Genomic DNA, 57,671 nt, shown 5'->3' with positions numbered 1-57,671 from the left:
ACGCACGACGTCGTCTACGACGGGGTCGAGGTCCCCGAGGAGAGCTTCCTTCCCGAGCGCGCCTCGCAGAACGTGCCCGTGGCGGGGATCGCCCCCGTCGTCGTGCCGTCGATCTACCTCGGCGTCGCCCGCGCCGCCCTCGCCGACTTCGCGCGGTTCGCGCAGGAGCGGGTCCCCACCTCGCTCGGCCGCCCGATCGCGACGCTCGAGAGGATCCAGACGGTCGCCGGCGAGGCCGCGGCGCAGATCGCGCAGGCCGACGCCGTCATCGCCCGCGCCGCGCTCGCGATCGACGCGGGGGAGCCCGTCCCGGACCTCGGCCTCGTGAAGACGCTCGCGTCTCGCGCCTCGATCGCCGCGGTCGAGGGCCTCGTCGCCGCGATCGGCAACCCGGGCCTCACCCGCGGGCAGCCCCTCGAGCGGCACCTGCGCGACGTCCTCTGCTCGCGCCCGCACCCGCCGCAGGACGACGCCGCGATCCTCACGGCCGGCCGCGCCCTCCTCGCCCCCTGATCACCCGAACCCGGATGGACCCCCGCCCATGACCTTCCCCCTCCGCCGCGCGACCGCCGCGATCGGCGTCCTCTCGGTCCTCGCCCTCGCCGGGTGCGCGCAGACCGCCGCCGGCTCTGCTGCCGACGCCGGCGACCCCGTCTCCGGCGGCGAGCTGACGGTCGAGTTCTGGCCGGACAACGCGAGCTTCTCCTGCGTCGACCCGTTCCAGACCTACTGGATCGAGCACCGCCAGGTGATCCGCAACGTCGCCGACTCGCTGACCGACCAGGACCCCGACACGGGCGAGATCGTGCCGTGGCTCGCGACCGACTGGCAGGTGTCGGACGACGGCCTGACGTACACGTTCGAGCTGCGCGACGACGTCACCTTCTCGGACGGAACCGACTTCACGGCCGACTCGGTCGTGCGCGCCCTCGACAGCGCGAAGCAGACGACGGAGGATGTTCCGGGTGCCTACGGCGGCGTCTACATCGCGGGCTACGCGTCGTCGGAGGCCGTCGACGAGCACACGGTGCAGGTCGACTTCTCCGAGCCCAACGCCGCGTTCCTCCAGGGAACGTCGACGACGAACCTCGCGATCCTCTCCGCGGCGTCCTACGACAAGACGCCCGAGGAACGCTGCCTCGGCGACTACTCCGGCTCGGGCGCCTTCACGCTCGACTCGTACTCGCCCGGCGAGGGCATCGAGCTCACGAAGCGCGCGGGCTACGACTGGGCGAGCGAACTCAACGCGCACCAGGGCGAGGCCTACCTCGACGCCGTGCACATCCGCTACGTCGCCGAGGACAGCGTGCGCGTCGGCGACGTCGCGAGCGGCGCGAGCGACATCGCCTGGCCGCGCGATCCCTTCACGCCCGAGGACACGACGCTCCTCGAGTCGTCGGGCGTCACGGTCGAGGCCCGCTCGCTCCCGGGTCCCTCGTCGGCCTGGTTCCCGAACACCTCGGAGGGCCACCCCCTGAGCGATCCCCTCGTGCGCCAGGCGGTGCAGGCGGGCATCGACCGGGAGACGTACGCATCGACGGTGTACGGCGACGACTACCCCGTCGTCGAGGGCGCGTACGACACCACGACGCCCTTCTTCACGAGCGAGGCGGACGCCCTCGCGTACGACCCTGACGAGGCAGCGCGCCTGCTCGACGAGGCCGGCTGGACGCTCGCGGACGGCGACGACTACCGCACGAAGGACGGCGAGACCCTCACGCTCGTCGCCCCGATCACGGCGGAGTCGCCCGGCGAGGTGCTGCTCCAGGATCAGCTCAAGCAGATCGGGATCGACCTCGAGCTCTCGGTGTACCAGGCCTCCGAGCGCGCGTCGATCGTCTCGGGCGGGGAGTACGACCTCCTCGGCACGTACTACACGCGCGCCGACCCGGGCGTCCTCGCGTGGATCCTCGACAACCGCTACGCGGGATCCGTCGCCCTCGCCGACAACGCGCAGAGCGCCGACACCGCCCAGCGGATCCGCGATCTCTTCGACGCGGGGACGACGACGACCGACGCGGCGGACCGCGCCGACGTCTACGCCGAGCTCCAGGACCTCCTCATCTCGGACGCCGTGTCGATCCCGCTCTTCGAGCGCGTGCAGCAGGCCGGCATCGCGCCCGGCGTCAACGGCTTCCGGTTCACGAGCGAGTCCTTCCTCTCCTACTACGACATCTGGAAGCAGGCGTGACGTGGCGGCGTACATCGCGCGCCGCGTCGGGCAGGCGATCCTCGTGCTCTGGGCCGCGTACACCGCGACCTTCGCGATCCTCTACCTGCTCCCGAGCGACCCCATCGCGATCATGCTCGCCGCGAACAACGTCGAGGTCGACTCGCTGACGGCCGCGCAGCGCGCCGAGGCCGCGGCTCGCCTGGGGCTCGACCGCCCCGTGTGGGAGCAGTACGTCTCGCTCCTCGGCGGCGCGCTCCGGGGCGACTTCGGCGTCTCCTACGCGCACCACGTGCCCGTGACCGACCTGCTCGCGGAGCGCCTGCCGGGCACCCTCGCCCTGAGCGGCGCGGCGATCGCGCTCGCGCTCGCCGGCGGCGTCGCCCTCGCGTTCCTCGCGACCTGGTCACCGCGCGGCCCCGTCTCGGCGCTCCTCCGGCGCCTGCCCGCCGTCGGGGCGAGCGTCCCGAACTTCTGGATCGGGCTCGTCCTCGTGCAGGTGTTCGCCTTCGCCCTCGGCTGGTTCCCCGCCGTGGGCGGGGAGGGGATCCGGGGGATCGTGCTCCCGGCGATCACGATGGCGATCCCGACCGCGGCCGTCCTGGCGCAGGTGCTGACGCGCAGCCTCGACGACGTCCTCGGCGAGCCGTACATCGCGACGGCGCGCGCCAAGGGGCTCAGCCGGCTCGCGACGCAGGCGCGGCACGCGTTCCGCAACGCGGCGCTGTCGACTCTCACGATCCTCGGACTCCTCGTCGGCTCGACGGTCACGGGCGCGATCGTCGTCGAGACGGTGTTCTCCCGCCACGGCGTCGGCCGGCTCGCGCAGGAGGCCGTCCTCGCGCAGGACATCCCCGTCGTGCAGGCGATCGTCGTGCTCGCGGCGGCGGCCTTCGTCGTCGTGAACCTCGCGGTCGACCTGCTCTACCCCCTCCTCGATCCGCGGATCGCCCGCGTCGGAAAGGTGTCGCTCGCATGACCGCCGTCCTCGAGAGGTCCGTCGTCCAGGACCCCCAGATCCCCGCCGCCGCTCCGGCCGCGCCGCCCAGGCGCCGCGTGCCGGCGTGGCTGCGCCGCCCCGGCGCGGTCCTCGCGCTCGCGATCGTCGCCTTCGCCGCGCTGGCCGCGGCGGCGCCCGGCCTCATCGCCCCGTACGACCCGACGGCGACGGCGCCCGCCGACCGGCTCCTCGCGCCGAGCGCCGCGCACCTCTTCGGAACCGACGAGGTGGGGCGCGACCTGTTCTCCCGTGTCATCCACGGCTCGTCGCTCACGCTGACGGCGACCCTCATCGCGCTCGCGATCGCGCTCGTCGCGGGGCTCGCGATCGGCGTCGTCTCGGGCTTCGCGGGCGGGGAGGTGGACGCCGTGCTCATGCGCATCGTCGACGTCCTCCTCGCGATCCCCGGCCTCCTGCTGGCCCTCGCGATCGTGACCGCGATCGGCTTCGGGACCCTGCCCGTCGCGATCGCGGTCGGGATCGGGATCATCCCCGGCTTCGCGCGCACGACCCGCGCCGAGGTCCTGCGGGTCAAGACCCTGCCCTACATCGAGGCGTCGCGCGTCGCGGGAACCTCGCGCACGCGGGTCCTCCTCGAGCACGTGCTCCCGAACTCGTGGGGACCCGTCGCGGTGCTCGCGGTGCTCGACTTCGGCTCCGCGATCCTGCAGGTCGCGGCGCTCAGCTTCCTCGGCTTCGGCGCCGCCCCGCCCGCCGCCGAGTGGGGCACGCTCATCGCCAACGGGCGCGACTTCCTCGCGACCGCGCCCTGGGTGTCGCTCGCTCCCGGGCTCTTCGTCGCCGCGATCGTGCTGAGCCTCAACCACCTGTCCAAGACCCTCGAGGAGATCCGGCGATGACGTCAGACCCCATCATCAGCATCCGCGGCCTCGAGGTCGAGTACCGCACGGCCCGCGCCGAGGTGCGCGCCGTGCGGGGCGTCGACCTCGACGTCGCCCGCGGCGAGCGCGTCGCGATCGTCGGCGAGTCGGGATCCGGGAAGTCGACGCTCGCGCACGCGATCGTCGCGCTCCTGCCGGACGCGGCGCGGGTCGCTCGCGGGTCCGTCTCCGTCGGCGGTGTCGAGCTCGCGGGGGCCCGCGACCGGGTCGCGCGGCGCGTCCGCGTCCGCGTCGTCGGCCTCGTTCCGCAGGATCCGATGGTCTCGCTCAACCCGACGCAGCGCGTGGGGCACCAGGTGGCCGAGGCCGCGCGCCTGCGCGGCCTCCGGGGATCGGCCGTCGACGTCGCCGTCGTCGACGCGCTCTCGGCTGCCGGGATCGATGACCCGGAGGCGCGCGCGCGCCAGCACCCACACGAGCTGTCCGGCGGTCTCCGGCAGCGCGTGCTCATCGCGATCGCGCTCGCGGGCGATCCCGACGTGATCGTGGCCGACGAGCCGACGAGCGCCCTCGACGTCACGGTGCAGAAGCGGATCCTCGACCGGCTCGATCGTCTCGCGCGGGAGCGGGGGATCGCCCTCGTCCTCATCACGCACGACCTCGGCGTCGCCGCCGATCGCTCGGACCGGATCGTCGTCATGAGCGGCGGCCGAGTCGTCGAGGAGGGGCCGACGGCAGCGGTGGTCTCGGCGCCGGCGGAGCAGTACACCCGGCGGCTGCTCGACGCCGCGCCGTCGCGTTCGGCGCTGCGGCCCGCGCCCGCCTCGGCGGACGCCCCCGTCCTCCTGGCGTGGCGCGGGGTATCGCGGACGTTCTCGCTTCCGGGGGGAGGGAGGGCCGTCGCCGCGGACGACGTGTCGCTCGAGGCACGCGCCCACGGGACGCTCGCGATCGTCGGCGAGTCGGGATCGGGCAAGTCGACGTTGCTGCGGCTCGCGCTGGGTCTCGAGCGCCCGACGGGCGGCGCGGTCGAGCGATCGGGCGCGCGCGTGCAGTTCGTGCAGCAGAACCCCTTCGCGGCGCTCGACCCCCGCTTCTCGATCGGCCGCAGCATCGCCGAGCCGCTCGCGCGGGCCGGCGCTCCGCGCGCGGAGAGGCGCGCGCGCGTCGCGGAGCTCCTGGAGCTCGTCGACCTGCCCGCCGACTTCGCGGGCCGGCTGCCGCGCGAGCTCTCGGGGGGCCAGCGCCAGCGCGTCGCGATCGCCCGTGCGCTCGCCCCGCGCCCCGACCTCGTCCTGCTCGACGAGCCGACGAGCGCGCTCGACGCGTCGGTGCAGCAGCAGGTCCTGCGGCTCCTCGCCGAGCTGCAGGCGTCGCTCGGCCTCGGATACGTCCTCGTGACCCACGACCTCGACGTCGTGGCGCAGCTCGCCCACGAGGTCGCGGTCCTGCGCGGCGGGCGCGTCGTCGAACGCGGCGACGCGAGCCGCGTGCTCTCCGAGCCGTCGGATCCCTACACGCGCGAGCTCCTCGCGGCGTCGCCCGGCGCCCTGCTGCGGGCCGTCGCCATCGAGGGGGCGGCCGCATGAGCGGGCGCGCGCGGTACATCGTCGTCGGCGCGGGCGCGATCGGGCTGCTCCTCGCGGCGCAGTGGACCCGGGCCGGCGTCGACGTCGTGCTCGTCGCCCGCGGCCGCGGGCTCGACGCGGTGCGCGAGCGCGGCGTCACGGTGCGCAGGCCCCGTGGGGACGAGAGCGTGCGCGTCGAGGTCGCGGCGTCCGTCGCCGACGCCGCGCCGACGGCGGCCGACTCGATCGTCCTGGCCGTCAAGGCGCAGGACGCCGAGGCGACCATCGCCGAGATCGCGTGGCTCCCGCTCGCGGACGGCGAGGGCGTCGTCGCCGACCTGCCGATCCTCACGGTGCAGAACGGGCTCGTCGCCGAGGAGACCGCGCTGCGTCGCTTCCCGCGCGTCATCGGGGTGTCGCTCGGGATCCCCGCGAGCCATCTCGCTCCCGGGGTCGTCGTGTCGCCCGGTTCGCCCGTCGTGGGCGTCGCCTGGGTCGGCGGGTTCCCCGCGTCCGATCCCGCCGAGGAGGAGCGGCACCGCTCGGCCCTCGCCCGCGCGGGGTTCGCGGCCTTCGTCGAGCCGGACATCGCGGCCGCGAAGCGCCGCAAGCTGCTCGCGAACCTCCGCAACGTCGTCGAGGTCTTCGACGCGGGGATCGCCGAGCAGGCGGCGGCCGAGAGCGCCCTCGCCTCCGAGACGCGCCGCGTGTTCGCGGCGGCGGGCCTCGACGTCGCGCCTCCGCGGTGGGACGCCCCGCAGCTGCAGGCCGAGCCCGTCGCGGGCCACGAGCCGGGCCACCTGTCGACGTGGCAGAGCTTCGCCCGCGGCACGTCCGTCGAGACCGACTTCCTGAGCGGCGAGGTCGTGCTGCTCGCGCGTCTCGTGGGGGCCCCGGCCCCTCTCAATGCGGCGATCGCCCGCGCACTCGGCGCGCATGCGGCGCGCGGGGGAGGCCCGGGCGAGGTCCCCCTGCCTCCCGCCTTCGACGCCGTCACGGGGGCGGCGCGCGCGACGGACGGGGCGACGCCGTGACGGCGGAGCCGCGCATCGACGCGGGCGAGGAGGCGCGCGACGCCGCGGCGCGCGATCGATCGGGGTGGGCGGGCTCGGCCCGGCCCGCCGGCGTCGTCCAGGCGACGTCCGTCGACGACGTGCGCCGGACGCTCGCCTGGGCCGACGAGACGGGCACCCCCGTCGTGACGCGCGGCGCCGGCTCGGGCCTCGCGGCCGCGGCGGTCGGCGTCGCGGGGGCCGTCGTGCTCGACGTCTCGGGGATCGACCGGATCCTCGAGATCGATCCCGTCGAGCAGCTCGCGCGAGTCGAGCCGGGCGTCATCACCGCGTCGCTCGACGCGGCCGCGGCCGCGCACGGCCTCATGTACGCGCCCGACCCGGGGAGCGTCGGGATCTCGACGATCGGCGGCAACATCGCGACGAACGCCGGCGGCCTGCGGGGCGCGAAGTACGGGGTCACGCGCGACCACGTGCTCGCCCTCGACGTCGTGCTCGCCGACGGGTCGCTCGTCCGCGTCGGGCGCGAGACCCTCAAGGGCGTGACGGGGTACGACCTCGTCGGCCTCTTCACGGGGTCCGAGGGCACGCTCGGCGTGGTCGTCGGCGCGACGCTCCGCCTCGTCCCGCGGCCCGTCCGGACGGCGACGGCGACCGCGTTCCTGCCCTCGGCCGCCGCGGCGGCGGGCGCGACGGCCGCGATCGCGGGCTCGGGCGCGCGGCCCGCCGTGCTCGAGATCATCGACGGCCCGACTCTCGAGGCGATCGACGCGCTCGACGGCTCGGCGCTCGCGGCGCGCGGCGGCGCGTGCCTCGTCGTGCAGACCGACGGATTCGGCGCCGACGAGGAGCTCGCCCTCGTCGCCGCGACGCTGCGCTCGCTCGGCGCGGACGTCCGCGTCGCCGCGACGCCGGAAGAGGCGGAGTCGCTCCTCGCGGCGCGGCGCCGCGCGCTCCCGGCGCTCGAGGCGCGCGGCCGCGTGCTCATCGAGGACATCGCCGTGCCGCGGGGCAGGCTCGCCCACGCGATCGAGCGGATCCACGCGATCGCCGACGAGGAGCGCGTCGACGTGTACGTCTTCGGGCACGCGGGCGACGGCAACCTGCACCCGATCATCGTGACGCCGCCCGCGGGGCCGAGCGATCCGATGCCCGCGGAGGCCCAGGCCGCCGCCGACCGGATCTTCGCGCTCGCGATCGAGCTCGGCGGGACGATCACGGCGGAGCACGGCGTCGGGCGTCTCAAGAGGGCGTGGGCCGAGCGCGAGCTGGGGCCCGAGGTGCACGCGCTGCAGACGCGGATCCGCGCGCTCCTCGACCCGCGGGGGATCCTGAACCCCGGGAGCAGCGTCTGAGGGATCGCCTGCTAGACTCGAGGGGCTCGAAATCCGAGCACATCCCCTTCGCGGTCTCCTGCAGGCAGTCCGGCGTACGCCTGCGCCCCGGAGGAACGGGGAATGTACGCACCTGATGCCGCATCCCGCGGCACCGAAAGGACATCATGGTCACCAAGGCACAGGACCGCCGCAAGGTCCGCCTGTCGCGCGCCCTCGGCGTCGCGCTCACGCCCAAGGCCGCACGCTACCTCGAGAAGCGCCCGTACGGCCCCGGCCAGCACGGACGCACCAAGCGCAAGCAGGACAGCGACTACGCCGTCCGTCTGCGCGAGAAGCAGCGTCTGCGCGAGCAGTACGGCATCCGCGAGAAGCAGCTCACCTCGGTCTTCGCCGAGGCGAAGCGCAAGGAGGGCCTGACGGGTGAGAACCTCGTCGAGCTCCTCGAGATGCGTCTCGACGCGCTCGTGCTCCGTTCGGGCTTCGCCCGCACGACCGCGCAGGCCCGTCAGTTCGTCGTGCACCGTCACATCCTCGTCGACGGCAAGCTCGTCGACCGTCCCTCCTTCCGCGTGAAGCCGGGCCAGACGATCGAGGTCAAGGCGAAGAGCGAGGCGCTCGAGCCGTTCCAGGTCGCGGCCGCCGGCGGACACGCCGAGGTGCTGCCCACCGTTCCGGAGTACCTCAACGTGTCGCTCGACACGCTGCAGGCCACCCTCGTGCGTCGCCCCAAGCGCGCCGAGGTCCCGGTGCAGTGCGAGGTCCAGCTGGTCGTCGAGTACTACTCGGGCCGCTGATCCAGCATCCTCACGAGGGCGCCGCGAGCATCCGCTCGCGGCGCCCTTCGCGTACCCGGCCCCCGGCCGCGTTCGCCTAGGATGGAACGACGCCCGAGACGCACACGACCCCGTCGGAGATGACATGAAGAACCTGCTGGTGTTCCTGCTCGGCATCGTGGGCGGCTTCGTCGCCGCGCACTTCATGAACAAGAACCCCCGCGGCAACGAGCTGCTCGCGTCGATCGACGCCCGCATCAGCGGCTTCACCGACGCGATGGGGCAGGCGTACCGCGACGAGGTCTCGTCGCGGGGCGACGCCCGCTGATCGTCGACGCAGACCCATCGCCGCGGAACCGCGGCTCGCTTCCCCGCCTGACAAGGACACACCGCACCCCATGAAGACCGCGGACATCGCGACCCGCTACCTCGAGTTCTTCCGCAAGAACGACCACACGATCGTGCCGTCGTCGTCGCTCGTGAGCGACGACCCGTCGCTCCTGTTCACCGTCGCCGGCATGGTGCCGATGATCCCGTACCTCACGGGCGTCGTCCCCGCGCCGAGCCCGCGCATCGCCGACGTGCAGAAGTGCATCCGCACGAACGACATCGAGGAGGTGGGCCGCACGGCCCGCCACGGCACGTTCTTCCAGATGCTCGGCAACTGGTCGTTCGGCGACTACTTCAAGGAGGGGGCGATCCGCTACGCGTGGGAGCTCCTCACCTCGACCGAGGGCGACGGCGGCCTCGGCTTCGACGAGAAGGACCTCTGGGTCACGATCTACGAGACCGACGACGAGGCCGAGCACATCTGGCGCGACGTCATCGGCCTGAAGCCCGAGCGGATCCAGCGCCTGGGCCGCGAGGACAACTACTGGACGACGGGCCAGCCCGGCCCCGGCGGCCCCGACAGCGAGATCTTCTTCGACCGCGGCCCCGCCTACGGGCGCGACGGCGGCCCCGCGGCGGACGACTCCCGGTTCCTCGAGATCTGGAACCTCGTCTTCATGCAGGACTTCATCGACAACGTCCGCGGCAAGACCGAGTTCGACATCGTGGGCGAGCTGCCGAAGAAGAACATCGACACGGGCATGGGCCTCGAGCGCGTCGCCTTCCTCAAGCAGGGCGTCGAGAACATGTACGAGACCGACCAGGTCCGTCCCGTCCTCGACCGCGCGAGCGAGCTCTCGGGCCGCCGCTACGGGGCCGATGCGGCCGATGACGTGCGCTTCCGCGTCATCGCCGACCACGTGCGCTCCTCGCTCATGCTCCTGAGCGACGGCGTGACGCCGTCGAACGAGGGCCGCGGCTACATCCTGCGACGTCTCATGCGCCGCACCGTCCGCTCGATGCGCCTCCTGGGCGTCGAGGACCCGACGTTCCCCGAGCTCTTCGCGGTGTCGCGCGACGCGATGAAGGCGACCTACCCCGAGCTCGAGGCCGACTGGCAGCGCATCTCGTCGTACGCCGTCGCCGAGGAGGAGACCTTCCTCCGCACGCTCGCGAGCGGATCGACGATCCTCGACACGGCCGTCGAGCAGGCGAAGTCGACGGGCGAGAAGACGCTCGCGGGCGACAAGGCGTTCCTGCTGCACGACACCTACGGCTTCCCGATCGATCTCACGCTCGAGATCGCGGAGGAGGCGGGTCTCGGCGTCGACCGCGACGCGTTCGACGCTCTCATGACGGCGCAGCGCACGCGCGCCAAGGAGGACTCGCGCTCGCGCAAGAAGGCGATCGCCGACCGCACGGTCTACAGCGAGTACCGCGCGCAGGGCGAGACGCTCTTCACGGGCTACGACGACCTCGTGACCGAGACCCGCGTCCTGGGCCTCCTCGTCGACGGTCGCCCCGCGATGCGCGCCGTCGCGGGCCAGACGGCAGAGGTGATCCTCACCGAGACGGCGCTCTACGCCGAGTCGGGCGGCCAGGTCGCCGACAAGGGCACGATCGTCGGGTCGGGCTTCGAGCTCGAGGTGCTCGACGTGCAGCGCCCCGTTCCGGGCCTCATCAGCCACACCGTCTCCGTGACGACGGGCGAGGTCGCGGTGGGCGACGCGGCGACGACCGTCGTCGACGAGGTCAACCGGCGGGCCGCGCAGCAAGCGCACTCCGCGACGCACCTCGTCCACGCGGCGCTCCGCGACACCCTCGGCAAGACGGCGACGCAGGCCGGATCCCTCAACCGCGCGGGGTACCTGCGCTTCGACTTCGCGTGGGGCCAGGCCCTCTCGCCCGCGACGCGCAGCGAGATCGAGGAGATCGCGAACGGCGCCGTGCGCGACAACCTCGAGGTGTCGACGCGCGTCATGTCGCTCGACGAGGCGAAGGCCGCAGGCGCGATGGCGCTCTTCGGCGAGAAGTACGGCGACACCGTGCGCATGGTCGACATCGGCGGCCCGTGGTCGCGCGAGCTGTGCGGCGGAACGCACGTCGGCACGTCGTCCGAGATCGGGCTCATCTCGATCACGGGCGAGTCGTCCGTCGGGGCGACGAACCGCCGCGTCGAGGCGCTCGTCGGCTACGACGCCTTCCGCGAGCTCACGGCGGAGCGCGCGCTCGTGAACGAGCTCGCCTCGTCGCTCAAGACGCCCAAGGACCAGCTGCTCGGGCGCGTCGCCGACCTCTCGACGAGCCTCCGCGCCGCCGAGAAGCGGATCGCGCAGTTCGAGGCGCAGGCGCTGCAGCAGCGCGTGCCGCAGCTCGCCCAGTCTGCGGCCCGCGCGGGCCGCCTCTCGCTCGTCGCCGAGTCGCTCGGCGAGGTCGGCTCGGGCGACGACGTGCGCAGCCTCGTGACGCAGGTGCGCGAGCGCCTCGGATCCGAGCCCGCCGTCGTCGCCCTCGTGGGCGTCGCGAACGGGCGGCCGGTCGTGGTCGTCGCGACGAACGAGGCGGCGCGCGGCGCGGGAGCCCAGGCGGGCGCGCTCGTCAAGGCGGCGTCGGGGGCGCTCGGCGGTGGCGGGGGCGGCAAGCCCGACCTCGCGCAGGGCGGCGGGACCGATGCGGCGGCTGTGCCCGCCGCGATCCAGGCGATCCGCGGCGCCGTCGAGGCTCTCTGACATCGTGACGGGCTTCCGGCGAGGGACGCGGCTCGGCGTCGACGTGGGCAAGGCGCGCGTCGGCGTCGCCCGCGTCGACCCCGACGGCATGCTCGCGGTGCCCGTCGAGACGGTGCCGCGCGACGAGCAGTCGATCGCGCGCATCGTCGCCATCTCGGGGGAGCACGAACCGATCGAGATCGTGGTGGGCCTGCCGCTCAACATGCGCGGCGAGGACACGCCGTCGACGGCGGACGCGCGCGCGTTCGCCGACGAGCTCATGCGCGCCCTTCCGGGCGTCGGCATCCGCCTCGTCGACGAGCGGCTCAGCACCGTGAGCGCCCACCAGGCGCTCCGGCAGTCGGGCCGCTCGCAGAAGCGATCTCGGGGAATCGTCGACCAGGTCGCTGCGGTGTTCTTCCTGCAGCACGCGGTCGACACGGAGAAGAGCACGGGGGCGGCGCCCGGCGCGCTGCTCGCGCCGCCCGAGGAGTGATCACATGACATCGTCCGAGACCCCCGACGGACGGCCCATGACCCGCCGCGAGCTGCGCGAGCGGCTCGAGAGGGCCCGCGCGCGCCAGGCGGCGCTCGAGCGCGAGCAGCTGGATCAGGCGCCGGCCGCCCCGGCGGAGCCGGAGCCCGTCGCGGCGGAGCCCGCCGAGCTGCCCGCGGCCGCCCCGGACGAGCCCGCGGCGAAGGACCCGACGCCGGGAGCGGAGGAGGCGGCGACGTCGACCCGCACGGCGTCGCACGACCTGCACGACCTGTTCGCCGAGGCGGAGCGCAAGCCGCATCGCCGTCGCCGTCGCGGCGGCTGCCTCCTCGCGATCGTCATCGTCCTCGCGATCGTCGCCGCGATCGGCGGGGCGGGGTACTGGGCCGTCACCTCGGGCCCGCTCGCGGGCGTCCGCGGCCAGATCGAGCAGGTGCTGGGGATCAACCAGGCGCCGACCGACTACGAGGACGGCGAGGCCACGGGCGAGGCCGTCATCGTGATCCACGACGGCGACACGGGCTTCGAGGTCTCGCAGACGCTCAACACCGAGGGCGTGACGCTCACCCCCAACGCCTTCTACGCGATGCTGCTCCGCGCGCAGGTCAGCCCGAACTTCCAGCCGGGCACCTACCTGCTGCAGAAGAAGATGACGTCGAACGCGGCGCTCGAGGCGCTCGAGGATCCCGCGAACAAGCTCGAGGACGCCGTCGCGTACCCGGAGGGCTACACCGTCGACCAGATCGTCCCGATCCTCGCGTCGGGCCTCGACGTGTCGGAGGACGACGTGCGCAGCGCGCTCTCCGACCCGTCGGCGTACGGCGTCGACGCCGACTCGCTCGAGGGGTGGCTCTTCCCTGCGTCGTACCCGTTCGAGCCGGGCACGAGCGTCGCCGACGCCATCCAGGCTATGGTCGACCGCACGGTCCAGTCGCTCGACGACGCGGGCGTCCCCGAGGCCGACAGGCAGCGCGTCCTGACGATCGCCTCGATCATCCAGCGCGAGGCCCGCTACCAGGACGACTTCTACCGCGTCTCGCGCGTCATCGAGAACCGCCTCGACGGCGTCGGCGAGTCCGACGGCCGCCTCCAGATGGACTCGACCGCGCAGTACGGGTACGGCGAGATGCACGAGGGATCCGCCTCGAGCTCGGCCGAGGCGCTCGCCGACGACAACCCGTGGAACACGTACGTGCACACGGGGCTGCCGGCGACGCCGATCTCGAACCCCGGCGACGTCGCGATCGACGCCGCGATGCACCCCGCCGACGGGTCGTGGCTGTACTTCGTCACGGTCGACCTCACGACGGGCGAGACGGTGTTCAGCGACACCTACGCCGAGCACGAGGAGGCCGTCGCGCAGTGGACGGCCTGGTGCGAGGCGAACCCCGACCAGGGCTGCTGATGGCCGCCGAGCATCTCGAGGTGTGGGGCGACCCCATCGGCCACAGCCGGTCCCCGCAGCTGCACCTCGCGGCCTATCGGGCGCTCGGGCTCGACTGGGAGTTCACGCGCCGCGAGGTCCCGGCCGATGCGTTCGCCGTCCGCCTCGCGGCGTCGGGCGCGCGCGGGCTCGCCGTGACGTACCCGCTCAAGGAACGGGCCTTCGCGGCGGCCGCGTGGCGCGACGAGCGCGCCGAGCTCACGGGCGTCGCCAACACCCTCTTCCGCGGTGACCCCGCCGGGATCCGCGCGTACAACACCGACGTCGGCGGGCTCGCGATCGCGCTCCGCGAGGCCGGGGCCGGCGACGCCGCGGCGGTGCGGATCCTCGGCGCCGGCGCGACCGCGACGTCGGCGCTCGTCGCGGCGGCCGAGAACGGCGCCTCGCGCGTCGCCGTCGCGGCGCGTCGCCCCGAGCGGGCCGCGCACCTCGTCGCTCTCGGCGAGCGCGTCGGCGCGGCGGTGTCGGTCGAGCGGATCGGCGAACCGGCCTCCGACGTCGACCTCACGATCGCGACCCTGCCGGGCGGATCCGCCCTGGGCGCGCCCGACGCCTCCGCGCTCTCGCGCCGGGGCGGCACGCTCTTCGACGTCGCCTACAGCCCGTGGCCGTCGCAGCTCGCCGAGGCGTGGGACGGGTCCGTGCACCACGGCCTCGGGATGCTCCTCCACCAGGCGGCCCTGCAGGTGCGGGTCTTCGTCGGGGGAGACGTGTCGCGCCCGCTCGCGGGCGAGGAGGCCGTCGTGGGCGCGATGCGCGCGGCGCTCATGGGAGACTAGACCCCATGCTCCGCGTGCTCACGGCCGGTGAATCCCACGGCCCCGAACTCATCGCCATCATGGAGGGTCTGCCCGCAGGCGTCCCCGTCTCGCCGCAGGACATCCAGGACGACCTGCAGCGCCGCAAGCTCGGCTACGGTCGCGGCTCGCGCATGAAGTTCGAGCAGGACGAGCTGACGATCTCGGGCGGCATCCGGCACGGCCTCTCGATGGGCAGCCCCGTCGCCCTGCGCATCGGCAACACCGAGTGGCCGAAGTGGACCGAGGTCATGAGCCCCGAGCCCACCGAGCTCTCGGACAGGTCGCGCGGCCGCGGCGCCCCGCTCACGCGACCGCGCCCCGGGCACGCCGACCTCGTCGGCATGCAGAAGTACGGCTTCGACGAGGCCCGCCCGATCCTCGAGCGCGCGAGCGCTCGCGAGACGGCGGCGCGCGTCGCCCTCGGCGCCGTGGCGCGGAAGTTCCTCGGCGAGCTCGGCATCTCGCTCGTGAGCCACACGCTCTCGATCGGCCCCGTGCAGGTCCCCGAGGGATCCGCGCTCCCGACGCCCTCCGACGTCGCGGCGCTCGACGCCGATCCGCTGCGCTGCTTCGACGCGGCCACGAGCGAGCGCATGGTCGCCGAGGTCGACGACGCGAAGAAGGCGGGCGACACGCTCGGCGGCATCGTCGAGGTCCTCGCGTACGGCGTGCCCGCGGGGCTCGGCTCGCACGTGCAGTGGGACCGCCGCCTCGACGCGAAGCTCGCGCAGGCGCTCATGAGCATCCAGGCGATCAAGGGCGTCGAGGTCGGCGACGGCTTCGAGACGACCCGCCGCCGCGGGACCGTCGCGCACGACCCGCTCTACCCCTCCGGCGAGGGCGTCGCGCGCGGATCCGACCGCGCGGGCGGAACCGAGGGCGGCATGTCGACGGGCACGCTGCTGCGCGTCCGCGCCGGCATGAAGCCCATCGCTACGGTCCCCAAGGCGCTCGACACGATCGACGTCACAACGGGCGAGCAGGCGGCCGCGCACCACCAGCGCTCCGACGTCTGCGCCGTCCCCGCCGCGGGCGTCGTCGCCGAGGCGATGGTCGCGATCACCCTCGCCGACGTCGTGCTCGAGAAGTTCGGCGGCGACTCGGTCGCCGAGACGCGCCGCAACCTCGACGCGTACGTCGCGGCGATCCCCGAGCACCTGAAGAGCGCGTCGCATTCCATCCCGCATGAGTGATGCGCGGGCCGTCGTCCTCATCGGCCCCATGGGCGCGGGGAAGTCGAGCATCGGCCGCCGGCTCGCGAAGCGGCTCGGGGTGCGGTTCCTCGACACCGACGCCATGATCGTGCGCGAGCACGGGCCGATCGCCGAGCTCTTCGCGGCGTGGGGCGAGCCCGCGTTCCGCGCGATCGAGCGCGAGGCCGTGCGCGAGGCGATCGCGTCCGCCGGCGTCGTCGCCCTCGGGGGCGGGGCCGTGCTCTCGCCCGAGACGCAGGATCTCCTCGGCGGACACCTCGTCGTGCACCTCACGGTCTCGGAGCGCACCGTCGCGGCGCGGATCCGCGGGCAGAAGCGCCCGCTGCTCAACCAGGGCGACGCCGTCGCCGAGTGGAAGCGGATCGCCGCCGAGCGGGCGCCGCTGTACGACCGGCTCGCCGACGTGACCTTCGACACCTCGCGCGGCCCCCTGCGCGAGGTCGTGGACCGCGCGTCGGAGTGGGCGGGGGAGCGGCTCGGGATCGCGCCCGGCGGCGCCGACCACAACGACACGGAGGACGACGATGACTGACCACACTTGCATCCACGTCGAGGGCGACCCGGGGTACGACGTCGTCGTCGGCCGCGGCACCAGGCACCTGCTCCGCGAGGCGCTGCCGCCCGCCGCGACGAAGGTGCTGCTCGTGCACCAGCCGCCGCTCGCGACGATCGCGAACGAGCTGCGCGACGAGCTCCTCGCCGCCGGCGACCTCGAGGTCCTCACGGCCGAGATCCCCGACGCCGAGGACGCCAAGCGCGTCGAGGTCGCGGCGTTCCTCTGGCAGATCCTCGGCCAGGCCGACTTCACCCGCACCGACGCGATCGTCGGCTTCGGCGGGGGAGCGGCGACCGACCTCGCGGGATTCGCGGCCGCGACCTGGCTGCGCGGCATCGACGTCGTCCAGGTGCCGTCCACGGTGCTCGGCATGGTCGACGCGTCGGTCGGCGGCAAGACGGGCATCAACACGGCAGAGGGCAAGAACCTCGTCGGATCGTTCTGGTCGCCGCGCGCGGTCCTCGCCGATCTCGAGCTGCTCGAGCCGCTCGCGGAGCGCGAGGTCGTCACGGGCTTCGCCGAGGTCATCAAGGCGGGCTTCATCCGCTACCCCGAGATCCTCGACCAGATCGAGGCCGACCCCGTGCGGGCGCTCGACGTCGCGTCGCCCGAGTTCCGCCGCAGCCTCGAGCTCGCGATCGGCATGAAGGCCGACGTCGTCGGGCAGGACTTCCGCGAGTCGGGCCTGCGCGAGATGCTCAACTACGGGCACACCCTGGGCCACGCGATCGAGCACGCCGAGCGCTACCAGTGGCGCCACGGCGCCGCCGTCTCGGTCGGCATGATGTTCGCCGCCGAGCTCTCGCGCCTCGCGGGCCGGCTGAGCGACGAGGCCGTCGATCGTCACCGCCGGATCCTCACGTCGCTCGACCTCCCGACGACGTACCGCGCGGGGGCCTGGAACCAGCTGCTCGCGACGATGCAGCGCGACAAGAAGGCTCGCGCGGGCATGCTGCGCTTCGTCGTCCTCGACGAGATCGGCAAGCCGACGATCCTGCAGGCGCCCGACGAGTCGCTGCTGTTCGCCGCCTACCAGGAGATCGCCGAGGAGTCCGAGGGGCGGATCCGCCCCACGGGCCGCGCCTGACTCGCGGCGCCTCAGGAGCGTCGCGCTACCATGGAGCTTTGGGCATCGCCCCATCGCACACTTTCGACAACAGGAAACGGGACACCCGCACATGGCATCCACCGCAGACATCCGCAACGGCGTCGTGCTGAACATCGACGGCCAGCTCTGGGGCGTCGTGGAGTTCCAGCACGTCAAGCCGGGCAAGGGCGGCGCGTTCGTGCGCACCAAGCTCAAGAACGTCGTGTCCGGCAAGGTCGTCGACCGCACGTTCAACGCCGGCAGCAAGGTCGACATCCAGAACGTCGACCGCCGCGACTACCAGTACCTGTACAACGACGGCGACAACTTCGTCTTCATGGACACGGCCGACTACGACCAGATCAACGTCTCGGCCGCGCTCGTCGGCGACGACTCGCGCTTCCTGCTCGAGAACATGATGGTCACGATCGCGCTGCACGACAATCAGCCGCTCTACATCGAGCTGCCCGCGTCGGTCGTCCTCGAGATCACCTACACCGAGCCGGGCCTGCAGGGCGACCGCTCGAACGCCGGCACCAAGCCCGCGACGGTGCAGACGGGCGCCGAGATCCAGGTGCCGCTGTTCGTCAACGAGGGCACCAAGGTCAAGGTCGACACCCGCACGGGCGACTACCTCGGCCGCGTCAACGACTGACCGGTGAGCGCACGCACCAAGGCGCGCAAGCGCGCGCTCAACGTCCTCTTCGCCGCCGACGTCCGCGGCGAGGCCATCTCGGCGACCCTCGCCGCCGAGGCGCAGCGCGCCGCGAGCGAGCCCGAGCGCGAGGCGTCGTGGCTCTACGCGCGCGAGATCGTCGACGGCGTCATCGACCACGGCGACGAGATCGACGAGGCGATCGAGACGCACAGCCGCGACTGGAAGATCGATCGCATGCCGACGGTCGACCGCGCCGTCCTGCGCCTCGCGACGTGGGAGATCCTCTTCAACGCCGAGGTCCCGGCGGGCGTCGCGATCGACGAGGCCGTCGAGATCGTGAAGGAGCTCTCGACCGACGAGTCGGGCCCGTTCGTGAACGGCGTCCTCGGCCGCATCGCCCGCTCGGCCTGAGATTCGCGCGAAGCGGCCCGTGTCCCCCACGGGGCGCGGGCCGCTTCGCTGTAGGCTGGACGCATCCGGACCTTTAACCCCGTCCCGTGAGGCGGAGAAGGGAGCGGCTGATGAGCGCACGCACCGTGCTGCACGAAGCCGACATCTCGCGAGCTCTGACGCGCATCGCGCACGAGATCCTCGAGTCGAACCGCGGGCCCGACGGCCTCGTGCTCCTCGGGATCCCGACCCGCGGGGTCTTCCTCGCCGAGCGGCTCGCGGCGCTCATCGAGCGCTTCGGCGGATCTGCGGTCCCCGTCGGCCAGCTCGACGTCACGATGTACCGCGACGACCTCGCGCAGCACCCGACGCGCGCGACGCGCCCGACCGAGATCCCCGTCGGCGGAATCGACGGAAAGGTCGTCGTCCTCGTCGACGACGTGCTCTTCTCGGGGCGCTCGATCCGCGCGGCGCTCGACGCCCTGAACGACAACGGCCGCCCCGCCGCCGTGCGCCTCGCTATCCTCGTCGACCGCGGCCACCGCGAGCTGCCGATCCGCCCCGACTTCGTCGGCAAGAACCTCCCGTCGGCGCGCAGCGAGCGCGTCAACGTCCTCGTCACGGAGCGCGACGGGCGCGACGAGGTCACGATCGAGACGCCGGACGCCGAGTGATGCGCCACCTGCTCGACACGCGCACGCTCTCGCGCGAGGACGCGATCCGGATCCTCGACGTCGCCGAGGACATGGCCGACACACAGGGCCGCGAGGTGCGCAAGCTCCCGACGCTCCGCGGCCGCACCGTCGTCAACCTGTTCTTCGAGGACTCGACCCGCACGCGCATCTCGTTCGAGGCCGCCGCGAAGCGGCTCTCGGCCGACGTCATCAACTTCTCGGCGAAGGGGTCGAGCGTCTCGAAGGGCGAGAGCCTGAAGGACACGGCCCAGACGCTGCAGGCGATGAACGCCGACGCCGTCGTCGTGCGCCACGGCGCCTCGGGCGCGCCCCGCACGCTCGCGACGAGCGGGTGGATCGACGCCGGCGTCGTCAACGCGGGCGACGGCATGCACGAGCACCCCACGCAGGCGCTGCTCGACGCCTTCACGATGCGCCACCGCCGCTACGGCGCCGAGGCGAGCCGTGGCCGCGACCTCGCGGGCTACCGCGTCGCGATCGTCGGCGACATCCTGCACTCGCGCGTCGCGCGCTCGAACGTCTGGCTGCTCGACACGCTCGGCGCCGAGGTCACGCTCGTCGCGCCGCCCACGCTCCTGCCGCAGGACGTGTCGCAGTGGCCCGTGCGCGTCGCGTACAGCCTCGACGAGGCGATCGCCCAGGGCCCCGACGCCGTCATGATGCTGCGCATCCAGCTCGAGCGCATGAGCGCCGCGTTCTTCCCGAGCGAGCGCGAGTACTCGCGCCTCTGGGGACTGGATCCGGTCAGGCTCCGTGCGCTGCCGGACGATACGATCGTCATGCACCCCGGTCCCATGAACCGGGGCCTCGAGATCAGCGCGGAAGCCGCCGACTCCCCCCGCGCCACGGTGCGCGAGCAGGTGGCGAACGGCGTCTCGGTGCGCATGGCGGTGCTGTACCTGCTCCTCGCCGGGGAGCGCCACGACGCAGACGGGAAGGACCAGCGATGAGCGAGAAGATCCTCGTCCGCGGAGCGACCATCGAGGGCGGCCGCACGGCCGACATCCTCATCGAGGGCGACGCGATCGCCGACGTCGGGACGGGCCTCTCGGCCGCGGGCGCGCGCACGATCGACGCCGACGGGCTCGTCGCGATCCGCGGCCTCGTCGACCTCCACACGCACCTGCGCGAGCCGGGCTACGAGGCGAGCGAGACGGTCCTCACCGGAACGCAGGCGGCGGCGTCCGGCGGCTACACGGCCGTCTTCGCGATGCCCAACACGCACCCCGTCGCCGACACAGCCGGCGTCGTCGAGCAGGAGCTCGCCCTCGGCGAGGCCGCGGGGTACGCGACGGTGCAGCCGATCGGCGCCGTCACGGTCGGGCAGAAGGGCGAGCGCCTCGCCGAGCTCGGCGCGATGGCCGACTCCCGCGCCCGCGTCCGCGTCTTCAGCGACGACGGCTTCTGCGTCTTCGACCCGCTCATCATGCGCCGCGCCCTCGAATACGTGAAGGCCTTCGGCGGCGTCGTCGCGCAGCACGCGCAGGACCCGCGCCTCACGGAGGGCGCCCAGATGAACGAGGGCGTCGTCTCGGCCGAGCTCGGGCTCGCGGGGTGGCCCGCCGTCGCCGAGGAGTCGATCATCGCGCGCGACGTGCTCCTCGCCGAGCACGTCGGATCGCGCCTGCACGTCTGCCACCTCTCGACGGCGGGGTCGGTCGACCTCATCCGCTGGGCCAAGAAGCGCGGGATCGCGGTGACGGCCGAGGTCACGCCCCACCACCTCCTCCTGACCGACGAGACGGCGCGCGGCTACGACGCCCGCTACAAGGTCAACCCGCCGCTGCGCACGGCCGAGGACGTCCTCGCGGTGCGCGAGGGCCTCGCCGACGGCACGATCGACATCGTCGCGACCGATCACGCGCCCCACCCCGCCGAGGCGAAGAGCGCCGAGTGGGCCGCCGCCGCGAACGGAATGGTCGGCCTCGAGAGCGCCCTGCGGGTCGTGCACGAGACGATGGTCGAGGACGGACCCTTCGGCTGGGACGACGTCGCCCGCGTGATGTCGTCCGAGCCCGCCCGCATCGGATCCCTGGCGGGCCACGGCCTCGCGATCGAGCCCGGCGCGCCCGCCGAGCTGACGCTCTACGACCCCGCCGCGCGCGAGGAGTTCACGGCCGCCGACCTGCGCGGCCGCAGCGTCAACTCGCCGTACCTCGGCCGGGCCCTCCCGGGCAGCGTGCGGCACACGATCCACCGCGGGAGACAGACCCTCGTCGACGGTCGCCTCGCCGATCCCCAGGAGGTGGCCTCGTGACCCGCGAGCTCGCGCTCGTCATCGTCCTCGCGATCGCCGTCGTCGGCATCGCCCTCATGCTCTGGGGCTGGCGGCGACGATCGAGGCGCGACGCGGGCATCGCGGTCCCGATCGGCGTTCCGGCAGGGGCGGAGATCGCGTGCTTCGACGGCCTCTACGTCGCGACGACGCGCCGCGACGAGCCGCTCGACCGCATCGTGGCCCGCCCCCTCGGATTCCGCTCGCGCGCCGCGATCCAGGTCGCGGAGGGCGGCGTCGGGCTGAGCCTCCCCGGCGAGCAGCCCGTAGTCCTCGCCGCCTCGAGGCTCGAGGGCGTCGGCCACGCCACCTGGACGATCGATCGCGTCGTCGAGCGCGACGGGCTCGTGCTCGTCGCCTGGACCGACGGATCCCACCATCTCGACACCTATCTGCGCCTGCAGACCGAAGAAACGGCGCGCCTCATCGAGGCGATCGAGGGCCTGATGCCCTCCGGCGCACAGACAACAGGAGCCACCGCATGACCGACATCCGCTCGCTTCTCGACCGGGATCCGGCCGTCCTCGTCCTCGAGGACGGCGCCCGATACGAGGGCTTCGCCTATGGCGCGCGCGGCACGACGCTCGGCGAGGTCGTGTTCTCCACGGGTATGACCGGATACCAGGAGACGCTGACCGACCCGTCGTACGCCGGGCAGATCGTCCTCCAGACGGCGCCGCACATCGGCAACACCGGCGTCAACGGAGAGGACCCCGAATCGCGCCGCATCTGGGTCGCCGGGTACATCGTCCGCGACCCCAGCCGCGTCGTCTCGAACTGGCGCGCCGACGAGTCGCTCGACGCGGCGCTCGAGCGCGACGGCATCGTCGGCATCAGCGGGATCGACACGCGCGCGATCACGCGGCGCATCCGCTCCGAGGGATCCATGCGCGGCGGCGTCTTCTCGGGCGCCGACGCCGCGAAGACCCCCGAGGAGCAGCTCGCGATCGTGCGCGAGGCCCCCGAGATGACGGGGCAGAACCTCTCGGCCGAGGTGTCGGTCTCCGAGACCGAGGTCACGGCGGCGCGCGGCGACGAGCGGCTCGGCCGCGTCGCGGTCATCGACCTCGGCATCAAGCAGGCGACGATCGAGAACCTCGCGAACCGCGGCTTCGACGTCCACGTCATGCCGTACACGACGACGATCGACGACATCCGCGCGATCGACCCCGTGGCGTTCTTCTACTCGAACGGCCCGGGCGACCCCGCGGCCTCGAGCGCGCACGTCGAGCTCCTCCGCGGGGCTCTGCGCGACGGGCTGCCCTTCTTCGGGATCTGCTTCGGCAACCAGCTCTTCGGCCGCGCGCTCGGCCTCGACACCTACAAGCTCCCGTTCGGCCACCGCGGCATCAACCAGCCGGTGCGCGACAAGCTCACGGGGCGCGTCGAGATCACGGCGCAGAACCACGGCTTCGCCGTCCAGGCGCCGCTCGACGAGGTCTTCGAGTCGAGCGAGGGCTTCGGCCGCGTCGAGGTGAGCCACATCGGGCTCAACGACGACGTCGTCGAGGGGCTGCGCGCCCTCGACATCCCCGCCTTCAGCGTGCAGTACCACCCCGAGGCCGCCGGCGGGCCCCACGACTCCAACTATCTCTTCGACCGCTTCGCCGACATGGTCCGCGAGCACGTCGCCAGCAAGAAGGACGCGAAGTAATGCCCAAGCGCGACGACATCGACTCCGTTCTCGTCATCGGATCCGGCCCCATCGTCATCGGCCAGGCGGTCGAGTTCGACTACTCGGGCACGCAGGCCTGCCGCGTGCTGCGGGAGGAGGGCGTGCGCGTCATCCTCATCAACTCGAACCCGGCCACGATCATGACCGACCCCGACTTCGCCGACGCGACCTACATCGAGCCCATCACGCCCGAGGTCATCGAGACGATCATCGCGAAGGAGAAGCCCGACGCGATCCTGCCGACGCTCGGCGGACAGACGGCCCTCAACGCCGCGATGGCGCTCCACGAGCGCGGGATCCTCGAGAAGTACGGCGTCGAGCTCATCGGCGCGAAGCCCGACGCGATCCAGAAGGGCGAGGACCGCCAGATCTTCAAGGAGCTCGTCATCGAGGCGGGCGCCGAGGTGGCCCGCAGCCGCATCGCGCACACGATGGACGAGGTCCTCGCGGCCGCCGACGACCTCGGCTACCCGATGGTCGTGCGCCCGTCGTTCACGATGGGCGGGCTCGGATCCGGCTTCGCGCACGACGAGGAGGAGCTGCGCCGCATGGCCGGCCAGGGCCTCCGCGAGTCGACGACGACCGAGGTCCTCCTCGAGGAGTCGATCCTCGGGTGGAAGGAGTACGAGCTCGAGCTCATGCGCGACTCGGCCGACAACACGGTCGTCGTCTGCTCGATCGAGAACGTCGACCCCGTCGGCGTGCACACGGGCGACTCGATCACCGTCGCGCCCTCGCTGACGCTCACCGACCGCGAATACCAGAAGCTCCGCGACATCGGCATCGACATCATCCGCGCCGTCGGCGTCGACACGGGCGGCTGCAACATCCAGTTCGCGATCAACCCCGACGACGGCCGCATCATCGTCATCGAGATGAACCCGCGCGTCTCGCGGTCGTCGGCCCTCGCCTCGAAGGCCACGGGCTTCCCGATCGCGAAGCTCGCCGCGAAGCTGGCGCTCGGCTACCGCCTCGACGAGGTGCCGAACGACATCACGAAGGTCACGCCGGCCTCGTTCGAGCCGACCCTCGACTACGTCGTCGTCAAGGTCCCCCGCTTCGCCTTCGAGAAGTTCCCGGCCGCCGACCCGACCCTCACGACGACCATGAAGTCGGTCGGCGAGGCGATGGCGATCGGGCGCAACTTCACGACGGCGCTCCAGAAGGCGCTGCGTTCGGTCGAGAAGCGCGGATCCTCGTTCCACTGGGGCGAGGAGACGCGTTCGGTCGAGGAGCTGCTCGCGGTGATCCCGACCCCGACCGACGGGCGCATCGTCGACGTGCAGCAGGCGCTGCGCCTCGGCGCGACGCCCGAGCAGGTCTTCGAAGCGACGAAGATCGACCCGTGGTTCCTCGACCAGATCGTCCTGATCAACGAGGTCGCCGAGGCGGTCGCGGGCGCCCCCGAGCTCGACGCACGCGCGATCCGGCTCGCGAAGGACCACGGCTTCAGCGACGCCCAGATCGCGCAGCTGCGCGGCCTCGCCGAGCACGAGGTCCGCGAGGCGCGCCACGCCGCGGGCCTGCGCCCCGTCTTCAAGACGGTCGACTCGGTCGCCGGCGAGTTCCCGGCCACGACGCCGTACCACTACTCGTCGTACGACGCCGAGACCGAGGTCACCCCGTCCGACCGCCGCAAGGTCGTGATCATCGGATCCGGCCCCAACCGCATCGGCCAGGGCGTCGAGTTCGACTACTCGTGCGTGCACGCGTCGTTCGCGCTCTCGGACGCCGGGTTCGAGACCGTCATGGTCAACTGCAACCCGGAGACGGTCTCGACCGACTACGACACCTCCGACCGCCTCTACTTCGAGCCGCTGACGCTCGAGGACGTCCTCGAGGTCCTCCACGCCGAGAGCGAGTCGGGCGAGATCTTCGGTGTCATCTGCCAGCTCGGCGGCCAGACGCCCCTCTCGCTCGCGCACGGGATCGAGGACGCGGGATACCGGGTCCTCGGCACGAGCCCCGGCGCGATCGACCTGGCCGAGGACCGCAAGCTCTTCGGCGAGATCCTCGACCGCGGCGGACTCCTCGCCCCGCGCAACGGCACCGCGACGAGCGAGCCCGAGGCGATCGCGATCGCCGAGGAGATCGGCTACCCCGTGCTCGTCCGCCCGAGCTTCGTGCTCGGCGGCCGCGGCATGGAGATCGTCTACGACACGGCCTCGCTGCGCGATTACTTCGTCCGAATCGGCGCCGCCGACCTCATCGGAGACGACGCGCCGCTCCTCGTCGACCGCTTCCTCGACGACGCCGTGGAGATCGACGTCGACGCGCTCTATGACGGCACCGAGCTGTACGTCGGCGGCATCATGGAGCACCTCGAGGAGGCGGGCATCCACTCGGGCGACTCGTCGTGCTCGCTCCCGCCGCGCTCGCTCGGCCGCGCCGAGATCGACGCCGTCGTCGCCGCGACGCGCGCGATCGCCGAGGGCGTCGACGTCCGCGGTCTGCTCAACGTGCAGTACGCGATCAGCGCAGGCGTGCTCTACGTGATCGAGGCGAACCCGCGCGCGAGCCGCACGGTCCCGTTCGTGTCGAAGGCGCTCGGCTTCCAGCTCGCCAAGGCCGCGAGCCGCGTGATCGCGGGGTCGACGATCGCCGAGCTGCGCGAGGCCGGGGTGCTCCCCGAGCACGACGGATCCCGCGTCCCGCTCGACGCGCCCGTCGCGGTCAAGGAGGCGGTCCTGCCGTTCAAGCGCTTCCGCACGGCCGACGGCCAGATCATCGACTCGGTCCTGGGCCCCGAGATGCGGTCGACGGGCGAGGTCATGGGCATCGACGTCGACTTCCCGACGGCGTTCGCCAAGAGCCAGGCGGCTGCCTACGGCGGCATCCCCGCGTCGGGGACCGTCTTCATCTCGGTCGCCGACAGCGACAAGCGCGACGTGATCCTGCCCGCCCACCGCATGCAGCAACTCGGCTTCCGCCTCCTCGCGACCGAGGGCACCGCCGAGGTGCTCATCCGCAACGGCGTCTCGGTCGAGGTCGTCAACAAGTTCGGCGAGACCCGCGAGACGGGCGACGACAACATCGTGAACATGATCGCCCGGGGCGAGGTCGACATCGTCGTGAACACCCCGAGCGGCATGTCGGCGCGCGCCGACGGCTACGAGATCCGCGCCGCGGCCGTCGGGGCCGACAAGGCGCTCTTCACGACGATCTCGGTGTTCGGCGCGGCGGTCAGCGCGCTCGACACGCAGACCGACGAGTTCGCCGTCACGAGCCTGCAGGAGTACGCCGCGGAGCGTGCGGCGTGACCGATTCCTTCGGACAGAGGGCCCGCGCGGCGATCGCGCGGCGCGGGCCCCTGTGCGTCGGGATCGACCCCCACGCGTCCCTGCTCGACGCGTGGGGCCTCCCGCGCTCGGCCGACGGTGCGCGGGCCTTCGGGCTGCGCGTCGTCGAGGCCGCGGCCGCCGCGGGTGCGGCGTTCGTCAAGCCGCAGGTCTCGTTCTTCGAGCGGTACGGATCCGCGGGCCTCGCCGCGCTGGAGGACGTCCTCGCGGCGGCCCGCGCGACCGACCTCCTCGTGATCGCCGACGCGAAGCGCGGCGACATCGGCTCGACGATGCAGGCCTACGCCGAGGCGTGGCTCACGCCGGGCTCGCCGCTCGAGGCCGACGCGCTCACGGTGAGCCCCTACCTCGGCGTCGGCGCCGTCGCGGGCACGATCGACTACGCGTACGCGAACGGCAAGGGCGTGTTCGTCCTCGCCGCGACGAGCAACCCCGAGGCGCGCGCGCTGCAGGGAGCGATGCTCCCGGGCGACCGCACGGTGGCGCAGGGCGTCATCGACGAGGTCTCGGCGCTCAACGCCGCGCACGGGGCCGCGGGCGAGTGGGGGAGCGCCGGGTTCGTCGTCGGAGCGACCGTCGACTGGTCGGAGGCCGGGATCGCGCCCTACGCGCCCGTGGCGCCGATCCTCGCGCCGGGCTTCGGCGCCCAGGGCGCCGTCCCCACGGGGATCCGTGCGATCTTCGGCGAGATGGCGCCGGCCGTCATCGCGAGCGAGAGCCGGAGCATTCTCACGGCTGGATCGGCGAAGATCGAAGGCGTGATCGCTGAACATGCCCGCGCCTACCCGGCCGCGGGAGAACCCGGGGGAGCCGACGCGCAGGGAAACCCCCGCGGATGACTGACCAGGTCCGACCCCCCGAAGTGGACCGCGTCGCCGCATCACGCAAGGCCGTCGCCGCCCGTCGCGCCCGCGCGAGCCTCAAGCGCGACATCGCGATGCGCGTCGTCACGCCCCAGGAGGTGCTGCGCCGCGCGTTCGCCGACCCGCACAGCCCCGCCGGCACGCTGCGCGTCCCCGAGTTCCTCACGGCGCTCCCCGCGATCGGCGAGGGCAAGCGCGACCGGATCCTCGCCGAGCTACAGATCTCGCCCGTCAAGCGCCTCGGAGGGCTCGGCACGCGGCAGCGCGAGGCCCTCGCGGCCTGGCTCGACCGCCGCATGCCCGTGCGCGGCCACCGCCGCACGCGCTCGTCGCTCGTCGTCCTCGCGGGCCCGACGGCCGTCGGCAAGGGCACCGTCGCCGCGCACATCCGCGAGCACCACCCCGAGGTCCTCCTCTCGATCTCGGCGACGACCCGCGCGCCGCGCCCCGGCGAGGTCGACGGGCAGCACTACTACTTCGTCTCCGACGCCGAGTTCGACCGCATGATCGCCGAGGACGAGCTGCTCGAGTGGGCGACGGTCCACGGAGAGCACCGGTACGGCACCCCGCGCGGCCCGATCGACGACGCGATCCTCGCGGGCCGGTCGGTCCTGCTCGAGATCGACATGCAGGGCGCCTTCCAGGTGCGGCGCAGCGAGCCGACCGCGACCCTCGTGTTCCTCCTGCCGCCGAGCTGGGACGAGCTCGTGAACCGTCTCGTCGGCCGCGGCACCGAGGGCGCCGAGGAGCGCGCCCGGCGCCTCCGCACCGCGAAGGTCGAGCTCGCGGCGCAGAACGACTTCGACTTCCGCATCGTGAACGACGATGTCGCCGTCGCGGCGCAGCAGGTCGTAGACTTGATGCAGGCGTCCGCGCGCTGAGGGTTTCGCGCGCGCATTTCACACCCACTCCCGAAGGAGCCACCATGGCCAGCGAGAACAAGGGCATCGTCGACCCGCCCATCGATGAGCTGCTCGAGCGCGTCGACTCGAAGTACCAGCTCGTGATCTACGGGTCCAAGCGCGCCCGCCAGATCAACGACTACTACACCGACCTGCAGGAGGGTTCGCTCTTCGATAACGTCGGCCCGCTCGTCGACTCGGCCGTCGAGGACAAGCCGCTCTCGATCGCGCTCCGCGAGATCCACCAGGACAAGCTGCGCATGCGCCCCGCGGGCGAGTAAGAGCACACGCTTCCGAGAGCCCCCGACGTTCCGATGTCGGGGGTTCTCGCCATGATGGGACCACCCACCCTTCCGCTTCGACCCCAGGGATTCGCCATGAGCCTGCGCCTGTTCACCTCCGAGTCGGTCACCGAGGGCCACCCCGACAAGATCTGCGACCAGATCAGCGACAGCGTCCTCGACGCCCTGATCGCGCAGGATCCGTCGGCGCGCGTCGCCGTCGAGACGCTCGTGACGACGGGGCTCGTGCACGTGGCGGGCGAGATCCGCACCGACGGCTACGCCGACATCTCGTCGATCGTGCGCGACGTCATCCGGCGCATCGGCTACACGTCGAGCGAGATGGGCTTCGACGCCGACTCGTGCGGCGTCACGGTGTCGGTCGGCGAGCAGTCGCAGGAGATCGGCGACGGCGTCACGACGAGCGAGGAGCACCGCGGGGGCGAGACCGACGACGAGCTCGACGCGCAGGGCGCGGGCGACCAGGGGATCATGTTCGGCTACGCGACGAACGAGACGCCCGAGCTCATGCCCATGGCCATATGGACGGCGCACCGCCTCGCGCAGCGCCTCACGAAGGTCCGCAAGTCGGGCGAGCTCGCCTTCCTGCGTCCCGACGGCAAGACCCAGGTCACGCTCGGCTACGACGGCGTCGTGCCGAAGACCGTCGAGACGGTCGTCGTGTCGACGCAGCACGCGCCCGAGATCTCGCAGCCCGACCTGGCCGAGGCCGTCGAGCGCATGGTGATCCGCCCCGTGCTCGAGAAGACGGGCCTCGACGCCTCGCACGTGAAGCTGCACATCAACCCGTCGGGCAGCTTCGCCCTCGGCGGTCCCAAGGCCGACGCGGGGCTCACGGGCCGCAAGATCATCATCGACACCTACGGCGGCGCCTCGCGCCACGGCGGCGGCGCCTTCAGCGGCAAGGACCCGTCGAAGGTCGACCGCTCGGCGGCCTACGCCATGCGCTGGGTCGCGAAGAACGCCGTCGCGGCGGGCCTCGCCGACCGGCTCGAGGTCCAGGTCGCCTACGCGATCGGCCGTTCGGAGCCCGTCGGCCTCTACGTCGAGACCTTTGGCACCGGCCACGTCTCCGACGAGGCGATCGTCGCGGCGATCGGCGCGGTGTTCGACCTGCGCCCCGCCGCGATCATCCGCGACCTCGACCTGCTGCGCCCGATCTACGCCCAGACGGCCGCGTACGGCCACTTCGGGCGCGAGCTCGACGACTTCACGTGGGAGAAGACCGACCGCGTCGACGCGCTGCGAGCCGCCGCGGGCCTGTGAGCAGGGCGGCATCGTGACGGGCGACCCTGCGGCGCGGCCGATCGCGCGGATCCTCGTCGACTCGCCCCTGCCGCAGCTCGACCGCCTCTTCGACTACGAGGTGCCGAAGGAGTTCGCGCACCTCGTCGCCGTCGGCGTGCGGGTGCGGGTCCCGCTCCGCAGCGCGGGGCGCGTCCTCGACGGCTACGTCGTCGAGCTCGCGGAGGAAGAGGATCCGACGCGCGTGCTCGCCGAGATCGAGGACGTCGTCTCGCGCGCCAAGGTGCTGCCTCCGCGGCTGCACCGGCTCGCCCGCGCCGTCGCCGATCGGGCGGCGGGGTCGGCGGTCGACGTCCTGCGCCTCGCGATGCCGCGCCGCATGGTCCGGGCCGAGAAGACCTGGCTCGCCTCCGACGCCTGCGACGCGCCCGTCGTCCTCGGCGATGAGCGGGCGCGGGCGGGCGAGGTCCTCGCGGCGTATCCCGGGCTCGCGGACGCGCTCGACGCCTCCGAGCGCGTCGCAGTCGACGCGCCTCCCGGCGTCGACGACGGCCTGCCCGCGTGGACGCTCCTCATCGCGGCGGCCGCCGCGCACACCCTCGCGGGCGGCCGCTCGGTCGTCCTCGCCGTCCCCGACCACCGCGACCTCGACCTCGTCGAGGAGCGCGTGGCCCGGCTCGTGCCGCGCTCGGCGATCGTCCGGATCGACGCCGAGCGCCCCGGGCCCGACCGCTATGCGGCGTATCTGCGCACGCTCGAGCCGGCCCCCTGCGTCGTGATCGGCAACCGCTCCGCCGTCTACGCGCCCGTCGTCGACCTCGGCCTCACGGCGATCTGGGACGACGGCGACTCGCTGTACGAGGAGCCGCTCGCGCCCTATGCGCACGCCCGCGACGTCGCGGTCGTGCGGCAGAGCCTCGACGGCGGCGCCCTGATGTTCGGCGGCCACACGCGCACGAGCGACGTGGAGCGCTACGTGGCGATCGGCTTCGTGCGCGACGTCCCGGCGGCGCGGCGCCTCACGGCGCGCGTCGTCCTCGGCGCGCCCCAGGACACGCCGCAGACGGGAAGGATCCCGTCGGCCGCGTTCCGCGCGGCACGTGAGGCCCTCGAGCAGGGCCCGGTGCTCGTCCAGGTCGCGCGCCCCGGCTACGCTCCGAGCCTCGTGTGCGCCGAGTGCCGCTCGCCCGCCCGGTGCACGCACTGCGGGGGGCCGCTGCATGCGCCCGCGCGCGGGGCGACGCCAGTGTGCGCGTGGTGCGCCCGATCGGCCGCGGGATGGGCGTGCCGCACCTGCGAGTCGACGCGCGTGCGGCTCGCGTCGTCGGGCTCCGAGCGCACGGCCGACGAGCTGGGCCGGGCGTTCCCCGGCGTGCGGATCATCGTCGCCGACGGTGCGCATCCCGTGCGCGAGGTCCCCGACGAGCCGGCCCTCGTCGTCGCGACCCGCGGCGCCGAACCCCTCGCGCCGCGGGGCTACCGCATGGTGCTCCTTCTCGACGGCGACCGCATGCTGCAGGCGCCCGAGCTGCGGGTGGGGGAGAACTGCCTCCGGTGGTGGTCCAACGCGGCGGCTCTCGCGGCTGCGGGCGCGCCCGTGCACCTCGTGGGCGTGACGGGATCCGTCGCGCGCGCGCTCGCGACGGGCACCCACTCGGCGTACGCCCGCGAGCAGCTCGCCGAGCGGCGCCCGCTTCAGATGCCGCCCGCCGTCCGGGTCGCGCGCGTCGAGGGCGACGCCGCGGTGGTCGAGGCCGCGCTCGACCGGCTCCGCGGCGAGGTCGACGGGCTCGCAGCCGACGCGGTCCTCGGCCCCGTCCCCGCCGACGAGCAGGGGCGTCGGCGCTCGCGCGCGCTCGTGCGGTTCGCCTACGCGCAGGGACCCGCCGTCGCGGGCAGCCTCCGGGCGGCCGTCGTGCAGGCCGCGGTGGCGAACCGCAGCAGGAAGCAGCCGAAGGGCTCGGGGCGCTCCCGGCCGGCCCCTCGTACGCTGTCGGTGCGGCTCGATCTCGTCGATCCCGATCTCTGAACCCCGTCGAAAGGACGACACCCGTCATGCCGCAGCCCCCCGAGCCCCTGCGCATCGTGTTCGCCGGAACCCCCGACGTCGCGGTTCCCGCGCTCCGCGCGATCCACGCCGATCCGCGTCTCGACCTCGTCGGCGTCGTCACGCGACCGGACGCGCCCCTCGGCCGCAAGCGCGTCCTCACGCCGTCGCCCGTCGCGCAGGCGGCGGCCGAGCTCGGCGCGCCCGTCGTCAAGGCGGCGAAGCTCGACGACGCGGCGACGGACGAGATCCTCGCGATGCGCCCCGAGCTCGGCGTCATCGTCGCCTACGGCGGTCTCGTCCGCGAGCCGCTGCTGTCGGGCCCGCGCCACGGGTGGGTCAACCTGCACTTCTCGCTCCTTCCGGCCTGGCGGGGTGCGGCCCCCGTGCAGCGATCCCTCATGGCGGGCGACGCGCGCACGGGCGCGGCCGTCTTCCAGCTCGTGCCGGAGCTCGACGCGGGCGACGTGTTCGCGGCCCTGAGCTATGAGCCGGGCGCCGAGGCGACGGCGGGCGAGGTGCTCTCCGCCCTCGCCGCGGAGGGCGCTCCTCTCCTCGCCGACACCGCCGCCGCCATCGGCGCGGGAACGGCGCGCTCCGTCCCGCAGGAGGGCGAGCCGACCTACGCGCACAAGCTCGCGATCGCCGACGGCCTCCTCGACTTCTCGCTCCCGAGCGCCGAGGTTCTGAACCGGTTCCGCGGCGTCACCCCCGAGCCCGGAGCGCACACGACGCTCGGCGGCGAGCGCTTCATGATCCGCGCGATGGGGCTCGCGGGCGATGCGGATCCCCTGGAGCCCGGGCGCCTGCGGGCGGCGGGCCGCCGCGTGCTCGTCGGGACCGGAGACGCGCCGCTCGCGCTCGAGACGGTCCAGCCGGCCGGCAAGCCCCGGATGGCCGCCGCCGACTGGCTGCGCGGCCAGCGCGACGACGTGGTGCTGGGCTCGTGAGCGCGCCGCGCGGCCGCCGCGCCCCTCGCCCCGCCCGCGTCCAGCCGGCGCGCGAGGTCGCCTTCGAGGTGATCCGCGCCGTCGACGAGGACGACGCGTACGCCAACCTGCTGCTGCCGGCGGCGATCGAGCGGGCACGCCTCGACGCGGCCGACGCGGGCCTCGCGACCGAGCTGACCTACGGCACGCTGCGCCGCCGCGGAACCTACGACGCGATCATCGGGATCGCGGCCGACCGCGACCCCGCCTCGATCGATCCGCCCGTCCTCGACGCGCTGCGCCTCGGCGCGCACCAGCTGCTCGCGACGCGCGTCGCCTCGCACGCCGCCGTCAACGAGTCGGTCGAGCTCGCGTCCCGCGCCGCGGGCCGTCCCGCCGCCGGGTTCGCCAACGCGGTGCTGCGCCGCATCGACCGCGACGACGTCGACGCGTGGACGACGCGGCTCGCGTCCGTCGCGCGGTCCGACGACGAGCGACTGTCGTACGCGATCTCCCACCCCGTGTGGGTGATCCGGGCGCTGCGCCGGGCGCTGGCCGCCGAGGGCCGCGGCGAAGAGCTGGACGCGCTGCTCGCGGCCGACAACGACGCGCCGGGCGTCACGATGGTCGCGCTCCCGGGCCTCGCCGACCCCGCGGAGCCCCGCACTCCGTACTCGCCCGCGGGCTTCCGCGCCGGAGGGGGCGACCCCGAGCCGCTCGTCCGCGCCTCGGCGGGCGCCGTGCGCGTGCAGGACGAGGGATCCCAGCTCGTCGCCCTGGCGCTCGCCCGGCTCGGCGAGCGCACGGAGGGGGAGCGCTGGCTCGACCTCTGCGCGGGACCGGGCGGGAAGACGGCCCTCCTCGCGGCCGAGGCGCTGCGCGCGGGCGCGTCGCTCGACGCCAACGAGCTCGTCCCGGCGCGTGCGGGGCTCGTGCGCCGCGCCGTCGAGCCCGTGCCTCTGCCCGTCGACGTCGCGGAGGGCGACGGGCGCGCCTTCGCCCGGGCGCACCCGGGGGAGTACGACCGGATCCTCGTCGACGCGCCGTGCACGGGCCTCGGCGCGCTGCGGCGCCGGCCCGAGGCGCGCTGGCGCAAGCAGCCCTCCGACGTGGGCGAGCTCGCGCAGCTGCAGACCGAGCTGCTGACGGCGGCGATCGGGGCGCTGAAGCCGGGCGGCGTCGTCGCCTACGTCACCTGCTCGCCGCACCTCGCCGAGACGACGGCGGTCGTGCGGGAGATCGTCGACGGGCAGGGCGACGCGATCGAGCTGCTCGACGCGCCGGCGGCCCTGCAGGCGGTGTCCCGCACGCCGCTCGATCTCGGGGCGCGGGACGGCGGCCTGCCCGTCGCCCAGCTGTGGCCCCACCGACACGCGACCGACGCGATGTTCCTCGCCCTCATCCGGCGGTGGTGATCACTCCCAGGTGACGGGGAGGGCCGGGTCCGAGAAGTCGACCGTCGGGGCGTAGAGCCACGGCGCCCCGCCGATCTCGCCCCGGCCGGAGCCCCACGAGTCGGTCCAGCCCGCCTCGACGTGCACGTCGCCGATCCAGTCGCCGGTCTGCTGCAGCACGCTGTCCCCCGTGCGGGACGGGACCATCTGGTCGATCTCGGACCACTGCTCGTCCGAGATCGTGCGCGACACGGTTCCGTCGTGGATGTACCCGTAGCCGTTGAGGTCGCTCGGCAGCTCGAGCCCGCAACCAGCGGCGAGGGTCGTCGGCGCGAGGCAGGCCTCCGTCGCGCTGCGGACGGCGCCGCGGAACGCCGCGAGCCCCTCTTCCGTGAGGACGGGCTCGTACTCGTACGAGTACACGTAGGCGAAGTCGGTCGTCGCGACGAGGGGCTCGCCGCCCGAGGATCCGCCGAGCACGAAGTCCTCCTGGTCGATCGTGATGTCGTAGACCCCGGGGAACGCGAGATAGATCCCGCCGTCGGAGATGGGCGTGCCGTTCGCCCGCAGCTCGATGCCGCCGTATCCCGCCGGAGTGATGCGGGCGAGATCGGCGTCGACGAGAGCGACCCCGCCTGACACGGTGACGGGGAGCGGCATCTCGATCGCCTCGTCGCCCGCGCGGAACGACGCCTGCACCGTGAAGGTCGTCTGGTCGTCGCTCGACTCTCCGAGGCTGACCTTCGTGTCGGTCATGGGGTAGGCGGAGTGCATGGTTCCGAGCGCGTCGTCGGACAGCAGGTCCAGCGCCGTGCCGTCGGCGCCGATCAGCGGGTCGCCCGAGAGGAACGCGAGCGCGGCGTCGGCGTCGTTGTCGGCGATGGCGTCGAGGTACCCCTGGGCGGCCGCGAGCGCGAGCTCGCTGTTGGTCTGGTGGATGAGCGACGGCTCGGCCGACGCACCGCGGTCGCCGGCGGCCCCCGTCGCGCCGAGGACCACGGCCCCGGCGACGAGCACGCCGACCACGGCGAACGCGCCCGCTCCCGCGATCTGCGCGATCCGCGCTCCGGTTCCGGACATCCGATCACCTCGCCTCTCATCCACGTGACGACGCTCGCAGGGCCGATCCTGGCTCCCGGTCACGGACTCCTTCACGATAATGGGCGGGTGACTCTTCCCTCCGCACCGCGCATCGAGCCCAGCATCCTCTCCGCCGACTTCGCGAACATGCAGCGCGATCTCGAGCGCATCGCGGGGGCCGACCTCGTGCACGTCGACGTCATGGACAACCACTTCGTGCCGAACCTGACCTTCGGGCCGCAGATGGTCGAGCGCGTCCAGGCGGTGAGCCCCATCCCGCTCGACGTGCACCTGATGATCGCCGACGTCGACCGCTGGGGGCCCGGGTACGCCGAGCTCGGCGCCGCGTCGGTGACCTTCCACGCCGAGGCGACGGCCGACCCCGTCGCGCTGGCCCGGCGGATCCGCTCGATCGGATCGCGCGCCGGAGTCGCGCTCAAGCCGGGGACGCCGATCGACGACATCGCGGCGAACCTCGACGAGTTCGACCAGGTCCTCGTGATGACGGTCGAGCCGGGCTTCGGCGGCCAGAGCTTCATGGCCGACATGATGCCGAAGCTCGCGGCTCTCCGCGCGGAGGCGAAGCGCCGCGGATCGAGCGTCTGGCTCCAGGTCGACGGCGGCATCGCCCCGGGCACGATCGAGCAGGCCGCCGCCGCGGGGGCCGACTCCTTCGTCGCGGGATCCGCGGTCTTCGGCGCAGACGACATCGACCAGCGGATCCGCGACCTCCGCGACCTCGCCCGCACCCACATGCACTGACACGGGGCCCTCTCGCGCCCGGTAGGCTGGTGGCGATGAAGACTTTCGAGGACCTGTTCGCCGAACTGAGCGAGAAGGCCCAGACGCGCCCCGCCGGATCCGGCACCGTCGCAGAGCTCGACGCCGGCGTGCACGCCATCGGCAAGAAGATCGTCGAGGAGGCCGCCGAGGTGTGGATGGCCGCCGAGTACGAGACGACCGATGAGGCCGCGGGCGAGATCTCGCAGCTCATCTACCACCTCCAGGTCATGATGATCGCGAAGGGCCTCAGCCCCGAGGACATCTACCGACATCTCTGATCGCGCCCCGAGACCTTCCGCGAACCATCAGAGAGAGAACCGTGCTGCGCATCGCCATCCCGAACAAGGGATCCCTGTCCGAGACCGCCCTGCAGATGCTGGCCGAGGCCGGCTACGCAACCCGCCGCGACTCGAAGACCCTGCATCTGATCGACGACGCGAACGGCGTCGAGTTCTTCTACCTGCGCCCCCGCGACATCGCCACCTACGTGGCGCGCGGCGCGCTCGACGTCGGCATCACGGGCCGCGACCTCCTGCTCGACGTCCGCATGCCCGCGGCGCGCGAGATCCAGGCGCTCGGCTTCGGCGACTCGACCTTCCGCTTCGCCTCGCCGGGCGGCGCGTTCTCGGAGCTCGCCGAGCTCGAGGGCAAGCGCGTCGCGACGTCGTACTCGGGCCTCGTCGAGGCGTTCCTCGGCGAGCGCGGCATCTCGGTCGACGTCGTGCCGCTCGACGGCGCGGTGGAGTCGGCTGTGAAGCTCGGCGTCGCCGACGCGGTCGCCGACGTCGTCTCGACGGGCACGACGCTCCGCCAGGCGGGCCTCGAGATCTTCGGTCCCGTCCTCCTCGAGTCCGAGGCCGTGCTGATCCAGGGGCCGAGCGGCGCCGACGGCGTCGACACGCTGCTGCGCCGCCTCCAGGGCGTCCTCGTGGCGCGCCGCTACGTCATGCTCGACTACGACCTGCCCGAGCAGCTGCTGCCGCAGGCCGTCGAGATCGCGGGCGGCATCGAGTCGCCGACGGTGTCGCCGCTCGACCGCGAGGGCTGGGTCGCGGCCCGCGTCATGGTGCGCCGGCGCGAGGCCAACCGCGTCATGGACGAGCTGTACGCGCTCGGCGCGCGAGCGCTGCTCGTGACGGCGATCCACAACGCCAGGATCTGACGTGTCGGCATCGACCTCAGCCGATCTGGGCGTCGCGACCCGGGTGATCCCGTGCCTCGACGTCTCGGGCGGCCGCGTCGTCAAGGGCGTGAACTTCGAGAACCTCCGCGAGATGGGCGATCCCGTCGAGCTGGCCCGCGCGTACTACGAGCAGGGGGCCGACGAGCTCACCTTCCTCGACGTCAGTGCGACGGTCGACGAGCGGTCGACGATGTACGACGTCGTGAAGCGCACGGCCGAGGCCGTGTTCGTTCCGCTGACGGTCGGCGGCGGCGTCCGAACCGTCGACGACGTCGCGCGCCTGCAGGGCGTGGGCGCCGACAAGGTCGGGGTGAACTCGGCGGGCATCGCGCGCCCCGAGCTGCTCGGCGAGATCGCCGACCGCTTCGGCGCGCAGTGCCTCGTCCTCTCGCTCGACATCAAGCGCTCCGATCGCACGCCGAGCGGTTTCGTCGTCACGACGCACGGCGGCCGTCGCGAGACCGATCTCGACGCGCTCGCCTGGGCGCGCGAGGCGGTCGAGCGCGGCGCGGGCGAGCTGCTCGTGAACTCGATCGACGCCGACGGGACGAAGTCGGGCTTCGACCTCGAGCTCATCTCCGCCGTGCGCGATCTCGCGAGCGTCCCCGTCATCGCATCGGGCGGGGCGGGCGACGTCTCGCACTTCGCGCCCGCCGTCGAGGCGGGAGCCGACGCCGTTCTCGCGGCGACGGTGTTCCACTCGGGCCAGATGACCATCTCGCAGGTCAAAGAGGCCCTCCGTCGGGAAGGGATCGTGACGCGATGAGCGACGAGATCCAGAGCGTCGAGGAGCGCATCGCGCAGGTGCGCTTCGACGCGGCGGGCCTCGTGCCCGTCATCGTCCAGGAGGAGTCGACGCGCGACGTCCTCATGATGGCGTGGGCCGACGCCGAGGCGCTGCGCCGCACGCTCACGACGGGCCGGGCGACCTACTGGTCGCGGAGCCGTCAGGAGTACTGGCGCAAGGGCGACACGTCGGGCCACATCCAGGCGGTCCGAGGCGCGCGCATCGACTGCGACGCCGACGTCGTCCTCCTGACCGTCGAGCAGACGGGCGCCGCGTGCCACACCGGCACGCACGCGTGCTTCGACGGCGACGAACGCGATCTCGACCCGGTGCTCGGATGACCGCCGCCGCACGCGAGCCCTGGGCTGCGCGGCGCGGCCGCTCGACGAGCATGCTGCTCGTCCTCGCGGGAGGCGCGCTCGCGCTCATCGGATCCACCCAGACCTGGGCGACGACCGAGGTCGCCGGCGCGCAGCTCTCGGCGACGGGCGGCGATGCGCTCTCGCTGCTGCAGCCGCTGACCTTCGCCGCCCTCGCGCTCGCCCTCGCCGTCACCCTCGCGGGCCGCGTCCTGCGCTACGTCCTCGGTGCGATCGCGGTCGTCATCGGCGCGGCCCTCGTCGCGCTCGTGCTCCCCATCGCGATCACGGCGCCCGTCTCGGTCGTCGCGGCGGCGGTCACGGAGCACACGGGGATCGCGGGCGACGCGCCCGTCGCCGACCTCGTCGGCGCCATCGCGCTCACTCCCTGGCCCGGGATCGTCGCGGCCTGCGGTGCGCTCGTCGTCGTCGGCGGCGTCCTCATCCTCGCCACGGCGCACGCCTGGCGCCGCGGCGGCCGCCGGTTCGAGCAGGGCGGCGCGCACGCGACAGCCGCCGACGGAGAGCCGCTCGACGCCGTCGACTCGTGGGACGACCTGTCCCGCGGGGACGACCCCACGCGCCCCGCCGCGTGACGGGTCCGCGCCCGCGGATCCCCTAAACTCGTATCGACCCCACGCATCATCGGAGGAGCACCGCTATGACCACGAACCCCATCGGAGACCCCGGCGAGGGCCACTCGCCCGCGGCGTGGACCGGCGTCATCATCATGCTCGTCGCGCTCGCGATCGGCACGGCCGCGCTCTTCCTCGACCAGATCTGGCTCGTGTGGGCCGCCGCCGCTCTCTTCGTCGTGGGCCCCATCGTGGGATTCATCATGGCGAAGGCCGGCTTCGGCGTGAACGGACCGCGCTACCAGCCCAAGGCACACCACTGATGTCGCTCCTCGCCGAACTGACGGCGGGGGCTGTCGCCGACGCGGCTGAGCGCGAGGCCGAGGTCCCGCTCGCCGCCGTCGAGCGCCTGGCGGGGGAGCAGAAGGACGCCCTCGACGCCACGGCCTTCCTCGCGCGCGGCGAGACGGTCCGCGTCATCGCCGAGGTCAAGCGGGCGAGCCCGTCGCGCGGAGACCTCGCGGCGATCCCGGATCCCGCGCTGCAGGCCGAGAGGTACGAGGAGGGCGGCGCGTCCGCCATCAGCGTCCTCACCGAGGGCCGACGCTTCAAGGGATCCCTCGCCGATCTCACGGCCGTCAAGGGCCGCGTCGGCCTCCCCGTTCTGCGCAAGGACTTCATCGCGACGCCGTACCAGGTCGCCGAGGCGCGCGCCGCGGGCGCGGATCTCGCGCTGCTGATCGTCGCGGGGCTCGAGCGGAAGGCGCTCGCCGAGCTGTTCGCGCTCGTACGCGAGTTCGGCATGTCGCCGCTCGTCGAGGCGCACTCGCGCGACGAGGCCTCGCTCGCGGCCGACCTCGGCGCGCCGATCATCGGCGTCAACGCCCGCGACCTCACCGACTTCTCGCTCGACCGCGACCTCTTCGGCCGCATCGCCGAGCACATCCCGGACGGCACGATCCGCGTCGCCGAGTCGGCCGTCGCGGTTCCCGACGACGTCGTGCACTACCGCCGCGCGGGAGCCGACGCCGTCCTCATCGGAGAGGCCCTCGTGACGGGCGACCCCGTGGCGACGCTCCGCTCCTTCATCTCCGCGACCGAGGGGATCTGACGATGTCGCTGCGCGACCAGCCCGGCCCGTTCTTCGGCGAGTTCGGCGGGCGCTTCATGCCCGAATCGCTCATCGCCGCGATCGACGAGATCGACCGCGCGCATCGCGAGGCGATGGCAGACCCCGCCTTCCTCGCCGAGCTCGCAGCGCTCCTGACCGACTACGCGGGCCGCCCCTCGCCGCTCACCGAAGTCCCGAAGTTCGCCGAGCACGCTGGGGGCGCCCGCGTGTTCCTCAAGCGCGAGGACCTCAACCACACGGGCAGTCACAAGATCAACAACGTGCTGGGCCAGGCGCTGCTCACGAAGCGCCTCGGAAAGACGCGCGTGATCGCCGAGACGGGCGCGGGCCAGCACGGCGTCGCGACCGCGACGGCCGCCGCGCTGTTCGGCATGGAGTGCACGATCTACATGGGCGAGGTCGACACCGAGCGCCAGGCGCTCAACGTCGCCCGCATGCGCCTTCTCGGCGCCGAGGTCGTCCCCGTGAAGACGGGATCGCGCACCCTCAAGGACGCGATCAACGAGGCGTACCGCGAGTGGGTCGCCGCGGTCGACACGACCAATTACATCTTCGGCACGGCCGCGGGCCCGCACCCGTTCCCGGCCATGGTGCGCGACTTCCAGAAGATCATCTCCGAGGAGGCGCGCGAGCAGATACTCGCGAAGACCGGCGCCCTCCCGGACGCCGTCATCGCCTGCGTCGGGGGCGGATCCAACGCCATCGGCATGTTCGACCGCTTCATCGACGACGAGGGCGTCGCGCTCTACGGCGTCGAGGCGGCGGGAGACGGTGTCGACACCGACCGCCACGCCGCGTCGATCGAGCGCGGCCGCGACGGGATCCTGCACGGCGCGCGCACGAAGATCCTCATGGACGAAGACGGCCAGACGATCGAGTCGCACTCGATCTCGGCGGGCCTCGACTACCCGGGCGTCGGCCCCGAGCATGCCTGGCTCGCCGCGACGGGCCGCGCGGAGTACATCCCCGCGACCGACGACGAGGCCATGCAGGCGCTGCGCCTGCTGAGCCGCACCGAGGGGATCATCCCGGCGGTCGAGTCGGCGCACGCCCTCGCGGGCGCGATGCGGGTCGGCCAGGAGCTGGGCCCCGACGCGACGCTCATCGTGTGCCTCTCGGGCCGCGGCGACAAGGACATGGACACGGCGGCCCGCTACTTCGGGCTGTACGGGGAGGACGGGCGATGACTTCGAGGGTCGAGGCGGCGATCGACGCCGCCCGCGCCGAGGGGCGCGCGGCGTTCGTCGGCTACCTGCCCGCCGGCTTCCCCGACGTCGCGACCTCGATCGAAGCGATCGTCGCGCTCGCCGAGAACGGCGTCGACATCGTCGAGATCGGGCCGCCCTACAGCGACCCCGTGATGGACGGGCCTGTGATCCAGGAGGCCACGAACGCGGCGCTCGAGGCGGGCTTCCGCACGAGCGACCTGTTCGACGTCGTGCGCGGAGTCCGCGCGCGCAGCGACGTCCCGATCCTCGTCATGACGTACTGGAACCTCGTGATCCAGTACGGCGTGGACCGCTACTCCGACGACCTCGTCGCGGCGGGGGGCGACGGTCTCATCACGCCCGACATCGCGCCTGACTCCGCGTCCGACTGGCTCGCGGCGTCCGACCGCACGGGCCTCGACCGCGTGTTCCTCGCGGCCCCGTCCTCTCCCGACGAGCGGCTCGATCTCATCGTGCGCAGCACGACGGGCTTCGTCTACACCGTCTCCACCATGGGGATCACGGGGGAGCGCGCCGAGCTCGATGCGGCGGCGAGCGCGCTCGTCGGCCGCCTGCGCGCCCACGGCGCCGAGCGCGCGCTCGTCGGCATCGGCATCTCCTCCGCCGAGCAGATCGCGGCGACGGCGGCGTACGCCGACGGCGCGATCGTCGGCACGGCCCTCGTCCGCGCGCTGCGCGACGGGGGAGTGGCGGGCGTCGCCGCGAAGGCAGCCGAGCTGGCCGCCGGCACGCAACGGTAAGCATCAACGAAGGTTCTAGACTCACCCATCATGCAGACGATCCCGTCGCTCGTCCTCGCGAGCATCCCGAGCCCCCCGATCTCGTCGTTCAGCGTCGGGCCCCTCACGATCCACTTCTATGCGCTCTGCATCCTCGCGGGCATCGTCGTCGCGACGATCATGACGCACGTCCGGCTGACGAAGAAGGGCGGCGAGCCCTGGGTCGTCATCGACGTGGGGCTGCCCGCCGTCGTGCTCGCGATCGTCGGCGCCCGCACCTTCCACGTCCTCACGCACTACTCGTTCTACTTCGAGCAGGGCCGCGACTGGTGGAACCCGCTCGTCGAGAACGCGATCTGGAACGTGTGGGACGGCGGCATCGCGATCTTCGGCGCCCTCATCGGCGGCGCCGTCGGCGCCTGGATCGGGTGCCGCTACACGGGGATCCGCTTCTGGTCGTTCGCCGATGCCCTGGCCCCCGGGCTCCTGCTCGCGCAGGCGATGGGCCGCTTCGGCAACTGGTTCAACCAGGAGCTCTTCGGCCTCCCGACCGACCTGCCGTGGGGGCTCGAGATCGACTCGGACAACTCGGCGATCCCCGCGGGGTTGCCCGACGGCACGCTCTTCCACCCGACCTTCGCGTACGAGGTCATCTGGAACGTCCTCGGCGTCGTCGTGCTCCTCTGGCTCGGCCGCAAGCTGTTCATGGGCTGGGGTCGCCTCTTCGCCGTCTACCTCATCTGGTACGGCGCCGGCCGCACCGTGTGGGAGTCGATCCGCATCGACCCGAGCGACGTCTACTTCGGCCTCCGCACCAACGTGTGGGCGGCGCTCCTCGCCGTCGTGGTCGGCATCGTGATCCTGGCGGTCCAGGCGAAGCACACGGGCCTCGTCCCGTCGCCCTACCGACCCGGGCGCGAGCGCCGGGCGGGCGACGATGCGCTAGCATCGCAGAACAGCCCCGATGACTTCGTCGACACCAGCGATCCGTCGTCGGCCGCTGCCACCCCGGCAGCCGCCACAAGCGCAACTCCCGCGAGCTGACACCCCCTGCGAGATCCGCACCCCGATCTCACGCTCGCACCTTTCACCACCCGCGGTTGCCACCGGGCCGATGATGTCCCACCGAGCACAGATCACGAGGACGGAATCGCTATGCAATCCAGCCTGCGTCCTGGCGCCCCCGGCGCCTTCCCGCCCAAGCAGGGCATGTACAACCCGGCGTTCGAGAAGGACGCCTGCGGTCTCGCCATGGTGGCGACGCTGCGCGGCAGCGCGGGGCACGACATCGTCGACCTCGCGCTCGAGGCTCTGACGAACCTCGAGCACCGCGGGGCGATCGGCTCCGACGCCGGCACGGGCGACGGCGCGGGCATCCTCACCCAGATGCCGGACGCGTTCCTGCGCGAGGTGTCGGGGCTCGACCTGCCCCCCGTCGGCCAGTACGCGGCCGGCATGGTCTTCCTGCCGACCGACGAGGCCGCGCGCGAAGCGCAGCGCACCGGCATCGAGCAGATCGCCGCGATGGAGAACCTCCACGTCCTCGGATGGCGCGAGGTCCCCGTCGACCCGACGCACCTCGGCCGCCTCGCGCGCGAGGCCCAGCCCGTCATCGAGCAGCTCTTCATCGCGAGCGCGCAGGCCGGCCACCAGACGCCGCTCGAGGGCATCGGCCTCGACCGCCGCGCATACCGCCTGCGCAAGCGCGCCCAGCACGAGCTCGACGCGTACTTCGTGTCGCTCTCGAGCCGCACGCTCGGCTACAAGGGCATGGTCACGACGCTGCAGCTCGAGCCCTTCTACCTCGACCTGCAGGACGAGCGCTTCGCGACCGAGCTCGCCGTCGTGCACTCGCGGTACTCGACCAACACGTTCCCGTCGTGGCCGCTCGCGCAGCCGCTGCGCATGCTCGCGCACAACGGCGAGATCAACACGGTCGGAGGCAACCGCAACTGGATGCGCGCGCGCCAGTCGCAGCTCTCGTCCGAGCTGCTCGGCGACATGAAGCCGCTCCTCCCGATCTGCTCCGACGACGAGAGCGACTCGGCGTCGTTCGACGAGACGCTCGAGCTCCTGACGCTCGGCGGCCGCTCGCTGCCGCACGCCATGCTCATGATGGTCCCCGAGGCGCACGAGAAGAAGACGGGCCTCGATCCCGACCTCAAGGCGTTCTACGACTACCACGCGGGACTCATGGAGCCGTGGGACGGCCCCGCCGCGCTCCTCGCGACCGACGGCACGCTCGTGTGCGCGACGCTCGACCGCAACGGCCTCCGCCCCGGGCGCTGGACCGTCACGACCGACGGCCTCGTCGTGATCGGATCCGAGACGGGCGTCCTCGACTTCGAGCCCGAGCGCATCGCGCGCCGCGGCCGCCTGCAGCCCGGCACGATGTTCGTCGTCGACACGGCCGAGCGCCGCATCGTCGGCGACGCCGAGGTCAAGGACTCCGTCGCGCACCTGCAGCCGTGGGGCGAGTGGCTCGAGAAGGGCACCGTCCGGCTCGCCGACCTGCCCGAGCGCGAGCACCTCGTTCACCCCATCGCGTCGATCCGCCGCCGCCAGCGCACCTTCGGCTACACCGAGGAGGAGCTCAAGATCCTCATCGGTCCGATGGGCCGGGCCGGCGCCGAGCCGCTCGGCGCCATGGGATCCGACACCCCGATCGCGGTGCTGTCGAAGCGCCCGCGACTGCTCTTCGACTACTTCACGCAGTCGTTTGCCCAGGTGACGAATCCGCCGCTCGACTCGATCCGCGAGGAGGTCGTCACGAGCCTGCGCATGAGCCTGGGCCCCGAGGGCAACCTCCTCACCGACGGACCCGATCACGCGCGCGGCGTCGTGCTCGACTTCCCGGTGATCGACAACGACGAGCTCGCGAAGATCCAGCACATCGACAGCGCGCTGCCGGGCCGTACCTCCGTGACGATCCCGTCGCTCTACCGTGTGTCGGCCGGGGCGAAGGGCATGGAGAAGCGCCTCGCCGCGATGTGCCGTGCGGCCGACCGCGCCATCGAGGACGGCGCCGAGTTCATCGTGCTCAGCGACCGCGACTCGAACCAGGACCTCGCGCCGATCCCGTCGCTCCTCGCGGTCTCGGCCGTGCACCACCACCTCATCCGCGCCGAGACGCGCATGAAGGTCGGCCTCGTCGTCGAGGCGGGCGACGTGCGCGAGGTGCACCACGTCGCCGCGCTGCTCGGCTACGGCGCGACCGCCGTCAACCCCTACCTCGCGATGGAGACCGTCGAGCACCTCGTGCGCTCGGGATCCGTCACGGGCGTGACGCCCGAGAAAGCCGTCAAGAACCTGATCTACGCGCTCGGCAAGGGCGTGCTGAAGATCATGTCGAAGATCGGCATCTCGACGGTGTCGTCCTACACGGGCGCCCAGGTGTTCGAGGCCGTCGGGCTCTCGAGCGAGTTCGTCGAGACGTACTTCACCGGCACGGAGTCGAAGATCGAGGGCGTCGGGATCGAGGCGATCGCCCGCGAGGCGTCCGAGCGGCACGCCTTCGCGTACCCCGTCGACCGCGCGCCCCGCGCTCACGAGCGCCTGTGGACGGGCGGCGAGTACCAGTGGCGCCGCGACGGGTCGCCGCACCTCTTCAACCCCGAGACGATCTTCCGCCTGCAGCACTCCACCCGCACGCGGAGCTACGAGATCTTCCGGCAGTACACGAAGCTCGTCGACGACCAGGCCACCGAGCTCAAGACGCTGCGCGGGCTCTTCGCCTTCAAGCAGGGGCTGCGCCCCGCCGTACCGCTCGACGAGGTCGAGTCGGTCGCGTCGATCGTCAAGCGCTTCTCGACGGGGGCGATGAGCTACGGCTCGATCTCGCGCGAGGCCCACGAGACGCTCGCGATCGCGATGAACCGCCTCGGCGCGCGCTCGAACACGGGCGAGGGCGGCGAGGACGTCGACCGCCTGCTCGACCCCGAGCGCCGCAGCGCGATCAAGCAGGTCGCCTCGGGTCGCTTCGGAGTCACGAGCATGTACCTGACGCACGCCGACGACATCCAGATCAAGCTCGCGCAGGGCGCGAAGCCCGGCGAGGGCGGTCAGCTGCCCCCGGGCAAGGTGTACCCGTGGGTCGCGCGCACGCGCCACTCGACGCCGGGCGTCGGCCTCATCTCGCCGCCCCCACACCACGACATCTACTCGATCGAGGACCTCAAGCAGCTGATCTTCGACCTCAAGCGGGCCAACCCGGCGGCGCGGATCCACACGAAGCTCGTCAGCCAGTCGGGCATCGGCGCGGTCGCGGCGGGCGTCGCGAAGGCGCTGAGCGACGTGATCCTCGTCTCGGGCCACGACGGCGGAACGGGCGCGAGCCCACTCAACTCGCTCAAGCACGCGGGCACGCCCTGGGAGCTGGGCCTCGCCGAGACGCAGCAGACGCTCATGCTCAACGACATGCGCGACCGCGTGGTCGTGCAGGTCGACGGCCAGATGAAGACGGGCCGCGACGTCGTGATCGCCGCCCTGCTGGGCGCCGAGGAGTACGGCTTCGCGACGGCCCCCCTCGTCGTCGAGGGCTGCATCATGATGCGCGTCTGCAACCTCGACACCTGCCCCGTCGGCGTCGCGACGCAGAACCCCGTGCTGCGCGAGCGCTTCACGGGCCAGGCCGACCACGTCGTGAACTTCATGGAGTTCATCGCGATGGAGGTGCGCGAGTACCTCGCCGAGCTCGGCTTCCGCTCGCTCGACGAGGCGATCGGCCACGTCGACGCGCTCGACGTCGACGGCGCCATCCGCCACTGGAAGGCCGACGGCCTCGACCTCGAGCCGATCCTCCACGGACCCGCGTTCGCCGACGAGGCGCCGCGGCAGAACGTCCGCGAGCAGGATCACGAGCTCGAGGAGCACTTCGACATCGCGCTGATCCAGCGCGCGCAGGACGTCATCGCGTCGGGCGGCGACATCGAGATCGACCTGCCCGTCCGCAATACGGCGCGCGCCGTCGGGACGATGCTCGGCCACGAGGTCACGAAGGCCCGCGGCGAGCAGGGCCTCCCGCAGGGCGCCATCACGGTGAACCTCACGGGATCCGCCGGGCAGTCGTTCGGTGCCTTCCTCCCGAGCGGCATCACGCTGCGCCTCGAGGGCGACTCCAACGACTACGTCGGCAAGGGCCTCTCGGGCGGCCGGATCGTCGTGCGGCCCTCGCGCCGCGCGACCTTCGACGCCTCCGAGAACGTCATCGCGGGCAACGTCATCGGCTACGGCGCGACGAGCGGATCGCTCTTCCTGCGCGGCGTCGTCGGCGAGCGCTTCCTCGTGCGCAACTCGGGTGCGACCGCCGTCGTCGAGGGCGTGGGCGACCACGCGCTCGAGTACATGACGGGCGGCCTCGCGGTCATCCTCGGTGAGACGGGCCGCAACCTCGGCGCCGGGATGTCGGGCGGCACGGCCTACGTGCACCGCCTCGACACCGCGAACGTCAACCGGGAGTCGCTCGCCTCGGGCGAGCTGACGCTCGGCGAGCTCGGCGCCGCCGACGAGGCGATCCTGCGCGATCTGCTCGAGCAGCACGTGGCCGAGACCGGATCCGAGCTGGCCGCCGGCCTGCTCGCGAACTTCGCGGAGGAGTCGAAGAACTTCGTCCGCGTGCTGCCGCGCGACTACGCGGCGGTCATGAAGACCCGACAGGACGCCGCCGACGAGGGGCTCGACCCCGACGGCGACGTCGTCTGGAACAGGATTCTGGAGGTGACCCGTGGCTGACCCCAAGGGCTTTCTGAAGATCACCGAGCGCGAGACCGCGAAGCGCCGCCCGGTTCCCGTGCGCATCCTCGACTGGAAAGAGGTCTACGACCCCAGCGAGAAGTCGGTCATCACGCGTCAGGCGAGCCGCTGCATGGACTGCGGTGTCGCGTTCTGCCATCACGGGTGCCCGCTCGGGAACCTGATCCCCGAGTGGAACGACCTCACGTGGAAGGGCGAGGGGCGCGCCGCGATCGACCGCCTCCACGCGACGAACAACTTCCCGGAGTTCACGGGCCTGCTGTGCCCCGCGCCGTGCGAGAGCTCGTGCGTGCTCGGCATCAACCAGCCCGCCGTGACGATCAAGCAGATCGAGAACTCGATCATCGAGGACGCCTGGTCCGAGGGCTGGGTCGAGCCCAAGCCGCCGACCCGTCTCACGGGCAAGACCGTCGCGGTCGTCGGCTCGGGCCCCGCGGGTCTCGCCGCGGCCCAGCAGCTCACCCGCGCGGGCCACACCGTCGCGGTCTACGAGCGCGACGACCGCATCGGCGGCCTGTTGCGCTACGGGATCCCCGACTTCAAGATGGAGAAGCGCCGCCTCGAGCAGCGCCTGCGGCAGATGCGCGACGAGGGCACCCGCTTCCGCGCGGGCGTCGAGATCGGCGTCGACATCGCGTGGGACGAGCTCCGCGCGCGCTACGACGCCGTCGTCATCGCGTCGGGATCGACGGTCCCGCGCGAGCTCGACATCCCGGGCCGTGACCTGGACGGCGTGCACTTCGCGATGGAGTTCCTCGTGGAGTCGAACAGGGCCGTCGCGGGCGACCAGGTCCCGAACCAGATCTCGGCCGAGGGCAAGCACGTCATCGTCATCGGCGGCGGCGACACGGGCGCCGACTGCATCGGCACGTCGCACCGCCAGGGCGCGCTGAGCGTGACCAACCTCGCGATCGGCAAGCGCCCCGGCGAGATCCGCTCGACGGGCCAGCCCTGGCCGACGACGCCGACGCTGTTCGAGGTCTCGACGTCGCACGAGGAGGGCGGCGAGCGCACCTTCCTCGCGTCGACGGTCGAGTTCCTGCGCAACGACGCCGGCGAGGTGCGCGCGCTGCGCGTCGCCGAGACCGAGTACCTGCCCGACGGCAGCCGCGTCCCGAAGTCCGGTTCCGAGCGCGAGATCCCCGCCGACCTCGTCCTCATCGCGATGGGCTTCACGGGCCCCGAGCGCGCGAGCCTCGAGCAGCAGACGGGCGTCCGCTTCACGAAGCGCGGCGCGATCGAGCGCGACGGCTCGTACCAGACGGCCGAGCCCGGCGTCTTCGTGGCCGGCGACGCGGGCCGCGGCCAGTCGCTCATAGTGTGGGCGATCGCGGAGGGCCGTGCGGCGGCCGCCGAGGTAGACCAGTACCTCATGGGGGAGACCTTCCTCCCGGCTCCCGTCAAGCCGACCGACATGGCGATCGCCGTCTGAGAGCGGCTCGCCGGTCACGGCGGAACCCCGGATGCGCGTAGGGTGGAAAGCGCATCCGGGGTTCCCTGTTTCGCGGGCGCGTGCGGCGCCTTCGGAATCTCCCGGTGCGACTTCACACCCCCCTGGGCACCCTGCCCACACGTGCGGAAGGCGACTACGTGAGACGAGCCAAGATCGTCGCGACCCTCGGGCCGGCGACCTCCACCAAGGAGACCCTGAGGGAGCTGATCGACGCCGGCCTCGACGTCGCGCGGCTGAACCTCAGCCACGGCGACTATTCGGTGCACGACAACAACTTCGAGAACGTCCGCGAGGCAGCCGAGGAGGCCGGCAAGCCGGTCGCGATCCTCGTCGACCTCCAGGGCCCGAAGATCCGCCTCGGCAAGTTCGCCGACGGCCCCCACCAGCTCGCCGTCGGCGACATCTTCAAGATCACGACAGAGGACGTCGTGGGCACGAAGGAGCTCGTGGGGACGACCTTCACGGGTCTCGCGCAGGATGTCGCGCCCGGCGACTTCCTCCTGATCGACGACGGCAAGGTCCGCGTCCAGGTCGTCGAGACCGACGGTGTGACGGTCACGACCAAGGTGATCGTCGCGGGCCCCGTCAGCAACAACAAGGGCATCAACCTGCCCGGCGTCGCGGTCAACGTCCCCGCCCTCAGCGAGAAGGACGAGGCCGACCTCCGCTGGGGCCTCCGCAAGGGCGCCGACATCATCGCGCTCTCCTTCGTGCGCAACGCGAAGGACGTGCAGCGCGCGCACGTCATCATGGCCGAGGAGGGCCGCCGCGTCCCGATCATCGCGAAGATCGAGAAGCCGCAGGCGGTCGAGGTCCTCGAGGAGATCGTCGAGGCATTCGACGGCATCATGGTCGCCCGCGGCGACCTCGGCGTCGAACTGCCGCTCGAGGCCGTGCCGATCGTGCAGAAGCAGGCGATCGAGATCGCACGCCGCCTCGCGAAGCCCGTCATCGTCGCGACGCAGATGCTCGAGTCGATGATCTCGAGCCCCGTCCCGACCCGCGCCGAGACGAGCGACGTCGCGAACGCGGTCCTCGATGGAGCCGACGCCGTCATGCTCTCGGGCGAGACGAGCGTGGGGGAGTACCCGGTCGTCACCGTCCAGACGATGGCCCGCATCGTCGAGTCGACCGAGGAGCACGGGCTCGAGCGCATCGCGCCGATGACGAGCCGCCCCCGTACGCAGGGCGGCGCCATCACGCTCGCCGCCGTCGACGTCGCCGACTTCGTCGACGCGAAGGCGCTGTGCATCTTCACGCAGACCGGCGACTCGGCCCGTCGCATGTCGCGCCTGCGCTCGTCGCGCCCGATGATCGGCTTCACGACGACCGAGGAGACCCGGCGTCGCATGCAGCTGACATGGGGCATCCGCTCGGCGCTCGTCGAGCCCGTCGAGCACACCGACCGCATGTTCGTGCAGGTCGACGAGTACCTGCTCGCGAACGAGCTCGCGCGCGTCGGCGACAAGGTCGTCGTGATCTCGGGCTCCCCTCCCGGAATCGCAGGCTCGACCAACGACCTGCGCGTGCACCGCGTGGGCGACGCGAAGAGCGGTGCGGCTTCCGCCTACAAGGCGTGACACCCGCGGGCTTCGCATGAGGGTCCCGGTCCTGTCGGTTCGATAGGATCGGGACCCTGGCCGATGTGGCGGAACGGCAGACGCGGCGCACTCAAAATGCGCTGTCCTCGCGGGCGTGTGGGTTCGAGTCCCACCATCGGCACACAGTTCCGCGCGCTTTCAGGGCGCGGGAAGACCCTGGCAATAGGATGGAAGACGTGAGCGAAGAGCAGCAGAACGAGAACGCGACCGCGCCCCGCCGCGTCGTGGTGGCCGAGGATGAGTCGCTGATCCGTCTCGACATCGTCGAGATCCTGCGCGACAACGGCTTCGACGTCGTCGGAGAGGCGGGCGACGGCGAGACGGCTGTGCAGCTCGCGACCGAGCTGCGTCCCGACCTCGTGGTCATGGACGTCAAGATGCCTCAGCTCGACGGCATCTCCGCGGCCGAGCGCCTTTCGAAGGACAACATCGCGCCCGTCGTGCTCCTCACGGCGTTCAGCCAGAAGGACCTCGTCGAGCGCGCGAGCGAGGCGGGGGCGCTGGCCTACGTCGTCAAGCCGTTCACGCCGAACGATCTCCTCCCGGCGATCGAGATCGCCCTCGCCCGCCACGAGCAGATCATCACGCTCGAGGCCGAGGTGCAGGACATGGTCGAGCGCTTCGAGACCCGCAAGCTCGTCGACCGCGCCAAGGGCCTCCTCAACGAGAAGATGGGCCTCTCCGAGCCCGACGCGTTCCGCTGGATCCAGAAGGCCTCGATGGACCGCCGCCTCACGATGCAGGACGTCGCGAAGGCGATCATCGAGCAGCTCTCGCCCAAGAAGAGCTGACGCCCGCGCGTCGCGCGACGGCCCCGTCCCCTTCACGGGGCGGGGCCGTCGCCGTGTCAGGCGCGGTCGCGGATGAGGTTCGTGATGCGGATGGTCGAGCAGCGGCGGCCGCGCTCGTCGGTCACGATGATCTCGTGCACCGTGAGGGTCCGCCCGAGATGGATCGGCGTGCAGACGCCCGTCACGAGTCCGGAGGTCGCCGAGGACGTGTGCGTCGCGTTGATGTCGACGCCGACGGCGTACCGGCCCTCGCCCGCGTGCATGTTGGCCGCCATGGAGCCGAGCGACTCGCCGAGGACGACGTACGCGCCGCCGTGCAAGAGGCCGATCGGCTGGCGGTTCCCCTCGACCGGCATCGTCGCGACGACCCGCTCGTCTGACGCCTCCGTGTAGCGGACGCCCATCTTCTCGGCCAGCTCGCCCATGCCCCGTTCGCGGATCCAGGTCAGCGCGTCGATGTCTGTCACGGGGCTCCTTCGGCAGGCCGGATTCGAATGTCGTGGTCGCCGAATACCCTGGAGGGGTGACGGACCCCACGAAGCCTACTCTGCTCATCGTCGACGGCCATTCGCTCGCCTTCCGGGCGTTCTTTGCCCTGCCCGTCGACACGTTCGTCAACGCGCAGGGCCAGCACACCAACGGGATCCACGGGTTCCTGTCGATGTTCATCAACCTCCTGAAGAACGAGAAGCCGACCCACGTCGCCGTCGCGTTCGACGTGTCGGACAAGACGTTCCGCAAGGAGGAGTACCCCGACTACAAGGAGGGGCGCGACGCGACGCCCGCCGAGTTCAAGGGACAGATCCCGCTTCTCAAGCAGGCGCTCGAGGCGATGAACATCACGGTGCTCGAGAAGGACGGCTTCGAGGCCGACGACATCCTCGCGACGCTCGCGAAGCGCGGGTCGGCCGCCGGGTACGACGTCCTCGTCGTCTCCGGAGACCGCGACGCGATCCAGCTCGTCAACGACGAGGTCACGCTGCTCTACCCGTCGGTGCAGGGCGTGTCGAAGCTCAAGCGATACGACCCGGCCGCCGTCGAGGAGCGCTACGGGATCCCTCCCGAGCAGTACCCCGACGTCGCGGCGCTCGTCGGCGAGAAGGCCGACAACCTCCCCGGCGTGCCGAAGGTGGGCGAGAAGACCGCCGTCAAGTGGCTCACGCAGTTCGGGTCGCTCGACGCGATCCTCGCGGGCGCCGACGGCATCAAGGGCGTCGTGGGCCAGAACCTGCGCGACCACATCGACGACGTCAGGCGCAACCGGCGCCTCAACCGGCTGCTCGACGACATCGAGGTGCCGGTCGAGCTCGACCAGCTCGAGCTCGTCGCCGCCGACGAGAAGGCCGTCCGCGACATCTTCTCCGAGCTCGAGTTCCGCTCGCTGCTGGGACGCGTGCTCACGGCGATGGGCGGCGAGGCGCCCGCGGGCGAGTCCGCGCCCGAGCAGCCGGCTGCGCCGGCCGTCGAGGAGCTCGACGCCGAGACGCTCGCGGGCTGGTTCGCCGACCCCGAGCGGCCCGTCGGCGTGACGGTCGTCATCGAGGGCGGGCTGCCCGTGCGCCTGGGCCTCGCGACCGCCGACGCCGCCGTCGAGGCCGCGTGGTCCGACGAGGTGCGCGGCGCCGTGGCACCGTGGTTCGCGTCGGACGCGCCCAAGGTCCTCTGCGACGCGAAGACCCAGGTCAAGGCGCTCATCCGGGCCGGGGTCGAGGTGCGCGGCCTCGCGAACGACGCCCTCATCGCCGGGTGGGTCGCGCGGCCCGCGTTCCCCGACAAGACCCTCGCCCACCTCGTCGACCGCTACCTCGGCGAAAAGCTGCCCGAGGCCGACCCGGCCCAGCTCGTGCCCGAGACCGACGGCGCGACGCCCGGCCAGCTCTCCTGGTACGCGCTCCGCGTCGCCGACGCGATCACGGCTGAGCTGCCCGAGGGATCCCGGCGCATCCTCCTCGACATCGAGATGCCCACGCTTCTGGCGCTCGCCGACATGGAGGTCGCGGGCGTCACCGTCTCGCACGAGAAGCTCTCGACGTTCTCCGCAGAGCTCGGCGATCGCGCGGCGGGGATCGCGCTGTTCGCGTACGACGAGATCGGCCGCGAGGTGAACCTCGGCTCGCCTAAGCAGCTCCAGCAGGTGCTCTTCGAGGAGCTCGAGCTGCCGAAGACGCGCAAGACGAAGACGGGATACACGACCGACGCCGCGGCCCTCGCCGACCTGCAGGCCAAGACGGGCCATCCGTTCCTCGAACACCTGCTGCGGCACCGCGAGGCGACGAAACTCAAGCAGATCATCGACGGCCTCGACGCGGCGATCTCGCCCGACGACGCGCGCGTGCACACGACCTATCTCCAGACGGGAAGCCAGACGGGGCGCCTCTCGAGCACTGACCCCAACCTGCAGAACATCCCCGTCCGCACCGAGGAGTCGAAGCGGATCCGCGCAGCCTTCGAGGTCGGTGCGGGATTCGACACCCTGCTCACCGCCGACTACTCGCAGATCGAGATGCGCATCATGGCGCATCTCTCCGAGGATCCGGGGCTCGTCGCGGCGTTCAACGCGGGGGAGGACTTGCACCGGTTCGTCGGCGCGCAGGTGTTCGGCGTCGATCCCGCCGACGTGACGCCCGAGATGCGCAGCAAGGTCAAGGCGATGTCCTACGGCCTCGTGTACGGACTCTCGGCGTTCGGCCTCGCGAAGCAGCTGGGCATCGAGCAGAAGGAGGCGAAGCAGCTGATGATGGGCTACTTCGAGCGCTTCGGCGCCGTGCGCGACTATCTGCGCGCATCGGTCGAGAAGGCGAAGGAAGCCGGCTACACCGAGACGATCTTCGGCCGCCGCCGCCCGTTCCCCGACCTCACGAGCCCCAACCGCGTCCTGCGCGAGAACGCCGAACGCGCCGCGCTCAATGCGCCGATCCAGGGCAGTGCTGCGGACATCATGAAGATCGCGCTGTTCGGCATCGCCGACGACCTGCGACCCCTCCGCTCGCGGCTGCTCCTGCAGATCCACGACGAGGTCGTCGTCGAGGTCGCCCCGGGCGAGGCCGATGACGTCGAACGCATCGTGTCCGACCGCATGCAGGGCGCGGCCCAGCTCACGGTGCCGCTCTCGGTGCAGATGGGCCACGGGCGCGACTGGAACGACGCGGCGCACTGACACACGGAACGCGAAGCGAAGAGCGAGCACATGACGAACGACACCCGCGCACAGACCCCGATCGACCGCATCGCCGAGGGGTGGGTCGACGAGCTCGTCGAGCTGAGCCCGACCCTCGGCACCTACATCGGGCGCAACGAGGTGAACGACCGCTACGGCGACTACTCGCCCGCGGGGCACGAGGCCCGTGCGGAGGCGGCACGCCGCACCCTCGCGGCGCTCGAGGCGGAGGCGCCCGTCGACGACGTCGACCGCGTGACGCAGATGGACCTCGCGTCCGAGCTGCGCCTCGACATCGAGCTGCACGCCGCGCGCTGGCACCTCCGCGACCTGAACGTGCTCGAGAGCCCGGCGCAGGACATCCGGCAGGCGTACGACCTCATGCCGACGGGCACTGCCGACGACTGGGCCGTCGTCGCGAAGCGCATGGCGGGCGTCCCCGACGCGATCGACGGATACCTCGAGACGCTGCGCGAGGGGATCCAGCAGGGCGTCGTCCCGGCCGCGCGCCAGGTGCACGAGGTCGCGGCGCAGGCTCGCAGCTACGCCGAGCCCGGCGGGTTCTTCGACGAGCTCGTCGGGGGCGTGCCCGAGGCCACCTCAGGCCTCGCATCCGACCTGTCGGCGGGAGCCGACGCGGCCCGCTCCGCCTACGCGCGCCTCGCGCGCTTCCTCGAGGGCGTCCTCGCACCGCGCGCGACCGATGTCGACGCCGTCGGCCGCAACCTGTACGCGCTGCACTCGCGGCGCTTCCTCGGCGCCGAGATCGACCTCGACGAAACCTACGACTGGGGCCTCGAGGAGCTCGCCCGCATGACGGCCGAGCAGGAGGCCGTCGCCCGCGAGATCCGGCCCGGAGCGTCGGTCGCCGAGGCGATCGCGTTCCTCGAGCAGGACGCGTCGCGCAAGCTCTCCGGAACCGAGGCGCTCCGCGAGTGGATGCAGCGCACCGCCGACGAGGCGGTCGCCGCGCTCGGCGGAAGCCACTTCGACATCGCCGAGCCGATCCGCACAATCGAGTGCATGATCGCGCCCACGACGTCGGGCGAGATCTACTACACGGGCCCGAGCGACGACTTCTCCCGCCCCGGCCGCATGTGGTGGTCGGTCCCCGAGGGCGTCACCGAGTTCGACACGTGGCGCGAGCTCACGACGGTGTATCACGAGGGCGTCCCGGGGCACCACCTGCAGATCGCGCAGGCGGTCGTCAACCGCGGCCAGCTCAACAGCTGGCGCCGCCTCATCGCCGGTTCGTCGGGGCACGCCGAGGGGTGGGCGCTCTATGCCGAACGCCTCATGGAGCAGCTGGGCTACCTCGAGGATCCGGCCGACCGGCTCGGCATGCTCGACGGCCAGCGCATGCGCGCCGCCCGGGTCGTGCTCGACATCGGCGTGCACCTCGGCAAGCGCCGCCCCGACAGTCACCAGAAGTGGGACGCCGACTACGCGCTCGAGTTCATGCGTCGCAACGTCAACATGGACGACGCGTTCGTGCGATTCGAGGTCAACCGCTACCTGGGCTGGCCGGGACAGGCGCCGTCGTACAAGGTCGGTCAGCGCATCTGGGAGCAGCTGCGCGACGACGTGGAGCGCCGCGAGGGCGACGCGTTCTCGATCAAGGAGTTCCACCGGCGCGCCCTCGACATCGGGGGAGTCGGGCTCGACACCCTCCGCTCGGCCCTCGCCGGCTGAGCCGATTCGTGCTTAAGGTCATGGTGACACTAACCTGTCACCATGACCTCTCCCTCCGCGCGTCTCGACGCGCTGCCGTTCGGCCGCAAGCACCTGAAGATCCTCACGGGGTCGGGGCTCGGCTGGGCCCTCGACGCCATGGACGTCGGGCTCATCTCGTTCATCATCGCGGCGCTCGCGCAGGAGTGGGGCCTCGCCCCCGCGACGACGGGCTGGATCACGTCGATCGGCTTCGTCGGCATGGCGATCGGCGCGAGCATCGGCGGCCTCCTCGCCGACCGCTTCGGCCGGCGCCAGGTCTTCGCGATCACGCTCCTCATCTACGGCATCGCGACCGGCGCGAGCGCCCTCGTCGGCGGGGTCGGGGCCCTGCTGATCCTCCGCTTCTTCGTGGGCCTGGGGCTCGGATCCGAGCTGCCCGTCGCGTCGACCTACGTGAGCGAGTTCGCTCCGACGCGGATCCGCGGGCGCCTCGTCGTGATCCTCGAGGCCTTCTGGGCGCTCGGGTGGACGGCGTCGGCCGTCATCGGGTACTTCGTCGTGCCGCTCGAGAACGGGTGGCGGTGGGCGTTCGCGCTCGGGGCCGTCCCCGCCGTGTACGCGATCATCGTGCGCTGGGGCCTGCCCGAGTCGGCGCGCTGGCTCGAGTCCCGCGGCCGCACGGCCGAGGCCGAGAAGGTCGTCGCCGAGTTCGCGGGCGCGCGCGCCGCCGCCGAGCCTGCCTCGGCACCCGTCGCGAAGGCGCCCCGCGTCGGCATCCGGGCCCTGTTCCAGGACGGCCTCGCTCCGCGCACCGTGGCGCTGTGGGTCGTCTGGTTCTGCGTGAACTTCTCGTACTACGGCGCGTTCATCTGGATCCCTTCGATCCTCGTCGCGCAGGGATTCGACCTCATCCGGTCGTTCGAGTACACCCTCATCATCACGCTCGCCCAGCTGCCCGGGTATGCGGTCGCCGCGTGGCTCATCGAGGTGTGGGGGCGCCGCGCGACCCTCTCGACCTTCCTCGTCGGGTCGGCCGTCGCCGCGATCCTCTTCGGGTCGGCGGGAGAGGTCTGGCAGATCCTGCTCTTCGGCAGCCTCCTGTCGTTCTTCAACCTCGGCGCGTGGGGCTCGCTCTACGCGGTGAGCCCCGAGACCTACCCGACCGCCGTGCGCGCGACGGGCGCCGGGTGGGCCGCGGGCGTCGGCCGCATCGCCTCGATCATCGCGCCTCTCTTCACGCCGTGGGCGCTCGGGGTGTCGGGCCCGACGCTCGTCTTCGTCGTCTTCGCGATCTTCTTCGTCATCGCGGCCGCGAGCGCGTGGGGCCTCGGCGACCTGCGCGGGCGCGACCTCGAGACGCTCGACAACGCATAGCCCGAGAGGCA

General features: G+C 72.4%; 51 protein-coding genes and 1 tRNA gene (1 of these 52 cut by a window edge). 50 read left to right on the top strand and 2 right to left on the bottom strand.

Going from position 1 to position 57,671, the window contains the following annotated elements; all coding sequences use genetic code 11:
• From H576_RS14295 to H576_RS0104345, 31 genes are all read left to right on the top strand, one after another.
• On the top strand, positions 1–513 hold the final stretch of the coding sequence (locus tag H576_RS14295; protein ID WP_036319169.1) for an acyl-CoA dehydrogenase family protein. The gene continues 618 nt to the left of window position 1, outside the view; 513 of the gene's 1,131 nt are visible here — the last part of the coding sequence; its start codon lies off the left edge, out of view; it ends in the stop codon at positions 511–513.
• A 28-nt stretch (positions 514–541) separates the two neighbouring features.
• Entirely contained in the window at positions 542–2,191 is a 1,650-nt protein-coding gene (locus H576_RS0104490; RefSeq protein ID WP_029149950.1) for an ABC transporter substrate-binding protein, read from the top strand.
• A 1-nt stretch (position 2,192) separates the two neighbouring features.
• Positions 2,193–3,149, top strand: a complete 957-nt coding sequence (locus H576_RS0104485; protein ID WP_029149949.1) for an ABC transporter permease — start codon at positions 2,193–2,195, stop codon at positions 3,147–3,149.
• Entirely contained in the window at positions 3,146–4,030 is an 885-nt protein-coding gene (locus H576_RS14290; protein WP_084502431.1) for an ABC transporter permease, read from the top strand. Before H576_RS0104485 ends, H576_RS14290 begins: the two co-directional genes overlap by 4 nt.
• Positions 4,027–5,601 (top strand): ATP-binding cassette domain-containing protein, encoded by a 1,575-nt coding sequence (locus H576_RS14285; protein WP_036319166.1) that lies wholly within the window; start codon positions 4,027–4,029, stop codon positions 5,599–5,601. Before H576_RS14290 ends, H576_RS14285 begins: the two co-directional genes overlap by 4 nt.
• On the top strand, positions 5,598–6,614 hold the full coding sequence (locus H576_RS14280) for a ketopantoate reductase family protein (protein ID WP_051172150.1): 1,017 nt from the start codon (positions 5,598–5,600) through the stop codon (positions 6,612–6,614). Before H576_RS14285 ends, H576_RS14280 begins: the two co-directional genes overlap by 4 nt.
• Entirely contained in the window at positions 6,611–7,948 is a 1,338-nt protein-coding gene (locus tag H576_RS0104465; RefSeq protein ID WP_029149948.1) for an FAD-binding oxidoreductase, read from the top strand. Before H576_RS14280 ends, H576_RS0104465 begins: the two co-directional genes overlap by 4 nt.
• Before the next feature lie 146 nt (positions 7,949–8,094).
• Positions 8,095–8,724 carry a 30S ribosomal protein S4 gene (rpsD, locus tag H576_RS0104460; protein WP_029149947.1) on the top strand — a complete coding sequence of 210 codons (630 nt, stop codon included), beginning with the start codon at positions 8,095–8,097 and terminating at the stop codon, positions 8,722–8,724.
• Positions 8,725–8,848: 124 nt separating this feature from the next.
• Complete coding sequence (locus tag H576_RS0104455) at positions 8,849–9,031, top strand: hypothetical protein (RefSeq protein ID WP_029149946.1); 183 nt, start codon at positions 8,849–8,851, stop codon at positions 9,029–9,031.
• A gap of 70 nt (positions 9,032–9,101) precedes the next feature.
• Complete coding sequence (gene alaS / locus H576_RS0104450; RefSeq protein ID WP_029149945.1) at positions 9,102–11,762, top strand: alanine--tRNA ligase; 2,661 nt, start codon at positions 9,102–9,104, stop codon at positions 11,760–11,762.
• Positions 11,763–11,766: 4 nt separating this feature from the next.
• Positions 11,767–12,237 (top strand): Holliday junction resolvase RuvX, encoded by a 471-nt coding sequence (gene ruvX, locus H576_RS0104445; RefSeq protein ID WP_029149944.1) that lies wholly within the window; start codon positions 11,767–11,769, stop codon positions 12,235–12,237.
• Between the two features lie 4 nt (positions 12,238–12,241).
• Positions 12,242–13,642, top strand: a complete 1,401-nt coding sequence (gene mltG, locus H576_RS14275; protein ID WP_051172148.1) for an endolytic transglycosylase MltG — start codon at positions 12,242–12,244, stop codon at positions 13,640–13,642.
• Positions 13,642–14,460 carry a shikimate dehydrogenase gene (locus tag H576_RS0104435; RefSeq protein ID WP_036319163.1) on the top strand — a complete coding sequence of 273 codons (819 nt, stop codon included), beginning with the start codon at positions 13,642–13,644 and terminating at the stop codon, positions 14,458–14,460. The genes mltG and H576_RS0104435 overlap by 1 nt, the downstream gene beginning before the upstream one ends.
• A 5-nt stretch (positions 14,461–14,465) precedes the next feature.
• A complete protein-coding gene (aroC, locus tag H576_RS0104430) occupies positions 14,466–15,674 on the top strand; it encodes a chorismate synthase (RefSeq protein WP_029149942.1) in 1,209 nt (402 codons plus the stop codon).
• Positions 15,667–16,227, top strand: coding sequence for a shikimate kinase (locus H576_RS14270; RefSeq protein ID WP_051172146.1), 561 nt, complete (start codon positions 15,667–15,669; stop codon positions 16,225–16,227). Before aroC ends, H576_RS14270 begins: the two co-directional genes overlap by 8 nt.
• Positions 16,220–17,338: a 3-dehydroquinate synthase gene (gene aroB, locus H576_RS14265; protein WP_051172144.1), complete on the top strand. Its 1,119-nt coding sequence runs from the start codon at positions 16,220–16,222 to the stop codon at positions 17,336–17,338. Before H576_RS14270 ends, aroB begins: the two co-directional genes overlap by 8 nt.
• A 91-nt stretch (positions 17,339–17,429) precedes the next feature.
• The gene (efp, locus tag H576_RS0104415) at positions 17,430–17,993 is read left to right on the top strand and encodes an elongation factor P (protein WP_029149941.1); all 564 of its coding nucleotides are present in this window, start codon (positions 17,430–17,432) and stop codon (positions 17,991–17,993) included.
• Between the two features lie 3 nt (positions 17,994–17,996).
• Positions 17,997–18,407, top strand: coding sequence for a transcription antitermination factor NusB (nusB, locus tag H576_RS0104410; protein ID WP_029149940.1), 411 nt, complete (start codon positions 17,997–17,999; stop codon positions 18,405–18,407).
• Between the two features lie 110 nt (positions 18,408–18,517).
• Positions 18,518–19,060 carry a bifunctional pyr operon transcriptional regulator/uracil phosphoribosyltransferase PyrR gene (gene pyrR / locus H576_RS0104405; protein WP_029149939.1) on the top strand — a complete coding sequence of 181 codons (543 nt, stop codon included), beginning with the start codon at positions 18,518–18,520 and terminating at the stop codon, positions 19,058–19,060.
• Positions 19,060–20,031 (top strand): aspartate carbamoyltransferase catalytic subunit, encoded by a 972-nt coding sequence (locus H576_RS0104400; RefSeq protein ID WP_029149938.1) that lies wholly within the window; start codon positions 19,060–19,062, stop codon positions 20,029–20,031. Before pyrR ends, H576_RS0104400 begins: the two co-directional genes overlap by 1 nt.
• A complete protein-coding gene (locus tag H576_RS0104395; RefSeq protein ID WP_029149937.1) occupies positions 20,028–21,338 on the top strand; it encodes a dihydroorotase in 1,311 nt (436 codons plus the stop codon). Before H576_RS0104400 ends, H576_RS0104395 begins: the two co-directional genes overlap by 4 nt.
• Positions 21,335–21,841: a PH-like domain-containing protein gene (locus tag H576_RS0104390; protein ID WP_029149936.1), complete on the top strand. Its 507-nt coding sequence runs from the start codon at positions 21,335–21,337 to the stop codon at positions 21,839–21,841. Before H576_RS0104395 ends, H576_RS0104390 begins: the two co-directional genes overlap by 4 nt.
• Entirely contained in the window at positions 21,838–23,010 is a 1,173-nt protein-coding gene (gene carA, locus H576_RS0104385; protein WP_029149935.1) for a glutamine-hydrolyzing carbamoyl-phosphate synthase small subunit, read from the top strand. Before H576_RS0104390 ends, carA begins: the two co-directional genes overlap by 4 nt.
• The gene (gene carB, locus H576_RS0104380; RefSeq protein ID WP_029149934.1) at positions 23,010–26,291 is read left to right on the top strand and encodes a carbamoyl-phosphate synthase large subunit; all 3,282 of its coding nucleotides are present in this window, start codon (positions 23,010–23,012) and stop codon (positions 26,289–26,291) included. The genes carA and carB overlap by 1 nt, the downstream gene beginning before the upstream one ends.
• The gene (gene pyrF / locus H576_RS0104375) at positions 26,288–27,169 is read left to right on the top strand and encodes an orotidine-5'-phosphate decarboxylase (protein WP_029149933.1); all 882 of its coding nucleotides are present in this window, start codon (positions 26,288–26,290) and stop codon (positions 27,167–27,169) included. Before carB ends, pyrF begins: the two co-directional genes overlap by 4 nt.
• Complete coding sequence (gene gmk / locus H576_RS0104370; protein ID WP_029149932.1) at positions 27,166–28,074, top strand: guanylate kinase; 909 nt, start codon at positions 27,166–27,168, stop codon at positions 28,072–28,074. The genes pyrF and gmk overlap by 4 nt, the downstream gene beginning before the upstream one ends.
• Before the next feature lie 44 nt (positions 28,075–28,118).
• Positions 28,119–28,376, top strand: a complete 258-nt coding sequence (gene rpoZ / locus H576_RS0104365; protein ID WP_029149931.1) for a DNA-directed RNA polymerase subunit omega — start codon at positions 28,119–28,121, stop codon at positions 28,374–28,376.
• A 96-nt stretch (positions 28,377–28,472) separates the two neighbouring features.
• Positions 28,473–29,663, top strand: coding sequence for a methionine adenosyltransferase (metK, locus tag H576_RS0104360; protein ID WP_029149930.1), 1,191 nt, complete (start codon positions 28,473–28,475; stop codon positions 29,661–29,663).
• A gap of 13 nt (positions 29,664–29,676) precedes the next feature.
• Complete coding sequence (locus H576_RS0104355; RefSeq protein WP_036319158.1) at positions 29,677–31,671, top strand: primosomal protein N' family DNA-binding protein; 1,995 nt, start codon at positions 29,677–29,679, stop codon at positions 31,669–31,671.
• A gap of 47 nt (positions 31,672–31,718) precedes the next feature.
• The gene (gene fmt / locus H576_RS0104350; protein ID WP_029149928.1) at positions 31,719–32,639 is read left to right on the top strand and encodes a methionyl-tRNA formyltransferase; all 921 of its coding nucleotides are present in this window, start codon (positions 31,719–31,721) and stop codon (positions 32,637–32,639) included.
• On the top strand, positions 32,636–34,033 hold the full coding sequence (locus tag H576_RS0104345; RefSeq protein ID WP_051172142.1) for an RsmB/NOP family class I SAM-dependent RNA methyltransferase: 1,398 nt from the start codon (positions 32,636–32,638) through the stop codon (positions 34,031–34,033). Before fmt ends, H576_RS0104345 begins: the two co-directional genes overlap by 4 nt.
• Here the strand turns inward: H576_RS0104345 and H576_RS0104340 are convergent, their stop codons facing one another.
• Positions 34,034–35,092 carry a hypothetical protein gene (locus H576_RS0104340; protein ID WP_029149926.1) on the bottom strand — a complete coding sequence of 353 codons (1,059 nt, stop codon included), beginning with the start codon at positions 35,090–35,092 and terminating at the stop codon, positions 34,034–34,036.
• Between the two features lie 87 nt (positions 35,093–35,179).
• Between H576_RS0104340 and rpe the strand changes: the two genes are divergently transcribed.
• The 16 genes from rpe (at position 35,180) to H576_RS0104260 (ending at position 51,455) form a co-directional block, all read left to right on the top strand.
• Positions 35,180–35,854, top strand: a complete 675-nt coding sequence (rpe, locus tag H576_RS0104335) for a ribulose-phosphate 3-epimerase (protein ID WP_029149925.1) — start codon at positions 35,180–35,182, stop codon at positions 35,852–35,854.
• Positions 35,855–35,889: 35 nt separating this feature from the next.
• Entirely contained in the window at positions 35,890–36,153 is a 264-nt protein-coding gene (locus H576_RS0104330; protein WP_029149924.1) for a phosphoribosyl-ATP diphosphatase, read from the top strand.
• 41 nt (positions 36,154–36,194) lie between these two features.
• Entirely contained in the window at positions 36,195–37,037 is an 843-nt protein-coding gene (gene hisG / locus H576_RS0104325; RefSeq protein WP_029149923.1) for an ATP phosphoribosyltransferase, read from the top strand.
• A gap of 25 nt (positions 37,038–37,062) precedes the next feature.
• A complete protein-coding gene (gene hisF, locus H576_RS0104320) occupies positions 37,063–37,824 on the top strand; it encodes an imidazole glycerol phosphate synthase subunit HisF (protein WP_029149922.1) in 762 nt (253 codons plus the stop codon).
• A complete protein-coding gene (gene hisI, locus H576_RS0104315) occupies positions 37,821–38,186 on the top strand; it encodes a phosphoribosyl-AMP cyclohydrolase (RefSeq protein WP_029149921.1) in 366 nt (121 codons plus the stop codon). The genes hisF and hisI overlap by 4 nt, the downstream gene beginning before the upstream one ends.
• Positions 38,183–38,800 (top strand): Trp biosynthesis-associated membrane protein, encoded by a 618-nt coding sequence (locus H576_RS0104310; protein ID WP_029149920.1) that lies wholly within the window; start codon positions 38,183–38,185, stop codon positions 38,798–38,800. Before hisI ends, H576_RS0104310 begins: the two co-directional genes overlap by 4 nt.
• Before the next feature lie 65 nt (positions 38,801–38,865).
• Positions 38,866–39,102: a DUF6704 family protein gene (locus H576_RS0104305; protein ID WP_029149919.1), complete on the top strand. Its 237-nt coding sequence runs from the start codon at positions 38,866–38,868 to the stop codon at positions 39,100–39,102.
• Positions 39,102–39,890, top strand: a complete 789-nt coding sequence (trpC, locus tag H576_RS0104300) for an indole-3-glycerol phosphate synthase TrpC (protein WP_036319155.1) — start codon at positions 39,102–39,104, stop codon at positions 39,888–39,890. The genes H576_RS0104305 and trpC overlap by 1 nt, the downstream gene beginning before the upstream one ends.
• A gap of 2 nt (positions 39,891–39,892) precedes the next feature.
• Complete coding sequence (gene trpB, locus H576_RS0104295; protein WP_029149917.1) at positions 39,893–41,098, top strand: tryptophan synthase subunit beta; 1,206 nt, start codon at positions 39,893–39,895, stop codon at positions 41,096–41,098.
• A complete protein-coding gene (gene trpA, locus H576_RS0104290) occupies positions 41,095–41,880 on the top strand; it encodes a tryptophan synthase subunit alpha (RefSeq protein ID WP_029149916.1) in 786 nt (261 codons plus the stop codon). The genes trpB and trpA overlap by 4 nt, the downstream gene beginning before the upstream one ends.
• A gap of 30 nt (positions 41,881–41,910) precedes the next feature.
• The gene (lgt, locus tag H576_RS0104285) at positions 41,911–42,903 is read left to right on the top strand and encodes a prolipoprotein diacylglyceryl transferase (RefSeq protein ID WP_029149915.1); all 993 of its coding nucleotides are present in this window, start codon (positions 41,911–41,913) and stop codon (positions 42,901–42,903) included.
• A 111-nt stretch (positions 42,904–43,014) separates the two neighbouring features.
• Complete coding sequence (gene gltB, locus H576_RS0104280) at positions 43,015–47,589, top strand: glutamate synthase large subunit (RefSeq protein ID WP_029149914.1); 4,575 nt, start codon at positions 43,015–43,017, stop codon at positions 47,587–47,589.
• Positions 47,582–49,042, top strand: coding sequence for a glutamate synthase subunit beta (locus H576_RS0104275; RefSeq protein ID WP_029149913.1), 1,461 nt, complete (start codon positions 47,582–47,584; stop codon positions 49,040–49,042). The genes gltB and H576_RS0104275 overlap by 8 nt, the downstream gene beginning before the upstream one ends.
• A gap of 158 nt (positions 49,043–49,200) precedes the next feature.
• A complete protein-coding gene (gene pyk, locus H576_RS0104270) occupies positions 49,201–50,643 on the top strand; it encodes a pyruvate kinase (RefSeq protein ID WP_029149912.1) in 1,443 nt (480 codons plus the stop codon).
• A 59-nt stretch (positions 50,644–50,702) separates the two neighbouring features.
• A tRNA-Leu gene (locus H576_RS0104265) sits at positions 50,703–50,785 on the top strand.
• 46 nt (positions 50,786–50,831) lie between these two features.
• Positions 50,832–51,455, top strand: coding sequence for an ANTAR domain-containing response regulator (locus tag H576_RS0104260; protein WP_036319150.1), 624 nt, complete (start codon positions 50,832–50,834; stop codon positions 51,453–51,455).
• 56 nt (positions 51,456–51,511) lie between these two features.
• On the opposite strand, the gene H576_RS0104255 is transcribed toward H576_RS0104260, so the two are convergent.
• Positions 51,512–51,880, bottom strand: a complete 369-nt coding sequence (locus H576_RS0104255) for a hotdog fold thioesterase (RefSeq protein WP_084502464.1) — start codon at positions 51,878–51,880, stop codon at positions 51,512–51,514.
• A 98-nt stretch (positions 51,881–51,978) separates the two neighbouring features.
• On the opposite strand from H576_RS0104255, the gene polA reads away from it, so the two are divergent.
• From polA to H576_RS0104240, 3 genes are read left to right on the top strand one after another with little or no spacing between them, the layout of a single operon-like run.
• Entirely contained in the window at positions 51,979–54,612 is a 2,634-nt protein-coding gene (polA, locus tag H576_RS0104250; protein WP_029149909.1) for a DNA polymerase I, read from the top strand.
• Positions 54,613–54,642: 30 nt separating this feature from the next.
• Positions 54,643–56,304: a DUF885 domain-containing protein gene (locus H576_RS0104245; RefSeq protein WP_029149908.1), complete on the top strand. Its 1,662-nt coding sequence runs from the start codon at positions 54,643–54,645 to the stop codon at positions 56,302–56,304.
• A 42-nt stretch (positions 56,305–56,346) separates the two neighbouring features.
• Positions 56,347–57,660 (top strand): MFS transporter, encoded by a 1,314-nt coding sequence (locus H576_RS0104240; RefSeq protein WP_029149907.1) that lies wholly within the window; start codon positions 56,347–56,349, stop codon positions 57,658–57,660.
• Positions 57,661–57,671: the final 11 nt, after the last annotated feature.

The sequence above is a fragment of the Microbacterium indicum DSM 19969 genome (assembly GCF_000422385.1).
Classification (GTDB): domain Bacteria; phylum Actinomycetota; class Actinomycetes; order Actinomycetales; family Microbacteriaceae; genus Microbacterium; species Microbacterium indicum.
This window is presented reverse-complemented; position numbering and strand designations above follow the sequence as displayed.

Bases quoted from the DNA above. Each gene is read 5' to 3' on its own strand.
- H576_RS0104435 (WP_036319163.1), top strand. From the start codon at position 13,642: ATGGCCGCCGAGCATCTCGAGGTGTGGGGCGACCCCATCGGCCACAGC.
- pyrR (WP_029149939.1), top strand. From the start codon at position 18,518: ATGAGCGCACGCACCGTGCTGCACGAAGCCGACATCTCGCGAGCTCTG.
- H576_RS0104305 (WP_029149919.1), top strand. From the start codon at position 38,866: ATGACCACGAACCCCATCGGAGACCCCGGCGAGGGCCACTCGCCCGCG.
- H576_RS0104245 (WP_029149908.1), top strand. From the start codon at position 54,643: ATGACGAACGACACCCGCGCACAGACCCCGATCGACCGCATCGCCGAG.
- trpA (WP_029149916.1), top strand. From the start codon at position 41,095: ATGACTTCGAGGGTCGAGGCGGCGATCGACGCCGCCCGCGCCGAGGGG.
- H576_RS0104240 (WP_029149907.1), top strand. From the start codon at position 56,347: ATGACCTCTCCCTCCGCGCGTCTCGACGCGCTGCCGTTCGGCCGCAAG.
- H576_RS0104400 (WP_029149938.1), top strand. From the start codon at position 19,060: ATGCGCCACCTGCTCGACACGCGCACGCTCTCGCGCGAGGACGCGATC.
- mltG (WP_051172148.1), top strand. From the start codon at position 12,242: ATGACATCGTCCGAGACCCCCGACGGACGGCCCATGACCCGCCGCGAG.
- rpoZ (WP_029149931.1), top strand. From the start codon at position 28,119: ATGGCCAGCGAGAACAAGGGCATCGTCGACCCGCCCATCGATGAGCTG.
- rpsD (WP_029149947.1), top strand. From the start codon at position 8,095: ATGGTCACCAAGGCACAGGACCGCCGCAAGGTCCGCCTGTCGCGCGCC.
- H576_RS0104340 (WP_029149926.1), bottom strand. From the start codon at position 35,092: ATGTCCGGAACCGGAGCGCGGATCGCGCAGATCGCGGGAGCGGGCGCG.
- H576_RS0104395 (WP_029149937.1), top strand. From the start codon at position 20,028: ATGAGCGAGAAGATCCTCGTCCGCGGAGCGACCATCGAGGGCGGCCGC.
- H576_RS0104255 (WP_084502464.1), bottom strand. From the start codon at position 51,880: ATGGGCGAGCTGGCCGAGAAGATGGGCGTCCGCTACACGGAGGCGTCA.
- lgt (WP_029149915.1), top strand. From the start codon at position 41,911: ATGCAGACGATCCCGTCGCTCGTCCTCGCGAGCATCCCGAGCCCCCCG.
- H576_RS0104260 (WP_036319150.1), top strand. From the start codon at position 50,832: ATGGAAGACGTGAGCGAAGAGCAGCAGAACGAGAACGCGACCGCGCCC.
- H576_RS14285 (WP_036319166.1), top strand. From the start codon at position 4,027: ATGACGTCAGACCCCATCATCAGCATCCGCGGCCTCGAGGTCGAGTAC.
- carA (WP_029149935.1), top strand. From the start codon at position 21,838: ATGACCGACATCCGCTCGCTTCTCGACCGGGATCCGGCCGTCCTCGTC.
- carB (WP_029149934.1), top strand. From the start codon at position 23,010: ATGCCCAAGCGCGACGACATCGACTCCGTTCTCGTCATCGGATCCGGC.
- H576_RS14270 (WP_051172146.1), top strand. From the start codon at position 15,667: ATGAGTGATGCGCGGGCCGTCGTCCTCATCGGCCCCATGGGCGCGGGG.
- gmk (WP_029149932.1), top strand. From the start codon at position 27,166: ATGACTGACCAGGTCCGACCCCCCGAAGTGGACCGCGTCGCCGCATCA.
- aroB (WP_051172144.1), top strand. From the start codon at position 16,220: ATGACTGACCACACTTGCATCCACGTCGAGGGCGACCCGGGGTACGAC.
- H576_RS0104310 (WP_029149920.1), top strand. From the start codon at position 38,183: ATGACCGCCGCCGCACGCGAGCCCTGGGCTGCGCGGCGCGGCCGCTCG.
- aroC (WP_029149942.1), top strand. From the start codon at position 14,466: ATGCTCCGCGTGCTCACGGCCGGTGAATCCCACGGCCCCGAACTCATC.
- H576_RS0104330 (WP_029149924.1), top strand. From the start codon at position 35,890: ATGAAGACTTTCGAGGACCTGTTCGCCGAACTGAGCGAGAAGGCCCAG.
- H576_RS0104490 (WP_029149950.1), top strand. From the start codon at position 542: ATGACCTTCCCCCTCCGCCGCGCGACCGCCGCGATCGGCGTCCTCTCG.
- alaS (WP_029149945.1), top strand. From the start codon at position 9,102: ATGAAGACCGCGGACATCGCGACCCGCTACCTCGAGTTCTTCCGCAAG.
- hisI (WP_029149921.1), top strand. From the start codon at position 37,821: ATGAGCGACGAGATCCAGAGCGTCGAGGAGCGCATCGCGCAGGTGCGC.
- efp (WP_029149941.1), top strand. From the start codon at position 17,430: ATGGCATCCACCGCAGACATCCGCAACGGCGTCGTGCTGAACATCGAC.
- H576_RS14280 (WP_051172150.1), top strand. From the start codon at position 5,598: ATGAGCGGGCGCGCGCGGTACATCGTCGTCGGCGCGGGCGCGATCGGG.
- trpB (WP_029149917.1), top strand. From the start codon at position 39,893: ATGTCGCTGCGCGACCAGCCCGGCCCGTTCTTCGGCGAGTTCGGCGGG.
- H576_RS0104455 (WP_029149946.1), top strand. From the start codon at position 8,849: ATGAAGAACCTGCTGGTGTTCCTGCTCGGCATCGTGGGCGGCTTCGTC.
- metK (WP_029149930.1), top strand. From the start codon at position 28,473: ATGAGCCTGCGCCTGTTCACCTCCGAGTCGGTCACCGAGGGCCACCCC.
- H576_RS14290 (WP_084502431.1), top strand. From the start codon at position 3,146: ATGACCGCCGTCCTCGAGAGGTCCGTCGTCCAGGACCCCCAGATCCCC.
- gltB (WP_029149914.1), top strand. From the start codon at position 43,015: ATGCAATCCAGCCTGCGTCCTGGCGCCCCCGGCGCCTTCCCGCCCAAG.
- trpC (WP_036319155.1), top strand. From the start codon at position 39,102: ATGTCGCTCCTCGCCGAACTGACGGCGGGGGCTGTCGCCGACGCGGCT.